Here is a 56612-nt window from a genome sequence, read left to right as displayed (position 1 = left end):
TACGCGAAGCCGTCGGACACGCTGCGGTTCATGGTCTGGGTGAGCGCGGTTGCCGTCGTACCGTTGCTCGTCCTGTCGTTGATCACCGAAGGACCGCGCGCCGATATGGACGCGTTGCGCGGGATCGACCTGAGCGGCATCGGCGCGATCGCGTTCCTGGCCTTCGCGGCAACGCTCTTCGGCTTCGGGATCTGGGGCTATCTGCTGCGCCAGTACGACGCCAGCACCGTCGCGCCGTTCTCATTGCTTGTACCGGTCGTGGGGATGTCGGCGGCCTGGGTACTGCGCGGTGAGGCGGTCGGTCCGCAGCAGGCGATCGCGTCCGTGCTGGTGATCGGCGGGATGGCCTGCACGGTGATCCGGCGGCGAGCGGTTATTCGTACGGATTCACGGGTGCGGCAACCGGCGTGACGGTCTCCACGGTGAGCGCGGCGACGTCACCGTCGGCGCGCTTGCTCGGCTCGGCCCATTGGCCGGTGACTGTCACCCATTGGTTCTTCGGCGGCGCGGACCGGCCGCGGGCCTCGACCATGAACGCCGTACCGTCCGCGACGCAACAGGTCAGGCCGATGCGCGTCACGTACCAGACACCGTCCTTCGCCGGCGTGACGAAGCCGGTGAGCTGGAACGAACGGCCTTGCATGCTGTCCTTCTCCCACACTGCCCAGACCGCGTAGTCGCGGACGGTCAGCGGAGTCGGGGCGTACGAAGCCTCGCCCAGCCAGGAGGAATTGGGCTTTGGCTCAACTGGTTTCGCCGCGACGGGGGATTGCCGTTGGGCCGCGTCGGCGCCGAGAGCCGGCGGGTCGACGACGAGGAGTGCGAAGACCGGGATCAGCAGTAACCAGGCGGCGCGGGGGAGGCCGTGATGATGACCGGGTTCCTGTTTGCGCGTCTCCGAGAGCACATCGATCACCGCGAGCGTGATCAGCACGATCCCGGCCGCGAGCAGCATCCAGCGCATGCCGGGTTTCACGTACCGCAAGTACGTCCCCGAGATCGCGAGCTGCAGCAGCGCGGCCCCGACGAACACGATCACCAGACCGGCGACATTCCGCTTCACAGCAACCACCATCCGACCAGGAGACTCGCCAGCAGCGCGATGACAAAGGTGGCCGGCGCGAACCGTACCGCGAACTTCGGCCCGAACGTCCCGGTCTGCAACGCGATCAGCTTCACGTCCACGATCGGCCCGACCACCATGAACGCGAGCCGCGCGGTCAGCGAGAACTGGGTCAGGCTCGCCGCCACGAACGCATCCGCCTCGGAGCAGATCGCGAGCAGTACGGCGAGCAGTCCGAGGATCACCACGGACAACAACAGACTTCCGGCGACGTGATCGAGCCAGGTCCGCGGGACGACCACGTTCAGGGTGGCGGCGGCTGCGGCGCCGACGACCAGGAAGCCGCCGGCGTGCAGGAAGTCGTGGAGCATCGCGGACCGGAACGTCTCCAGCCGGCTCGCGTCGTGTTCGTGCCGGTTCTTCGGCAGCTTCAGCCACGAACTGCCCTTGCCGGTCAGCAACCACAGCCAGCCCAGCACCATCGAGACCGCGAGCGAAGTCACCGCCCTCGCAACGACGACCTTCGGCTGGCCGGGGAAGGCGACCGCAGTCGAGGCCAGCACGACCGGGTTGATCGCGGGCGCGGAGAGCAGGAAGGCGATCGCCGCGGCGGGGGTCACGCCGCGGTTCATCAAGGCGGCCGAGACCGGTACGGACGCGCATTCGCAGCCGGGGAGGACGACGCCGGACGCGCTCGCCACCGGTACCGCGAGAGCCGGGTGCTTCGGGAGCGCCTTGGCGAAGAAGGAGGCTGGTACGAACGCGGTCAGCGCGGCCGAGAGCAGTACGCCGAGCACGAGGAAGGGCATCGCCTGGACGGTCACGCCGACGAACATGGTCGCCCAGGTACGTACGCCGTCCGCGCTGAACCAGCCGGTGAAGAGCCGCCGCCCGAACAAGGCCAGGCCGACCAGCAGCACCAGGGTCGTGGTGAACGCGATCGAAGACCCGGACGAGGTCTCCTGCTTCGCCGTCGTCATGCCCGGAATGCTGGCAGAAAGTCGGTGGAAATGAAAATCAGCGTCATTGGGGGCGGGCGTGGCAGGCTGGAGGCATGGACGCCGACGTGGTGCGCGCAGTCAACGGTTTGACCTCCCGCTGGGTTCGGAGCCTGCCCGCCGGCAGCAGCGTGGTGTCGGGGCTCGGGCTCTGGCCGTTACTCGCCCTGCTGGCGACCGGCGCGGACGAACCGGGCCGCTCGGAGCTCGCCACGGCAGCCGGCGTCGACCCGACCACCGCCGCGACGGATGCGGTCCGGCTGATCGAGTCGATCGAGGCGTCCGCCGATCTGCAGGCGGCGCTCGGCGTCTGGGTGAACGAAAACCTCAAGCTGGCCGAGACGTTCGACAGCGTGATGCCCGCGCCGCTGGTCGGCCTGCTCACCGGCAACCCGACCGTGGACAAGCCGAAGCTGGACGCCTGGGCCGCCGAGCACACCGATGATCTGATCCGGGAAATGCCGCTGGAGCTCGACCAGGACATCCAGCTAGTACTGGCGTCAGCGCTCCTGCTGCGTACGACCTGGGTGCACGAGTTCACCGAGCAGATCCGCCGCGTACCCGATGGTGCATGGAAAGGCTCATGGCACTGGCTGGAACGGACCACATCGGACCTCGCGAGCATCGAACACGCGTCCGCCAATCTCACCGTCGCCACGGTCACGGGCGACGCCGATGTCGACGTACTGCTCGGAATTGGACGACCGGAGACCGCTCGGGCCGACGTACTCACCGGGCTGCTCGACGCTTTGGCCCGGCCGGGCGACGGTGTGTCCGGTGCGGCGTTGATCGAGCAAGGTGACGTAGGTGCGGAGGTCGCGCCGGGTGTGCGGATCGGGCAGACGACCAGCTCGCGACCGGAGGTGAAGTTGTCGCTGCCGTCGTTCAGTGTCGAGGTCGAGCACGATCTGCTCGAGTCGCGCGAGCTGTTCGGGCTGAACGCAGTGACGTCGAACCCGGGCGAGCGCGGGCACTTCAGCGCGCTCAGCCCGACGCCGCTGCGGCTCGGGCAGGCGAAGCAGAAGGTGCTCGCCCGGTTCTTCGCGACCGGGTTCGAGGCCGCGGCGGTGACGGCGATGGCGATGACCCGCGCCGCGATGGTGACGCGGAAGGAGCGCCGGCTCGAGGTGACGCTCGATCGGCCGTTCGCCTTCGCCGCCGTACTGCGCGAGTCGCGGTTGCCGATCGTGGCCGGCTGGATCGAGCGGCCTACCGAGGCGGGAGCGTGAACAGTCGCGTGAGCAGCGCGGACGCCTCGTCGACACCCGCCTGATCCCCGGTCAGCAGCAGGTCGAAGAGCAGTCCGCGCGACGCGGCGAGACCCAGGCGCGCGTACGCGGGCGCGGCGTCGGCCGGGATGCCGGCGCGGATGCACAAGTCGATCAACGGCGGCAGCCAGACGTTGATCAGATCGGCCTTGAGCGGCTCCGTGTACGGGAGGTCCTGCATCGCGTGGGCGCTCAACTCGAAGAACAACGGCCCGTACACGAGGGTGGATTCGCTCACCCGGCGCCAGAATCGTTCGCTCTGTTCGGCGATCGGAAGATCGGTCGCGAGTACGTCGGCGAGCAGGTCGCGTTGCTGCTGCTCGACCGTGCGGACCACTTCGGCGAGCAGGCCCTCGCGGGAGCCGAAGTGGTAGATCAGCATCCGGTGACTGGTACCGATCGACGCCGCGATACTCCGCAGACTCGCGTCCCCGATCCCGTTGCTCGCGAAGTGCTCGACCGCCTCAGCCAGCAGACTGTCCCGACTCACTTGCCTCCTTGAGCTTTTGGGTCTCGGTGGTGATGTAGCTCATCGTGAGTTTGGCGTACAACCGGCCGACCAGCCAGCTGAGTGGTCCCTCCTGGATCAGGGTGGCGGTCGCGACGGTGCCTTCCGGCGTACTGATGACTCGGTGACCGCCCGTTGTAGTCACGCCAGGAGCTTTGGAGACCCACTCGAAGTACTGCCCGTCTTCGAACTTGGTCACCTCCCAGACCGCGACCGGGAGCTTGGGCTGCCGGAGCCGGGTCTTGGCGCCGAGGTGCAGCCGGCCCGCGTCCAGCCGCTCGACGGACTCGACCGTCGGGGTCCAGTCGGGCCATCGCTCGACGTTGCTGAAGATCTCCCAGACCCGCTCGGGCGAGGCCTGGATCGTGGTGGAGTGATCGAAGCGCATGTACCAAATGGTACATCAGTGGTTCGCAAGGCTTCGGGTGGCGGGTCGGCCCGGTCGTACCCCCGGCAGGTAGGGTCTTGGGCCATGGCTGACCAGAACAACGTCGAGAACGAACAGGACCCGGGCGCGAACACCCAGATGTTCCGCGCCTTCGTCAACGAGGCCCAGACCGAGGCCAAATCCGAACCCAAACTCAACGGCCGGGTCCTCGCCGTCATCGGCGCCGCCGTCATCCTGATCGCCGTCATCGCCGCGATCGCCGTCCTCTGACCCACCGGCCCCACCCCCGGCGGCACACTTGGCCCGCCGGCGCAATAGCCACACCCGAACTCTGTCACTTGCTGCAATCCTCTTGCCCCGCTGAGTCGCCATCGGCCATCCTCAGCGTGCCCTCAGCTTCCTGAGCGGCGCACCTCGGGGGTGCTGGCAGTTCGGCTGTTGTCACTTCAGGGGTGGGGTATATGGCGTCCAATGGCTGGTCCCTGCGCGCTTTCTCGCGGCAGGTAGGTCTCATCTCGATCCTGGCGGTCCTGACCGCCGGCCTGGTCCCGCTGCCCCCAAGCCATGCGGCCAAGCCACCCAGCCCACCGAAGTCTGCGAAGACCGTCGCCGAGGCGACCCGGCTCGCGGCGCAGTACCAGACTCCGGTCGAGATCGAAGCGAAGACCACGGCGTACACGCGCACTGTCGCGACGCCGAACGGAACGCTCAGCGCCGAGGTCTCGAACCAGCCGGTCCGGGTGAAGAAGGACACCGGCTGGGTATCGATCGACACCACGCTGGCCACCCGGCCGGACGGAATGATCGCCCCGAAGGCATCGCCGAGCGATATCGCATTCTCGGGCGGTGGCGACGGGGTGCTGGCGCGGTACACGCAGGACGGCGGCGTCTTCGAACTGCAGTCGCCCTGGCCGCTCGCGGCTCCGGTGATCACGGGCAGTACGGCCACGTACGCCGCTGTGCTTCCCGGCGTCGACCTCGTGCTGGCGGCCACCAAGGACGGATTCAGCTACAACCTGGTCGTCAAGACCCGTGAAGCGGCCGCGAACCCGGCCCTACGCAGCGTGAACTTCCCGGTCACCACTCGGAATCTCGAGCTGCGCACCACACAACCCGGTCGGCCGGCGTACGTCGACCGATCCGGGCGCCAGGTTCTGACCGTGGGCGAGGCCCTGATGTGGGACTCGGCCGGGGCCAGCAGCAAGGCCAAAGCGAACGTCGCGGCCGCAGTCGGTGAAGGTCCCTCGGGGAAGGCGAAGCGGTCGCTGATGCAGTTCGGCGGAAACCGGACCGGGCTGACGGTCACGCCGGACCAGCGGATGCTGACGGACCCGGCCACCGTCTTCCCGGTGGTGCTCGACCCGACGATGACCGGAAGCGCCGCCAAGACCGGCTGGACCGCGGCCTGGGAGCTGTACCCGACCACGTCGTTCTGGAAGACCACGCACAGCCTCGGGGTCGGGTACGAGGGCTTCGAGCAGAACAAGATCGTCCGGTCCTTCTTCATGTTCGACACCAGGGCGTTCACGAACAAGAAGATCATCGGCGCCTCGCTGCGTACGTACGAGATCCACTCCGCGAGTTGCTCGGCCCGCCAGGTGACGTTGTCCCGGACCAGCCCGATCTCGTCCGCGACCACCTGGGCGAAGCAGCCGGCGGTACAGGCCGACGTCGCGACCTATCTCGGCGCGAACGGCTACAACTCGACCTGCCCGGCGAAGAACGTCGAGTTCAACGTCACGAGCTCGATGCAGTACACGTCGACCGCGAACGGCAGTTCGACCACGTTCCGGCTGCGGGCCACCAACGAGGCGGACGAGATCGCCTGGAAGCAGTTCGACAGCACGGGCATCCTGACGATCGAGTACGTCGCGTACCCGCTGCCGGCGTACGAGCTGGGCGCCGCGACCGCGACCGATCTGCCCAGCGCGTGCGCACCGTCCAGCAGCCCAACCATCGTGGCGTCGCTCCGTCCGCAGGTCTCGGCCAAGGGCAAGGTCGGCGCCGGCGACACCAGCGCGCGGATCGTTGTGCAGTTCCAGATCATCAGCCAGTCCCAGCAGGTGTACGAGTTCCAGGGCGCAACCGTGTCGCCAGGGGTACTGGTCAAGCTCGCTGCGCCGTCGAATCTTCTCGACGGCTTGCTCTACACCTATCGAGCCCGGACGCTCTATGCCATCCCGGGTGGGACGTTGGCTTCCGCGTGGTCGGGGACCTGTTACTTCAAAGTGGACACGACACGTCCACCGCCACCGACCATCACCGCGAGCTACAACGGCAAAGCGCTGTCTGATTGCCTGACCAGCAACACACCCGATGTCTGCCCGGAGTCGGTGCCGTTCGGTGCGAAGGTGACATACACGATCTCGTCGGCGGCTTCCGATGTCGTTGCCCTCAGCTACGGTTTCAACGGCAAGATGACCAAGGTCAACGGCCGTACGATCACCGTCTCGCTGCTGACCCCAGGGCAGACATTGATGACGCTCGGAGCGGTCGCTCACGACGGCGCGGCGCATGCCAGTACGACGGCGTACTTCCGGATCAACGTCGGGCCAGGGCTGCCACCCGTGGCGGCGTGGAACCTCGACGAGGGCAGCGGGACGACGGCTGCCGACTCGTCCGGGAAGAACCATCCGCTGACGGTGACCGGAGCAACCTTCGATGACGCCGGCCGGGTTGCCGGCTCGCTCACCTTCAACGGTGACAACGCGGGCGACAACCGGGCCACCGTCGCCGGCGCCGCGAGCGTCGTCGACACTTCGCAGAACTTCTCGATCTCGGCCTGGGTCCGCCCGACCGCGGTCAAGGATGCCGGCGTGGTGGCCATCACCGGCACGCAGGCGAACGGTGGTGTGCTCCGGTACGCCGCCTCGACCAACACCTGGACGTTCATCCAGAACGTCAGCGACTCGACCACCGCGGCCCAGGCCCGGGTGGATTCGCTGGCGCCGCCGGTGCTCAACGTCTGGACGCATCTGCTCGGTGTCTTCAACGCCACGGACAAGACGATCGCGCTGTACGTCAACGGCCGGCTGCAGACGAAAGCGAGCTTCACCTACACGCCGTGGAAGGCGACCGGCACGGTCGAGGTCGGTTCGTACCGGGTCGGGACCGGCGCCGGCGTACTGGCCGGGGCTGTCGACGACGTGAAGATCTACCCACGAGTGCTGGAAGCCGTCGAGGCGAATCGGGTGGCCGACCCGCGCACCGGACCGGCCGGAAACGACGAGGCGGTCGCGTCACTCGCCGCGAACTTCGCGTTCGACAGCGCCTTCCCGCGGCCCAACGGGGTTTGGGTGACCGACGATTCGGTGTACGGCCAGGCGCTTGCCGTCACCGGTTTCGCCGGGGCGCCGGACCAGTCGTCGGCGATCGTCGAAGACCCGGAGCGGGGCAACGTCCTGGCAGCGACCGGCACGGCTTCGGAGTACATCGCCGTCAACCGCCCGCTGGTCGACGCGACCGCGTCCTTCTCCGTGACCCTGTGGGTGAAGGTGCAGGATCCGACCAAGCCACAGGTGTTCGTCCGGCAGCTCGGGGCGAAGAAGGACTCCTGGCGGATCGAGTATCGGCCGACGACGGACGACAACGCGCTGTGGGTCTTCAGCAGAGCCCCCAGCGACACGGACTCCGCCACCTATGTCGAGGTCACCCAGCCGACTAACCAGACCACGGCGGGCGAGTGGACGGCGTTGGCCGCCGAGTACAGCGCCGCGACCGACGAGATCATGCTGTTCGTCACCGACCGGTCCGGCGACGGAGGCATCGCGTCGTTGACGACACCGATCCAAGGCAGCGCGGTGGTCGTCGCGCGGCCGGGTGTGGCTGATACGGCGTACGCACCCTTCAACGGCTACCTGGATGACCTGAGGGTCTACACGGGGGCCGTACCGCAACGCCAGCTGTGCATCGAATTCCGCGGCGACCCGACGGAGTGCTCCTGATGAACCTGCATCGAACTTTGCGCACCCGAGTACTGCCAGTTCTCGTCGCGCTGTCGCTGACCGCGACGGTGGCGATCGGTGGACCGGTCGATTCCGCCGAGGCCAAGGGCCCGGACCGGCCGAAGCCGGTCAAGACCAAGAGCACCAAGGTCAAGGATGTGCCGCCGATCGCGCCGCCCGCCGAGTCCGCGGACCTGAAGAAGGCGGTCGCCGAAACCGCTGAATTCGCAAGCCGCCCGGTGAACTGGCCGACCCCGGGCCGCCGGAGCGTCGCTGTCGACACAGCTGTCGAGCCTTACGGGTTGATGCCGCCGGGCAGCGCGGTCGGGTCCGGCGGACTGATGCCGCCGCGCAGTGCGGCTGTTGGGTCCGGCGGGGTGGTGCCGCTGGGTGCCGCGACTGTTGGGCCCGGTGGGGTTGCCGCTCGGTCGGTGCGGCCGGGTGGGGTGGCGGCGGTTGATCTTGAGTTCTTGGATCAGGCGGCGAGTGCTCGGGCCGGCGTCAGTGGTGTGCTGGTCAAGGCGAAGGCTCCGGCGCGATCCGATGTGCGGCTGACGTTCGACTATTCCGGCTACGCGAATGCGTTCGGCGGCGAGTGGGGTTCGCGGCTTGAGATCGTTGCCCTGCCGGCGTGCATCCTCACCACGCCCAAGGTCCCGGCGTGCTCCACCAGTACACCATTGCCGACGGACAACGACTCGGCGAACGACACGGTCACCGCGACCACTCCGGTCGGCGCCCAGCCGTCGGTCTTCGCGATCACGGCCGGCTCGGAATCGAGCACCGGCGACTACGCGGCCACCTCCTTGTCGGCGGCGTCGAGCTGGTCCGGTGGAGGATCAAGTGGTGACTTCACCTGGTCTTACCCGCTCCGGATGCCGCCCGCGGCCGCCGGTCCGACGCCGACCTTGGCGTTCCAGTACTCCGCGCAGTCGGTCGACGGCCGTACCTCGGCGACAAACAACCAGGTTTCCTGGGTCGGAGAAGGGTTCGACCTGACGGAGTCGTTCGTCGAGCGCAAGTACACGAGTTGCGACGAGGACGGCAACGTCGGCAAGTACGACCAGTGCTGGAAGTACGACAACGCCACGCTGACGCTGAACGGCAAGTCCAACGAGCTGATCCGGGCGTCCGGTGACGTGGCCGGCGCGAGCACCTGGAAACTCAAGAACGACGACGGTTCGCGGGTCGAAAAGCTGATCGGCACCGACGACAACGGTGACGCGCGCAAGGAGTACTGGCGGGTCACGACCACCGACGGGACGCAGTACTACTTCGGCAAGCACAAGCTGAAGCCCGGCCTGACCGCCGTGACGAACTCGGTCTTCACGGCGCCGGTGTTCGGTGACGATGCGGGCGAGCCGTGCCACCAGTCGACGTTCGCCGCGTCCGGCTGCAACCTGGCATGGCGCTGGAACCTCGACTACGTGGTTGATCTGCACGGCAACGCGATGTCGTACTGGTACACCAAGGAGACCAACTACTACGCGAAGAACGGCGTCGCATCGCCCGGCACCGCGTACGTACGCTCCGGGTATCTGAACCGGATCGACTACGGGCTGCGCGACGGCGCGCTCACCGACACAACGAAGGCCCCGCAGCAGGTCGTCTTCACCACGGCCGAGCGTTGCCTGGCGAACTGTTCGGTAATGAACGCAACGACCAAGGGCAACTGGCCCGACGTCCCGTTCGACCAGGTCTGCGAAGCAGGGGCCGCGTGTACGAACAAGGTGACGCCGACCTTCTTTACCCGCAAGCGCCTGTACCAGATCCAGACACAGGTGCTTACCGGTACGACGTACCAGGCAGTCGACTTCTGGCAGACCAACCTGACCTTCCCGTCGACCGGTGACGGCAGCGACGGCAAGCCGATGTGGCTCAACAGCATCTCGCACAGCGGCAAGGTCGGTACGGCGCTCAGCGTTCCCAACGTCACCTTCAAGCCGGTCGGCCTGGCGAACCGCGTCGACTCCGGCTCCGACGGCCTGAACGGACTGATCCGCTTCCGGATCGGTGAGATCAACACCGAGACCGGCGCCAAGGTCATGGTCAACTACGCCGGCAAGGAGTGCATGTCCGGCGAGCGGCCGGCCAAGGACAGCAACACCAAGCGCTGTTATCCGGTGAAGTGGAAGCCACCGCGTGATCCCGAGCGCGAGGACTGGTTCCACAAGTACGTGCTGGACAACGTGGTGACGTCGGATCAGACCGGAAACGGCGCTCTGATGGTCACGCAGTACGCGTACTCCGGCGGTGCGGCCTGGCACTACCAGGAGTCGCCGATGCTGAAGGACGACGACAAGACCTGGTCCGAATGGCGCGGGTACGGCGTGGTGACGACGTACTCCGGTGACCCGAACGACACCGCCTCGCCGCGGAGCAGGTCGGTCACGAAGTACTTCCGCGGAATGGACGGCGACAAGCTCGAGGGCACGACCGCGCTGAAGAACGTCGATGTCACCGACACAGCGGGCGGCGTACGCGCCGATGCGAATCCGCTGTCGGGCAATCCGCGCGAACAGATCACCTACCAGAATGCCACCTCGAACAACGAAGTTTCTGGCGTGATCACCGACTACATCATCACTCAGAAGGCTGCGTACGCGGTCCCTGGTGGCACGTTGAAGTCGACCTTCGTCGGTGCATCCGCCACGCAGAGCCGCGTTGCCCGTGATGGCGGTCGTCCGGACTTGGTCAGTTCGAGCAGCACCCAGTACGACCCGGACAACACGCTGCCGACCAGGGTCAGCGACGACGGTGACGTCACCAAGACCGACGAGACTTGCACCGTCACGAGCTACCTCAAGAACACCACGACTTGGCTGATCGCGTTGCCGATCCGCAACGTCACTTCGACCGGTGCGTGCGATGCCGAGTCCGCCGCTCCGCCGGAGAACCGGGTCCTCACTGACGTACGCACGTTCTACGACGGTCAGGCGTACGGTGTCGCGACCCTGGGCGATGCGACGACTGTCCAGCGCCTGCACCACTACACCGCTGGGCTGCCCGTCTACCAGAACACCGGCACCAAGGGGTACGACGCGCTCGGCCGAGTCACCAGCTCCGGTGATGCACTCGGGCGGATCACCACCAGCACGTACACCCCTGCGACCATTGGGCCGCTGACGCAGCTGGTGGTCAAGCAGCCGACCGTCAACAACTTCAGCGGTACGGCGGTCAACTTCACCACCACGACGACGTACAAGCCCGAGTGGGGTGTCCCGGCGACGACGACCGACCCGAACGGTAAGGTCACGGAGCTCGCGTACGACGCGCTCGGCCGGTTGACGAGCGTGTGGCTGCCCAGTCAGGCGCCGGCGTCGACAAAGCTCGCCAACACCAAGTACACGTACACGATCTCGAACACGGCGCCGTCGACGATCCGTACGGATCAGCTGAACATCGAGGCCGACGGGTACCTCACCTCGTACCAGCTGTTCGACTCGTTGCTGCGGGACCGCCAGAGCCAGTCCCTGGGGGCCGACGGCGGCCGGGTGATCAGCGAGACGCGCTACGACTCACGAGGTCTGGCGATCTACTCGAACAGCGGCATCTGGAACTCGTCGGCTCCCGCGGCCACTCTCGTCGCGATCCCGAACGCGTCGGTTCCGACCCAGACTTTCAACGAGTACGACGGCGCGGGCCGGGTCGTGAAGTCGACGTTCCAGACCATGCTGCAGCCGATGTGGTCGACCACGACCAGCTACGGCGGCGACATCACTACGGTGCAGCCGCCGGCCGGAAGCCCCGCGACCGCAACGGTGACCGATGCCAAGGGGCAGGTCGTCGAGCGGCGCGAGTTCAAGGGCAATACTCCGACCGGTACGCCGGATGTCACCACGTACGCGTACGACCTGGCCGGCCGGATGACCAGGATGGATGGTGCGGGCGGGGCGTGGACGTACAAGTACGACCTGCGCGGGCGGAAGATCGAAAGCACGGATCCCGACTCGGGCAAGACCGTTTCGGCGTACGACGAGGGTGATCGGCTGGTCTCGACCACCGACTCGGCGAACAGCACGCTCGTCACGACGTACGACGCGCTGGACCGCAAGACCGGGCTCTACAAGACGAGTGTCGCGCCGGAGAACCTGCTGGCTGACTGGAGGTACGACAAGACCAGTCTGCTCGGGCAGGTGGCCGAGTCCGCGAGTTACACCGCGGGCAAGACCGGGCCGGCGTACCGGACGATGATCAACTCGCGGAACGTGCTCTATAAGCCGACCCAGGTGACGCGGGTGATCCCGACCGTCGAGGGCATCGAGATCGACGGCAGCTACTGGACCAACTACGGGTACAAACCCGACGGCAAGACGCTGGCGCTGACCTCGCTGTCGGGTGGCGGTGGACTCGGCGCGGAGGACATCCGGTACGAGTACAACGCGATCGGTCTGCCGCTGAAGATGAACAGCGACCGGACGTACGTGAACGGCACCGAGTACAACCCCTTCGGCGATGTCACGAAGCTGGGGCTCGGCTCGGCGTTCGACATGGAGATCAACAACATCTACGAGGACGGCACCCGCCGCCTGGCCCGGACCACCGCGGGCAAGGCGAAGGTGTTCGCCGACCACCTCTACACGTACGACCCGACCGGCAACGTGACGAAGGACTACAACAAGGTCCCCGACGCGTCCGGCGGTGACGCGCAGTGCTTCAAGTACGACGGTCAGCGCCGTCTTACCGAGGCGTGGACGCCCGCGAGCACCGACTGCGATCAGGCGCCTAGTGCTTTGAGTCTCGGCGGCGTCGCGCCGTACTGGCAGTCCTGGACGTACACCCCGATCGGCCTGCGAAAGACGCAAGTCGACCACTCGTCGACCGGTGACGTCACCAGTACCTTCAACTACAACACCGACCAGCCGCACACCCTGGCCAGCGTCACGCAGACCGGTTTGCCGACCAAGAACTACGAGTACGACGCTCGTGGCAACACGACGGTGCGGCCCGGTCAGACGCTGGACTGGAACCCGCAAGGCAGGCTCTCGAAGCTCTCCGGGGCCGCGGGCGACACGAGCTATGTGTACGACGCCGAGGGTGCTCTGTTGGTCCGCCGTGGTCCGACGCAGACCACATTGTTCCTGGGCGAGCTCGAGCTGACCCTGGACAAGGCCACGCGCAAGGTTCTGGGGAAGCGGCAGTACGACTTCGCCGGCCAGACCATCGGCGTACGCTCAGCGAACGGCACCGCGACCTCGGACATGTCCTGGCTGGTGCCCGACTACCACGGCACCTCCATGGTCGCCGTGGACGCTGCCACCCAGGTCGCCACCACGCGGTACGCCAAGCCCTTCGGTGATCCACGCGGTGCCACACCGACCGCCTGGCCCGACAACCACGGCTTCCTGGGCAAACCCGAGGACAAGGACACCGGCCTCACCACACTGGGCGCCCGCGAGTACGACCCGACGATCGGCCGTTTCCTCAGCGTCGACCCGATGCTGGACGCGAGCGATCCGCAGCAAATGCTCGGCTACACGTACGCCAACGACAACCCCGTCTCCGGCTCCGACCCGACCGGCCTGATCAACCGCGACGACGGCGCCGGAGGCGGCGGCTACACCGACGACGACGTCGACATCCTGTACCCCGTCGCCGGCGCCGTCAACGACAACCCCAACCCCCACCGCAGCGACGACAGCGGCGGCACCAACCACGACAACGGCAGCGGCCACAAGGAAAAGAAGAAGGGCGGCGTAGGCGGCTGGTTCAAAAAGCGCGTCAACGACGTCAAGGACAAGGTCGACGAGGCCCACGACTGGGCCAAAGACCACGCCTCCGAAATCGGCCAGGCCGTCGCCATCACAGTCGCCGTAGTCGGCGTAGCCGCCTTCTGCGGCGCCACCGCCGGCATCGGCTGCCTGATAGCCGCCGGCGCCGTAATGGGCGCCGCCGGCGCCAGCCTCGGCTACGGCGCTCGAATAGCCCTCGACGACCAAGAATCCTTCGACACCACAACCTTCGCCAAAGAAGTCCTCGGCGGCGCCGCCGAGGGCGCCGCGGGCAGCGCGATGGGCATCACCGCGGCGGCCGGCGCAAGAGCTGGAGCCGCCGGCATCGGCAAGGTCCTGACCGGAAAATCCGCCGGCGAGACCGCCGCCAAAACCCGAACTCTCTGGCGCGGAGACACCCGCCATCCCGGACAGATCTTCAAGTCCGGCTTCCAGGCAAAGGGGGGCAACACCAGCTACGGGGACTACTTGCGAGGCAAGGGCGACGGAATCTGGATTTCGACCTCGCGGTCCGCGGAGAGCGCTCGTCAGATGGTCCTCCGGGTGAACAAGCGTAGGCAACAGGGCTGGGTCTACGAGCTTGCCGACCCAGGCGGCGGCATTGACGCACGAACTGAACTTTTGCGGTCGGAGGTCACACTGCGATCGGAGAAGGAGATCAGCTTCGTGGGAGAGATCGCGCCCGAGTTCATCAAGTCCGCTAGATTCACTGGTAAGTGGGGATGGAAAGGCCCAGTGATCGAGAATCCGGGGTACAAGGGACGATGAACAGCCCAATTGATTACCACGAGGTGGAGCCGCTGACGGTTTGGCTCGATGGGAAGGAGCAACGGTGTTCTCTTGACGAGACTGCCACTACTGATGAGTACTGGACATTGGTTCTGACTGTTCCTGACGGGAGGAGTTGGAGCGGAGCCGGGCAGGGGTTGTGGACAGCGTTCGTTGAGCTGCGCCGCCAAATCGAACCTCTTGGTTATCGACTCTGCTGCGCCGGCGCCCGTACCGACGCTTTCATGCGCCAGGGAAAGTCCGTTGGCGGATATGTCGTCGATCTGTGGACGCGTCGTACTATGTTCGGGATCCGGCATGAGGCGGAGTTGTTCGACTATGCCCCTGTTGACAAGGTCACCACTGTCGACGAGCAACTGGCCCGCTATGACCGCTGGATAGACACCCCGTGGTGGCGGGCGCTCCTGCCGGGCGATCCGGTCCGTCGAGCGTGAGAAGAGAGCCTGCCGACGAATAAGTATCGCGAGGCGGAGCCGGTGATGGCTTGATCGGCGGGGAGGAGCAGCTACACCCTCGGCAGTCGGATGACTAGCGGAGGTGCTCGTCGGCGAGCCTGCGGAGGTCGCACTCGCCGGTGCGTCCAGCGTCCGATCGGGGCCGCCAAAGAGGCCCAGGATCGATTCTGCATACCGTGTGCGTGGCCCGCGGGAGGTAGTCATCCGAGATCTTGTCTCATCGGCGACGTGTGGCGTGCCGGGAGGTGCTTGGGATGAGTGAAGTCGGGTCAGGAGCCGTCGGTATTGCTGAGCGGCGGATTGGGGCGACTGATTGGGGCCGATACGAGCGGTTGTCGGGGTCGGCCGCCGGGCTCGGGGAAGTTCTCCTGTCGCTTTTGGACGCGGATCGCGAAGGGGCGGGGGCTGCCAGGGATCACCTCGAGAACGAGGTGGTGCCTCAAGCCAACCTGTACGGCGCGGCGGAACCTGTGATTACCGTCTCGGCGGCCTCGTTGGCCGATCCGCGGCCTCAGTGGGTTCGGATCGTGGTGCTCGACTTGATGTTTGTGATCTTGTCGGGTGCGCCCACCCTGGAAGAGGTTGAGCGTGGCAACGGCGCATTGCTGGAGCATTGCGTCGCTCGCGTCCGGGAGTCGGCGTGGCTTATCGCGCGCGAGGCGCTGACAGATGTGGCCTGCTATGACGCGGCACTTGACGTTCTCGACATCGCCGATGCTGACAAGAAGGTCTCTGAGTTCATTCGGTTGGCCGGTCAGGGGAAACCTTGATTGAGCTGAGTACGTATGACATTGCTGAGCCGGTGACCGGTGATGACTATGGCGAGCTTTTGCGGGTGCTGGCACCGGTTGCGACCAGGTTTGGGTTGATTGTTCAGATGCCATTCGCGGTTTTGCATGAGCCGGCTAGGGAAGTGCTTGAACGGCTTGGTGGGCATCTGGTTGATGCCATGGACACGCAGGCCTGGCCGGGGTCTCAGATTGTCGGCCGGATGACCGTCGAGAGGTTCTTGTTCCGGCTCGATGCCGAGTCGCTCGAGGTGTTGGTGTCCTCGGCATCGAGCCTGTACGACTGGGTGAACCCAATGCTGCCTGAAGATCTGCATTTCTTGCGGTCGGACGGGTCGGTGGTGCTTGGGACGGTAGCCCAGGAGGACGACGCGTGGCTGCAGTTGACTCCGGCGGAGTACGAGGGGATCGCGGCCCGGATACCTCGGGGAGTTGTACTGCGGCGGGCCTAGCCACTCCACGTCGGGCACTTCAAGAATGCTGCATGTCAAGGTGTTGTCGGGGAACACGGCCAGCTGGGAGATCGCGGAGCAGATGATGATCGACGACTGGACGGGGTCGACAACTTGCGGAATGGGGTCAACTCCATCGGGACGAAGAGGTTGCACTTGATGCCGAATCAGCCGTCTTCGCGATGACAAGGCAGACGTTTGTGGTCGGGCAGCGACTCAACGGGACGATCGAGATGGTGATCACCGGGTCGTGGTCCGACGAGGCCGGCGCGGCGTTCATTGACGAAGGCGCGGACACCCTTGTGCTGAACTACGCACTTGGATTCGACATGGCTGACCTGGGATTTCTCGACGGCTTGCCGGTGCGGAACCTGGTAGTCATCGACCGGCGCCTGCAGTCGCTCGATCCGATCTACAGCCTTGCATCGACGTTGAGAAGCCTGAGCCTCACCGTGGATCCAGCGTTGACTGTCGATCTCGAACGGCTGGCCGAGTTGACCGAGATCGGGGTGGATTGGGGCCAGATCAGGCAGACGTTCCGCTCTGCGGTTCACCTCGTGCGACTGTTCGCGAGGCGATACACGGAGGACGATCTGTCGGTCGTGGCGTCTGCCAGTGAGCTCGAGACACTGGTGCTGAAGGATCGGCCGCGCTTGAAGTCGCTTGGCGGGCTGGACGCGCTCCCGGGACTTCAGCATCTCGGCGTCCATCTCGCCGCGCGTCTCTCCGACGCCGGAGCGGTCCGTGGGTCGATGCTGCGCGAACTGCACCTTGAAGCCTGCAAGAAGGTGACCACGCTCGACGACATTGCAACGTGTGGTGATCTCGAAGTCCTCAACCTGAGCGACGGCGCAACCTTCCCGACTGCTGAACCACTGCGAGCGCTGACGAAACTGCAGGATCTCCTGATGTCTGGCTCCACGAAGATCCAGGATGGTGACCTGCGCCCGATCGCCGATCTTCCGCACCTCCGGGAGCTGCGCATGCGGAGCCGGCGGCACTATCGCCCGAGCGTCGAAGAGATCCAGAACCTCATCTCCGAGCGACAGCAGCTATGACTGACCTGCCGGTGTACGCGCTCGGCTGGTTTGAGAAGTCTCGCTGGCTGGGCGTGGAGTTGCGCCTGGTGTTCGTCGTTCGGCCGATGATCGCGACAATCCGTCGGTGTGGATCGACTTGGACGGGAGCGATCGCATGGTTCGGTTGACGATCTGGAGCAGTGGCGAGGCCGTACTGGCGGTCGCGGAGGTGAGCAGCACCGGCTCGATCTTGCTGGAGGAACAACTGAGGCTCGGGGACGTCGCTGCGTTGGATAGGACGCTCAGCCGGGCGGTACTGGTTGCCCTAGGCGATGGAGCGAGCTGAGTACGCCGTCGTAGCGCAGGATTGGCTGAGCTGATCGAATGGCTGTCGGGGGAGACATGCCGAGAACGGTGGGTTGATGAACGTCCAGGAGCTTTCCGCGCTGCTGCAGTCGAAGGGGGTGCCCCCTGGTGCGTACAGCATCGGCTCGGACAGCAGCGAGTCGTACTGCCTGCTGCCGGAGCAGGGCAGCTGGCGCGTGTACTACAGCGAACGAGGCAACCGCAACGACGAACGGGTCTACGCGAACGAAGCAGACGCGTGCCAGGCTTTGCTCGACCTCCTGCTGCGCGACCGATCAGTGCAGTCGTACCTGCGACAGAACTGATCCACTCCCGTGTCTGCCGCCGGACCGGGGAGGTTCTTCTGATGAATGGTTGTCCGGATGCACCACGAGTTGCTTTCTATTTCGGGCGTGCTCAGTCTCAGCCTGGTGCTGGGCGGAGGTTCGTGTTGTATCCGGCATGCTGACTATGCGTACGAGTACCAGGATGGTCCTTTGTTGCGGCTGGGCCGGAGGTTGGGGTTCCGGATATGGGGGCGGCGGTGGCGTGTGCGGTTGAGTGTCGTTGGGAGGGCCTGTTCGTGGCGACGGTGGGTCGGCTTGCCGAGCGTCTGCGGCGGCCGTTGTGGGTGCTCGACAACCGGGATGTCGTCTGGAATGCGAGCGCGGTCGATCCGGCTCGAGTCGCGTTGTAGTTGAGAGGAGACCAGAGATCTCAGTCCCGGTGTGGGGTGAGTTGCGGCCGTTGGGGTCGTTGGCGCCCTCACCTGGAGGGGGTGCGTGGTCGGCGGTGGGGCTCGACAGGTCGGGTGTTATGGCGGCGGAGGTGCGGTAGCTGGTGGCGGGCTATCTGGCTGGGTGTCCGTTGTTCTTGGCCTGGATGGAGTACACGACGGATCTGATTGGTGGCCGGTTTGGGGTAAGTGGTGGGTCGGCGATTGCTTCCGATGGGGTGTACTACTGGCGATTGGATGCGGCCGAGTACGTTCGCGAGTACGGGATTGTCGTACCTGACGCCCTCTTCGGCACTTTGAGGCAGTGAATTGGAAACCGCCGGTGTTTTCCAGCGGCCAGTACGCAGTGATATACCAGCAGCTTGACGCCATGCTCGGTGGCGGGGAGGTCGGATGAAGGGCGCGATCTTGATTTCGGTTGGTGAGGCTTTCTTTGAAGATGTCGTGGAGAGTCTTGTCGCTGAGGGTGCGGATTACACTCCGGGATTTGGCGGGCAGGTCCAGTTGCGGGACGGTGCGGGGCGGATGTTCATGTTGTATCCGTGGGGTTCTGATGATGTGTATGGGTACCAGGAGGGTCCTTTCTTCCCGGCTGGTCCGGAGGTTGAGGTTCCGGATATGCGGGCGGTGGTGGCGTGTGTGGTGGCGTGTGTGGTGGAGTGTCGTTGGGAAGATTTGTTCGTGAGTACGGTGGGTCGGCTCGCGGGGAATCTGCGGCGGCCGATGTGGGTGCTTGATGATCGGAGTGTTGTGTGGGATGCGAGTGCGGTCGATCCGGCTCGAGTCGCGTTGTAGGAATGGGCTGTTCATGGTGCGCGAAGGTGCGCAATGATGGGCCGACATGCCTAGTGCGGCCGGGGTGAGGGGGTGGGCTGATGTGGGGCTGGGTGCAGCGGGGTGTAAACAGGGTTGGGGCGCCCTTTGGAGTCGTGGTGGAGCGTTGCCGCCGGACAAGGTCAAGCAGTTGCCGCTGGCGGTGCTCGTCGAATTGATGGATCGTCGCGTTGGTGACGGGCTTGGGACGGAGGGCCGTCCGGGGTGGGTTTCGGAGAACCTGGCGGAGATCGAATATGTGCTTCTTTTGCCGTACACCTGGAACAGGGGGATAATGCTGCGGTGTAATGCCGTGGCTTTTTTGAGGTCTGCGGCACCGGGGGCTGCGGCGGTCGGGAGGTTTCCGATCGACTTGACGCAGCCGGAATACCACGCTTTGGTGACCGTTTCCGGTCGGGCCGCGGGTAAGCGGTCGTGGGATGTTCTGCTGTACTTCCCGATGTTGCCGTTGGATGAACCTACGACCCAGGATTTCGCAGAGTGAGTGAGGAGTTCGACTATCACGCTGTCGAGCCGGTCAAGGTGTTGATCGATGGCGTTGAGCGGGAGTGTTTGCTGGATATGCGGTCGACTCCGGATTCGTACTGGGTGCTGGTTCTGGCGACGCCTGAGGGTGCGAGCTGGACAGGAGACGGTCACGGGCTGTGGACCGCGTTTCTTGAGTTGCGGCGGCGGCTCGATGCGGTTGGTTACAAGTTGTGTTGTGTGGGGGCGAGGCGTGATGCCAACATGCGCGGGGGCAAATGGGGCGACGGTGACATCGTGGATGTTCTGAGTCGGCGGACGTTGCTTGGGTTTCAACGCAAGGCTTACATGTTCGATTACGCCCCGCCGGGGAAGGTCACCACGGTTGATGAGCAGGCGGCGCGGTACGACCGATGGTGGGACACGCCCTGGTGGCGAGCGTTGTTGCCTGGTGATCCGGTGCGTTGAGCGTCGAGAGCTCGGAGTTGGGGTGGGCTGGTGAGGGACGAGGTCGATTACCACGAGGTCGAACCGGTGGTGGTTTGGCTTGATGGTGAGGAGCAGAGGTGCTCTCTTGACGAGACGGCCACCACAGGCTCGTACTGGACGTTGGTTCTGACGGTTCCTGATGGGAGGGTCTGGACTGGGGCCGGGCAGGGGTTGTGGACGGCGTTTGTGGACGTGCGGCGGCAGATCGAGGCGCTTGGTTACCGGATGTGTTGCGCAGGCGCTCGTGCCGATGCGTTCATGCGGCAGGGGAAGTCGTTCGATGGATACGTCGTTGATCTGTGGACCCGGCGGAGCTTCTTCGGGATTCGTCATCAGGCTGAGTTGTTCGACTATGCGCCGGCGAGCAAGGTCACCACTGTTGATGAGCAGCTGGCCCGGTATGGCCGGTGGATTGAGACGCCGTGGTGGCGGGCGTTCGTACCGGGTGATCCGGTTCGTCGTGGTTGAGGAGGGGATCGGGGCTGGTGGTGGTCTTCGGCGGACTTCTCAGGTGACGGCGTGGACCTGACCGTGCTGTCGGACGCCGATCTCAGCGCGTTCATCAAAACCATTCATGAGGCGCGGTTTCCGGCGCTGGAGAATGATCCGGCGATCTGGGCCGCTCCGTTCGTGGTGCGGTTGCATGTCGAGCTGATTGCCGAACATGAGCGGAGGCTGGCCGGTCAGGGAGCCGGGGAGGTGGCTCGGCTTCACTCATGGCTGGTGTGGCGCGGGCGGGAAGAGCATGAGTCGGTGTTGCGGCGGATTCGAGGGAATCCTGCATTGCGTGGACTCGTGCGTGACAACCCGGCGGTGATGCGCGATCTGCTGCGGCCCTTTGTCGTCGACGACGACCTGCTCGTCGAGTTCGCGGACGCTGCTGAATCCGCGGGGGACGGTGGGAACAGGCGATGATCGACTACCACGTGGTGCATCCGGTTACCTGTTTGATCGGTGGGGCCGAAGAGGTGGGTTCGTTGGAGCGGAGCGCAACCGATGAGTCGTACTGGACGCTGGTCCTGACTGTCCCTGGTGGGAGGAGTTGGACTGCGGCGGGGCAAGGGTTGTGGATGACGTTTCTCGCGTTGCGGCGGGAGATTGAGCCGCTCGGGTACCGGCTGTGCTGTGCGGGCGCGCGGATGGACGCGATCATGCGGAAGGCTCGTGACGGGAACAACGACGAGGTGTACCTGCTGACGCGGCGAACGCTCCTGGGCGTCCAGCACCGGGCGTGGATGTTCGATTACGCCCGGCCGAGCACGATCGGCACCGTCGAACAGCAAAAGGCCCGCTTTGACAAATACCTAGTCACCCCTTGGTGGCGGGCGCTGTTGCCGGGGCGGGCGGTTCGGTGAGCAACGGAGTTCATTACCGCGTGGTGGAGTCGGTTACCTGTTTGATCGATGGGGTTGAGCAGGTGTGCTCCCTGGAGCAGGCGTCCACCGCGAAGGCGTACTGGACACTGGTGCTGACGGTTCCTGACGGAAGGGTCTGGACTGGGGCGGGGCAGAGGTTGTGGAGGGCGTTTGGCGGGTCACCACGGTCGAGGAGCAGTTGGCTCGTTACGCGCGCTGGCTGGAGACGCCCTGGTGGCGGGCGTTGGTGCCTGGGGATCCTGTCCGTTGACTCTTTCCGGGGTGGGGATGGAGGATGAGTGCTCGGCTACTTGGGGAGGTTCTGGTGGCGGAGGTTGTGCGGGCTGCGCTTGTTCAGACGTCTTGGACCGGTGACAAGGAGTCCATGGTCAAGGCGCATGAGGAGTACGCGCGGCAGGCGGCTGCTCAGGGTGCGCGGGTGATCTGTTTTCAGGAGCTGTTCTACGGGCCGTACTTCTGTCAGCAGCAGGACGCGGAATATTACGAGTACGCCGAGTCCGTACCGGGGCCGACGACCGAGCGGTTCGCGGCGCTGGCGAAGGAGCTCGGGATGGTGATGGTCCTGCCAGTGTACGAGCAGGAGCAGCCGGGCGTGCTGTACAACACGGCCGCCGTGATCGATGCCGATGGCACCTATCTGGGGAAGTACCGGAAGCACCACATCCCGCAGGTGAAGGGGTTCTGGGAGAAGTTCTACTTCCGGCCGGGCAACCTCGGGTACCCGGTGTTCGACACAGCGGTCGGCCGGATCGGCGTGTACATCTGCTACGACCGGCACTTCCCGGAGGGCTGGCGGGCGCTTGGGCTGGCCGGCGCGAAGATCGTGTTCAACCCGTCCGCGACCAGTCGCGGCTTGTCGGCGTACCTGTGGAAGCTGGAGCAGCCCGCGAGCGCGGTCGCGAACGAGTACTTCATCGGCGCGATCAACCGGGTCGGGATCGAGTCCGAGTTCGGCGACAACGACTTTTACGGTACGTCGTACTTCGTCGACCCGGAGGGCAAGTTCGTCGGCGAGGTCGGTCATGACCACGATCCGGAACTGATTGTCCGCGACCTGGACCTCAGCCTGCTGGACACGGTCCGCGACCGCTGGCAGTTCTACCGCGACCGCCGCCCGGACGCGTACGGAGACCTCACCAAGCCCTGAACGTCAACACGCGGACCGAGCCGTCAAAGGGGACAGCATGTCGTTGCTGGTCAAAGGTGGAACCGTCGTCGGACCGACCGGTACCCGGGTCGCGGACGTCCTGGTCGAGGGCGAGAAGATCGTCGCCGTACTGGACCCGTCGTACACCCCGCAGATCACCGCCAACGAGGTGATCGATGCCTCAGGCAAGTACGTGATCCCCGGCGGGATCGACGCGCACACGCACATGGAGATGCCCTTCGGCGGTACGTCGGCCAGCGACACGTTCGACACCGGCACCCGAGCCGCGGCGTACGGAGGCACCACCACGATCATCGACTTCGCGATCCAGCGCACCGGTGAAGTGGTGCAGGACGGCCTGGCGGCGTGGCACGCGAAGACCGACGGCGAATGCCACATCGACTACGCGTTCCACATGATCCTCGGCGGCGTCGACGCCGATGCGCTGAAGGCGATGGACCGACTCGTTGCCGACGAGGGCATCACCAGCTTCAAGTTGTTCATGGCGTACCCGGGGGTGTTCTACTCCGACGACGGCCAGATCTTGCGCGCGATGCAGACCGCCCGCGAGAACGGCGCGCTGATCATGATGCACGCCGAGAACGGGATCGCCATCGACGTACTCGTCCAACAGGCGCTCGAACGCGGCGAGACCGACCCGATCTACCATGGCATCACCCGCCCGGCCGCGCTCGAAGCGGAGGCGACGAACCGCGCGATCGCGCTCGCCGAGGTGGCCCAGGACTGCCCGCTGTACATCGTGCATCTGTCCGCGAGCCAGGCGCTGGCGAAGGTCGCCGAGGCCCGCGACCAGGGCCGGAACGTGTTCGCCGAGACCTGCCCGCAGTACCTGTACCTGACGCTCGAGGACCAGCTCGGCGCGCCCGGGTTCGAGGGCGCGAAGTGGGTTTGCTCGACGCCGCTGCGTAGCAAACACGAGTCGCACCAGCGCGACCTGTGGAAGGGCCTGCGGAACAACGACCTCGCGATCGTGTCCACCGACCACTGCCCGTTCTGTATGAAGGACCAGAAGGAGCTCGGCCTCGGCGACTTCTCGAAGATCCCGAACGGGATCGGTGGCGTCGAACACCGGGTAGACCTGGTTTTCCAGGGCGTCGTGGACGGTCAACTGTCGCTGGAGCGCTGGGTCGAGACGATCGCGACCACGCCGGCGCGGATGTTCGGTTTGTACCCGCAGAAGGGGATCGTGCAACCGGGTTCGGACGCGGACCTGGTGATCTACGACCCGAACGGCACAACCCGGATCGGTGCCGCGACGCATCACATGAACATGGACTACTCCGCGTACGAAGGGATCGAGATCAAGGGCCGGGTCGGTACGGTGATCTCCCGCGGCGAGGTGATCGTGGCCGACGGCAACTACCACGGCCGGAAGGGACGCGGTAAGTTCCTCAAGCGCGGCCTGTCGTCGTATCTCATGTAGGGGGAAGCCATGGACTTCGGTGTGGTGTTCCAGTGCGATCCGCCGGCGTCCGCGGTGGTGGAGCTGGCGCGGAAGGCGGAGGACGCCGGCTTCGGGTACGTGTGGACGTTCGACTCGCACCTGCTCTGGCAGGAGCCGTTCGTGATCTACACCCAGATCCTGGCCAGTACGCAGCGGGTGATCGTCGGGCCGATGGTGACCAACCCGGGGACGCGGGACTGGACCGTGATCGCGTCCCAGTTCGCGACGCTGAACGAGATGTTCGGCCCGCGGACGATCTGCGGCATCGGCCGCGGCGACTCGGCGTTGCGTACGCTCGGCGCGCAACCGGGCACGGTCGACGAGTTGAAGCAATGCGTCGAAGTGGTGCGTGGGCTCGCGCGCGGCGAGACCGTGGAGTACCGCGGGCAGCAGCTCAAGTTCCCGTGGATCGAGAACGGTGCGCTGGAGGTCTGGGTCGCCGCGTACGGGCCACGTGCTTTGAAGGCGACCGGTGAAGTCGGCGACGGGTACATCCTGCAACTGGCCGACCCGGATATCGCCGCCTGGATGATCGCGGCGGTACGGAGGTCCGCGGAGCAGGCCGGGCGGGATCCGATGGCGATCAAGTTCTGCGTGGCGGCGCCCGCGTATGTGGGTGCTGACGTCGCGCATCAGCGTGAGCAAACGCGCTGGTTCGGCGGGATGGTCGGGAACCATGTCGCGGACATCGTCGCGCGGTACGGGACGTCGGGGGCGGTGCCGCGGGCGCTGACCGAGTACATCGAGGGGCGGAAGGGGTACGACTACGCCGAGCACGGGCGGGCGGGGAATACGCATACCGACTTCGTGCCGGACGAGGTCGTGGATCGGTTCTGCATTCTCGGGCCGGTGGAGAACCACTTGGCGCGGCTGGCCGAGTTGAAGGAGCTCGGGGTGGATCAGTTCGCGCTGTACCTCCAGCACGATGCCAAGGAGGAGACTCTGGCCGCGTACGGGAAGGATGTGCTTCCGGCGATGCAGTGACCGCCGGAGACGCAGCCGACTACGCCGCCGATTGTGCGGCCGGTTACGGGGTCCAGCGGTAGGCGCCCGGGAGTAGATCGGTGGCCAGGACTGAGCGCGGGCCGTCTGGGGTCGGGAGGATGACGCGGATGGTCGGGTGGTAGTCGACCAGGACCTGGCGGTCGCGGCCGCAGGGGCCGACCACGCCGCGGCCTTCGTTGCCCACGGCCACGATGGTGGTCAGTTCGCGGGCACCTTCGGCGCGGGCGCGACCGAGGGCCACCAACTCGGCGCAGGGTCCGCCGGTGAAGTGGTACAGGTTGATGCCGACGTACATCCGGCCGTCGATCCCGCGCACCGCCGCGCCCATCGTGTACACGCCGTCCGGGCCGTCGGTGTTCGCGTCGACGGTCTGGCGGGCAAGCTCGATCAGCTCCCGGTCGTCGTCAGTCAGCGGGTCCATGCTCAACATGCCGCCAACTGTCGCACACCACCACTCCGCCCAGACCGGGCCTATCCCACCGCCCCACCAACCCTGCGCCCCGCCGAGCCTGAGCCCCGTCAATCCCGCTTTGTCGGCAGGTCGACTGGAGGTGTTCGGTGCGGCGGCGCGGTGTGCGGCTGATCCACGCCTGCCGCCCGCCGCGCCGGGCAGACACCTCCTGTCGAGCTGCCGATCTGTCGAGCTGTCAGGTCCTGTCAGCTGCTGGTGATCCGCTTGAGTTCGGCGTCCGCGACCGACTTGACGGTCTTGATCTCGGTGGCCGGGTCGGCGCCGGTGCGGATGATCTTGCTCAGTGCGTCGGTGTACGCGGTGCCGGCCTTCGGTGACCAGAGCAGCGGGTTCTGCGGGTGACCGTGGTCGTTGAGCAGCTTGACCGCGTCCGCCGCCGGGCCGGACTTCAGCTTCTCCGCCTTCTCCGACAAACTCTTCCGCGCCGGGATGTGGAACCCGTACGACTGGGCGAAGTCGAGCTGGTCGTCGGTCTGGTCGACCCACAGCCACTTCACGAACTTCTTCGCCGCCTCCACGTTCTTCGACTTCGCGTTCACCGCCGCCCCGTACGCGCCGACCGGGACACTCGGCTCGCCGGAAGTGGCGTTCAGCTTGGGCCAGGGGAGCACGCCGTAGTCGCCCGGCAGCGCCTTCTCGATCACCGGGAGCGTCCACAACCCGGTGAACTGCATGGCGGTCAGGCCCTGTGTGAACGCAGACGGGTCGGACCAGTCGGTCGGTGCCCCGAGCAACAGCACCTTCGAGGTCCACAGTTCGCGCAGCTTGCTCAGCGACTCGTACGCGGCCGGGTCGTCGAAGCCGAACTGGTGGTCGACGGTCAGGTAGTCCACGCCGGCCGACCAGAGCGCCGGCCCGCCGAGTACGCCGACGCCGCCGTCGTTGCCGACGAACAGGCCCTTGACCTTGTCCGTGGTCAGCTTCTTCGCGGCATCCAGCAACTCGTCGACGGTCTGCGGTGGTTGCAGGCCGGCCGCGCTGAGCAGGCTCTTGCGGTACACGAGCAGCTGCATGTCGATCACCTGCGGGATGCCGTACAGCTTGCCCTGGTACGACATCCGCTCGATCAGCGCCGAGTTGAAGTCACTGCGCGCGTCGCCGAGCAGATCGATCAGGTCGACCACCTGCTTGCCCTTGATCATGTCGATCGTCGGGCCGTTCCCGTACTCGAAGACGTCCGGCCCCTGATCGGTCAGCAGCGACGTCGACACCTTCTTGTCGTAGTCACCCGGGGACCACTGCACCGTCACGGTCGCGTCCGGGTACGCCTTCGCGTACCGCTCGACGGCCTGCTGCGTACCCGCCTCGCCGTACTGGTGGTACCACTGCTGAAGCGCCGCCTTGTCGCCGGACCCACCAGATCCGCCCGACGACGGCCGCCCCGAATTGGACCCGCATCCAGCCACCGCCATCGCCGCCAGCCCGGCACCCAGCCCGAGCACCCCCCGCCGGCTGATCCCAGCACCCGCCATCTCGCGTTCCTCCGTCCCGGCACGGTCCCACAGCCCGCGCATCCACCTGAGCCTAGAACCACCCAGGCGCAGTCCGGCCGCAATTCCGCTCCGCGAACGCCGCCTGAGCCGTCCGGTGCACACAACGATTTGATCAACTTGTATATACAGCAGTATCCAGCTATATATATGGACCCTAAGGTCGATGTCATGAAGACGCTGATCGACCTGGACGACGAGGTGCTCGCGCTGGCAGCAAAGGAGCTGGGGACAGTGACGAAGAAGGACACGGTGAATGCGGCGCTGGCCTTCGTGGCCAGGCGCCGGGAGCGGATCGAGGCGCTGCTCGACCAGCCGTTCGCGCTCGGCGTCGGCCCCGACATCGAGGATGCGGAGATCATGCGCGGGGCGCGTCGTTGAGCACGGTCGCCGCCGTCGGCAAGCTCTACCTCGTCGACACCTCGGCCCAGGCCCGGGTCAAGGACCCGTCGGTCCGCGCGATCATCGCGGGGCTGGTGATGGACCGGGCGGCGGCGACCTGCATCACGGTCGACCTGGAAGCCGGGTACTCAGGACGCAACCACGCTGACGTGAAGTCGATCGCCGATCGGCGGCGCGGGTTGTACGTCACGCTGCCGATCACCGAGGCCGTGGCCGAGCGCGCCCGTGAGGTGCAGGTGCGGATGGCGGCGCGGGGCAAGCATCGCGCGGCCGGGATCGTGGATGTGCTCACCGCGGCGGTTGCCGAAACCCACGGCGCCGTCGTGCTGCACTACGACGCCGACTTCGAGCACATCGCCGCCGTCACCGGCCAGCCTCACCTCTGGGTGGCGCCGCGCGGCTCACTGAACTGACCGTCCTAGGGTCGCGGCGGTCCGTGGGGCGGTGCTCAGGCCGGAGCGGGGGCTGGGGTGCCGTTGCCGGGGGCGGGGCGGGCGCCGGCTATCCGGGCTACGCCTTCGTCGGGTTTGCGGCCGGCGCGGCGGGCGGCTTCGACGTGTAAGCGGGCCAGCTCTACGGCCTGGCGGGAGACCTTGACGGTCTTCTTTTCAGCCATGGTCACTGTCTCCCTCGACGACCTCGATATCCGCGTCCGCGATATCAGCGTACGCGGCCGGACCGACCCGGTCGATCGCTACGGCAGCGGTCAGCGCGGCGACCAGGTCGTAGTCTTCCGGCTGTAACAGTTCGGATCTCATCAGTGAACGCAGCGTCACCACACCGGCGTCGGTCCCGGCGTCTTCACCCTCGAGGATCTGCTCGACCGCCCACCGGACCATCCGCATCGTCTCCTCGCGATGCCGCCAGGTGTCGAGCTCCCGGTCGGACTTCCGGGTCAGGTACGCCCCGAGCATCACGCCACCCAGAGCGAGCAGCGGGCTCAGTACTGTCATCACCACGCCGACGACCGAGATCCAGGTCGGAATCACAGGCACGTCCAGGTACGCATACGACTCCTCGAACTGTCTGACAATGACCGGCAACGTGATGGCCTTGAGCCGCCGAAGATGCTACGAAGAAGCATTCCACTCGCCACCGACAGGCCGGCGCGGCAGGCGACCAGGATGACAAGGAGCAGGCTCACCGTGACCGACGTTCCGGATCGCTACGACGTGTTCGTGCAGGGGACCGTGTTCCTCGACATCGTGATGACCGGTCTGGAGACCGCCCCGACCACCGGTACCGAGATCTTCGCCGAAGGGATGGGGTCCTGCCCCGGCGGCGTCGCGAACTTCGCGATCGCGGCCGCCCGGCTCGGCCTGCGCACCGGCCTGGCAGCGGTTTTCGGCGACGACGCGTACGCGGACTTCTGCTGGCGGACGCTCGCGGATCAGGAAGGTGTCGATCTTTCGCATTCGCGCCGGATCGGGCACTGGCATTCGCCGGTCACGGTGTCGATGTCGATCGACCGGGACCGGGCGATGGTCACACATGCCCACGAGGCGCCGGGCGACCCGAGCAAACTGGTCGGTCCCGGGCTGAACACCACGTCCGCGATCGTCCCGGTCGCCGACGAGCTGCCGGGCTGGACCGTCGAGGCGCGCGAGTCCGGCGCGCTGTTGTTCGGAGATGTCGGTTGGGACCCGACGGACGAGTGGTCGCCGGCGGTGCTGGACGTCCTGGACGGTTTCCACGCGTTCACGCCGAACGCGAGCGAGGCGATGGCGTACACCCGGACCGACACGCCCAAGGCCGCGCTGCACAAACTGGCCGAACGGGTGCCGCTCGCCGTCGTCACCAACGGCGCCGACGGCGTGCTCGCGATCGACTCGGCGACCGGTGAAGAGGAGCAGGTGCCGGCCTTGCCGGTCAGGTCCTACGACCCGACCGGCGCCGGCGACGTCTTCCTCGCCTCACTCGTCCTCGGCACGCTGCGCGGCTGGCCGCTCGCCCATCGCCTTGCCTTCGGCAACCTTTGCGCCGGGCTGTCCGTGCAGCACTTCGGCGGCTCGCTCGCCGCGCCCGGCTGGGGCGACATCATCGACTGGGTCCGCGACCACAGCCGGCACCGGCCGGGCGGCGTCGACCCCGACATCCTGCGGCACTACGCCTTCATCGGCGACGTGCTCCCGGCCGGCCCGGTCCCGATCGTCCGCCGCGCCTCCGCCACAATCGCCCGCCTCTCCGACGCCTGACGCGCCCTCGCCGACGCCTGACCAACCCTCGCCGACCCTCGACCGACGCTGCCCCGCGCCTGACCAGCACACCACCGCGACGAGGACGAGCAGGATGCCGCCGCCGAGGAAACCCCAGGACGGCGCGGCCCGGTCGAGCACCAACCCGGTAAGCGCTGCGCCGGCGGCCGAGCCAAGGTTGTTCGCGGTGTTGATCCACGTACTCGCCTCGGTGCGCTGGTGTGTCGGCGTGACGTCATCGGCAGCCAAGTACGACACGACGAAACACGGAGCAACCGCGACACCGGCGATCCCGAGTACGACCCCAAGCACAACCAGGTTCGTCACGAATGACGCCGCGATCAGCCCAGCAGCCAGTACGGCAATCAATCCACCGAGGTGAGTGGACCAAGAACGCGTGTGCTTCCGGCGCGCCCAAAGCACACCGCCGATCACACTGCCGCCAGCGATCGCGGCCTCGACGTACCCGGCCGCTCCGGGGCGTCCGGCATGCTGCGCGACACCGGCCACACACAAGTACGCCGCACTGACGCCCGACGCGGTGACCATGATGACGAGCAAAATCCGCCGCAGTCCGGGAAGTACCAGTGGGCCCAGCGGATGCCGGCTCGGCGCCGGGGCCGCGGTCTGCGTCGTCACCGGACTCGTCACCATCGCGACCGTTCCGACGAACAGCAGCGCGGCCGAGCAGTTCAAAGCGGCCGCTGCGGACACCCAGCTGATCAGGGTGCCGGCGATCAGCGGTCCACCAAGGAAAAGGCATTCCTCGGCAACCGCATCAAGCGCGTACGCGCGTTCTTTCAGTACTGAATGCTCAGTGAGCCGGCGCCAGTTCGCCCGCATCGACGGTCCCAAAGGAGGAGCGAGCAATCCGGTTACACCGACAAGGAGCAGTACGGACGTACGCGTCGTGCCGATCGTGGTGACGCCGACGAGACCCGCGGATGCGCCCGCGGCGAGGAAGGGGAGTACGCGACGCTGGCTGTACCGGTCGACGAGCCGCGCCTTGTACGGCATCGACAACGACATCAGACCGAACACGGCGACCGCCGCACCGGCCGTGGCGAACGAGCCGGTCGAATGACGGACAGTGATGAGCAAGGACAACGGGAGCAGGCCGTACGCCAGCCGGCCGAACAACGCGGGCACGAAGGTGCGCAGCGCCGACGGCAGCAGCAGGACGTCGCGGTAGCTCCCGGCACGAGTGGTGCCGGACACGAGAACGCTCCTGGAGATTCGTGACGGAAGGGGCTCGACCGCGCGGATGATCCGCGGACGGGAGCCACCGTTAGTCACGAAGGAAAGACATGCCGGAAAGCGTACGCGACCCGCGCCCCGGCTGCACCTTCGCCGCACTGCCCGGCCGGCGTCATCGCCGCCCGGACTGCATGCTTCGCCGGGTATCGGACGTGGCCGTACGGACCGGCACGCCTGGTCGGCGGCACGCCCGGGACCGCCTAGACTGATCGCCGGCCGCTCCGGTGGCGTACGGTGCCCTTCGTGGTTACCGTCGCGCTACTCCCTGTTCCCGACCACGGCCGGATGAATCCGTGATCCGCTTCGAGAATGTCTCCAAGACGTACGAGGGCCAGACCAGGGCCGCTCTGCTGAACGTCAACGTCGAGATCGAAAAAGGCGAGTTCGTCTTCCTGGTCGGTACCTCCGGGTCCGGCAAGTCGACGTTCCTGCGCCTGGTGCTGCGTGAGCATCGCACCTCCAAGGGCCACATCATGGTGGCCGGCAAGGACCTGAACCGGCTGGCCAGCTGGCGGATCCCGCAGATGCGCCGGCAGATCGGAACCGTGTTCCAGGACTTCCGGCTGCTGCCGAACAAGACCGTCGCGGAGAACGTCGCGTTCGCGCTGCAGGTGATCGGCAAGCCGCGCTCGCACATCCGCAAGACCGTGCCCGAGGTGCTCGAGCTGGTCGGTCTGGACGGCAAGGAGGACCGGCTCCCGGACGAGCTGTCCGGTGGTGAGCAGCAGCGGGTCGCGATCGCGCGTGCGTTCGTGAACCGGCCGATGATCCTGATCGCCGACGAGCCGACCGGAAACCTGGACCCGGGTACGTCGGTGGGCATCATGAAGTTGCTGGACCGGATCAACCGGACCGGCACCACCGTCGTGATGGCCACCCACGACGTGTCCATCGTCGACCAGATGCGCAAGCGCGTGATCGAGCTGGAGAACGGTCATGTCGTCCGCGACGAGTCGCGCGGCGTCTACGGCTACCAGCACTGACCAGGGGACTGACTAACAGATGCGCTTGAACTACATCCTCTCCGACCTCGGGATCGGCCTGAAGCGGAACCTGTCGATGACGATCGCGGTCGTCGTCACCATCTGGGTCTCGCTGTCGCTGTTCGGCAGCGCGCTGCTCGCCCGCGAGCAGGTCGACCTGATGAAGGGGAACTGGTACGACAAGATCCAGATCTCGGTCTTCCTCTGCACCAAGGACTCCGGCGGCCGCGGCTGCTCCGGCACCGAGGTGACCCAGGAGCAGAAGAACCGGATCCAGCAGGTGATCGAGACGAACCCGGACACCGCTCCGGACGGCGTCTTCACCGAGTCGAAGGCGCAGGCGTTCGAGTCGTTCAAGAAGCTGTACAAGGACTCGCCGATCGTCAGCACGGTCACCCAGGACCAGATGCAGGAGTCCTTCCGGGTCAAGCTGAAAGATCCTCAGAAGTACCAGAACCTGGTCAGTGCGGTCGCCGGACTGCCCGGGGTGGATACCGTCCAGGATCTGCGGCAGTACCTGGATCCGTTGTTCAAGGCCCTCAACGGCTTGCAAGTCGGTGCGCTGATCGCGGCCGGCCTGTTGCTGGTCGCCGCGCTGATGCAGATCTCGAACACGATCCGGCTGGCCGCGTACGCCCGCAGACGTGAGATAGGCATCATGCGCCTGGTGGGCGCGTCGAACTTCTATATCCAGTTGCCGTTCCTCCTGGAGGCGGTGCTGGCCGCCTTGGTGGGCGCGGTCTTTGCCTGCGCGACCCTCTGGGTCGGCGTGTACTTCGTGGTCATGCAGCGGGCCCAGGAGACGTTCCGGGTCTGGCAGTGGGTCGGAGCGACCGAAACCTTCCGCGCCACCCTGATCATGGTCGTGGCCGGCCTGATCCTGGCCGTGATCCCGACATTCCTGACAACGCGGAAATACCTCAAAGTCTGACCCGGGTGACCTATCGTGCAGTATCAGGAGTCACAGCAGCACCAGCCGTGACTCCTGCACCGCACAATTTCATCCACAGCAAGGGGTCGACCTGTGGTCCCGCACTTCCCCGGTGCGAACCCGCCTGAGCGGGCGCGCATCAAGCGAGACGACAGCACCGGTACCCCCGCCGCGCCGTACCAGCGATCACGTTTGCGACCGCAGGGCCGGCCAACGGTGGTCGCCGCATGCTGCCTTGTCCTGTCCCTGTCCGCCGGAGTTCTGGCGGCGGTTCCGTCCGCGCCGTTCGCGGCCGCGAAACCGCCGGATCCAGCCGCCAAGAAGAAGCAACTCGACTCGAAGATCAACCAGCAGAAGGCTGATCTCGACGACGCGTCCGACCAGCTCGGCAAATCCGTTGCCGCGTACAACCAGGCCGAGACGAAGTACCAGGCCGTCCAGGCCCGGTATGCCGCCGCCCAGGGTCAGCTGGCCGCCGCGAAGGCCGCCGATGCCGTTGCCGCAGGCAAGCTCGCGGCCGCCGAGGCGGCACTGAAGAGCGCGGTCGCCGACGTCGAGGCCGGCGAGAAGCTGATCGCCGAGAAGCGGGCGGTCGCCGGTCGGGCGGTCCGCTCGGCGTACCAGCAGCAGAACACGCTGGTCGGGCTGTCGATCGCGCTCCGCGGCGCGGCGCCGGCCGACATCGCCACCGGGATGCAGGTCCAGCGGAACGTGTTCGGCATTCAGGGCAATGCGATCACCAACCTGAACAACGCGCAGGCGCAGCTCGCCAGCAAGCGGGTCAAGGTCGCCGCCGCGGAGAAGGACGCCGCGGCCGCCCGGGTGGCTTCGGCGGCGACGGTACGCAAAGTCACCGAGCTGACCAAGCAGGTCGCGGCCGACAAGGCCGAGGCCGCGACGGTGGCGAAGGTGAAGCTGGTCGCGTACAAGGCGGCCGAGAAGGAGAAGAACAGCGAGCTCGCGCAGTACAACTCGCTGCTCCGGGAGCGCGGCCGGGTCGAGGCGTTGCTGGCCGCTCGCGCGAAGGCGGAGAAGGCGGCCGCGGCGCGGCGGAAGGCGGCTGCCGAGAAGGCCGAGCGGGAGAAGGCGCGCAAGGAGCACCGGCCGCCGCGGAACATCCCGGACCCGGTGTCCAACGGTGGCGGGCGGCTCGGGTATCCGGTCAGCAGTTACATCACGTCACCGTACGGGATGCGCTTTCACCCCGTACTGCACTACTGGAAGCTGCACGACGGCACCGACTTCCGCGCACCGTGCGGTACGCCGGTCCGCGCGGCCGCGGATGGTGTGGTGACCGACAAGTACTTCAACGGTGGTTACGGAAATCGGCTGTTCATTTCACACGGTGTGATGGACGGGTCTTCGATCACGACCGTGTACAACCACCTGTCGAAGTACAAGGCGCATGTCGGCGAGCGCGTACGCAAGGGCGAGATCATCGCGTGGTCCGGCACCACCGGGTACTCGACCGGGTGCCATCTGCACTTCATGGTGTACAAGGACGGCAACGTCGTTAATCCGATGGGGTGGCTCTGAGCTACCTGCGATACTGGTCGGATGGTGAAACAGACCGGCCGGGACAAGCCGATCGCGCAGAACCGTAAGGCGCGACACGACTACCACATCGAGGACGTGGTGGAGGCCGGGCTGGTGCTGACCGGGACCGAGGTCAAGTCCCTGCGCCAAGGCCGGGCCTCCCTCGTCGACGCGTTCGCCGCGGTGCGTGGGAACGAGCTCTGGCTGCAGGGCATGCACATTCCTGAGTACAAGCACGGCACGTGGACCAACCACGAGCCGCGACGCACCCGGAAGCTGCTGCTGCACAAGGACGAGGTCCAGAAACTCATCCGCGAGGTCGAGCAGCAGGGCGTCTCGCTGATCCCGCTCTCCCTGTACTTCAAGGACGGCTACGCCAAGGTCGAGCTGGCCACCGGCCGAGGCAAGAAGGACTACGACAAACGCCACGCCCTGGCCGAACGCCAAGCCAACCGAGAAGCCCAAAGAGCCCTCTCCGACCGAAACCGCCACTGACCCCTGTGGATATCCGGCTCTTCTGACTGATGTGTGGGTCAGGTCGAGCGGGATGTTCCGGAGGGTTGTCGGGTGCGGGTCGCCCGGCGGTTCAGTACCCAGCTGCCAAGTGCGGTCCGGCACGCTGGTACACGATCGGTTACTTGGGAAGGAACCATCTCGCCGGGGTTGTTGTGGAGCCTTTTCCTGCAATAGCGCCAGAAAAGCTCCTGCCCGTCGCGGAAAAGGCTCCCACGACGGTGCAGTACCGCGTTGTGGGCACGGTGTGGTGCGGGTGGCTGGAGTTGCGGGGTGAGGTGCGCCGTTGGACAGGAGGTATGCGTTGAGTGGGTAGTGCACTTGAGCGTGAAGGGGCCAAGGTGTACGGCGTCTCAGGGGCGCACTACCTGTCGAGCCGCCGATTGCGCGCTGCGAGCACGGCCGAGCACAGCCGCCCTGTGCGGTCCCGGCCCTCAAACCTGCCGGCCCGCGGGCAACTGCTGGACCGTGAACACTTGGCGGGGGCCGTGAGAGCAGGTGTCCGAACCCTCCACGGAACGTTCACGCTCCACCGGAAGACTCGACCACGGCTTGAAACGGTTGTCCGGATATCGACTCTTGCGGCGGGTTCTCCACCGGTACACCTATGGAGCACCCACCGCGGTTGTGGATAACCACGTCGACGGGTTGGTGGAACTGGATACGCTCAAGCAGGAAGAACAGGGGCGTGGCGGCGCCGCCCGAGGTGGGGGTGGGGTTGGGTCAGGGGTTGGTCCGGGCTGAACCGGATGGGGTGGGCGGGCTGGGGCGCGCACAGTGGAGGTATGTCCACTTCAGAGTTGCTGGTGACCTCGGCGCAGCGGGATCGGGCCGTCGAGATCCTCAAAGAGATGTACGCCGACGGCCGCCTCGACCACACGGAGTTCGACCTCCGGCTGGACAAGGCGCTGAACTCCCGCACCCGCGCCGAGCTGAACAGCACGTTCGACGGACTGGTCGCGCGCCCGGTACCGACCTTCGCTCCGGCCGCGTTCACCCGGCCCGCGCCGCTGAAGCAGTACCAGGGTGACGGTCGCGGCATGGGCACGATCGCGCACTGGCTCGGGTACCCGACGTTCTTCGTCGGCCCGGCCCTCGTCGTCGCCACCGCCGGCCAGAAGAACCCGGCCGTACGCAAACACGCGGTCGAGGCGCTGAACTTCCAGCTCACCGCGACCGGCGCGTTCGCCCTGCTCGGCGTCATCTCCGGCTTCACCCACGGGTTCACCGGGTTCCTGTTCCCGATCCTCGGCATCCTCTGGTTCATGCTCACCGGCATCGGCGGCCTGGCCACCGCGGCCAGCGGCAAGTTCCGGTACCCGTTCACGCTGCGCCTGATCAAGTAGCCCAGCGCCCCGCGCGGGAATGTGGGATGCGGTTCGGCGGTTGGACTTGGTAGTGTGGACCTTCCACCAACCCTCCGGGGCGGGTGGGAGTTTGAAAACTCAACAGGGGGTGAACGGTTTCGACTTTGGACGTATGTTCCAAGGGAAGCGGGCCGAGGATCCAGGGTTATCTCGTTAACGATCTCTGGAAACCAATAAGTGCCAATACAAAGCGCACTGACCTCGCTCTCGCCGCCTGACGGCCTGAGCACTTAAAGAGGTGGTCAGCCCGGGGATGCTCTCGCCCCGGTTCCTGGCCTCATTTAGAGAGCTTGCTGTGCTAGCCCGGTCACGGGGTTAGTACGGGACATTTACAGTGACTGAGCCTGTCAGCGAGATGTCTGTCCAAACGCTGGGGCTGAGAAAAGCGCCATTCAGACTGCGCCCGGAGAAGCCTTGAAGCAACGCCGAAGGACGCGGGTTCGATTCCCGCCACCTCCACCCCTTGAGAACGCGCAGGCCAGCCCCCGCTGCCCTGCGCGTTCTGCTGTCTACAACCTCTTCGTTCGCCGTTGCTCAAGTGGAAGGCGGCGCGTGCACGGACGCAGGAATCAACGTGCACGCGCCGCCGCTCAGGGTGCGGGCCGGCGCTCGAACCAGAGGCCTGCACCACGCCTGCGCGTTGCTCTTCGACCTCCGATAGGTCTCGCCCTTAGCAATGGTCCACCCGCACCCGCGCTCGCATTGCCGGTCAGCGTGGCTGCAGTACTCGACGAACCCCTGGCTGAATGCTCGCGGCGGGGTGCCTGCTACCGATCCGCGGAACGAGGCCCGAGCTGGGCAGGGCCTAGCTGTCGAGCCACTGGGCGCCGTCCGTGTCGCGGTGGTAGCCGTGGTGATGGCCTAGTACGCACGGTTTCCCCGTGGTGGGATGGACGCCATCGCAGTCGAGATCTTGGGCGGCCTTCAGGACCGGCCACTCCCGTGTACGCAGTTCGGTGTGGTTCATCGCGTTCCGCTCCCCGGTGAAGACGTGCCAGTAGAACGGTCAAGGCGACGGGGCAGGGAATCGACGCAACCGTCCCGCACAAGGCTTCGAGGTCAACCCGTCAGCCTGACCAGAGCAAAACCGTAGAACCGGATGCAGCGATCGCACCACAAGCTTGCACGAACTTGCAGGGATCATTCCAGGGTGTCGATTGCTGCGGCAATGAGTCGCCGTGCCGGGGCGCCGACCACTGCGATGTCAGCGAGTCGGCTGAACGCGTCGGCGTACATCGCCACCTCTCCGGGCTGTGTGATCGTGAGGCATCCGGAGATCAGTTCGACGTTGACCTGGGCGTCATCGAAGATCCAGAAATCCTCGACCGGTGGCATGGCGGTGCGCTCAGCCCCCATCGGCAGGATCCCGAGCGAGACTGATGGCAGCTCGCTCACGGTGAGCAGGTGACCCAACTGGCCGGCCATGACGTCGGAGCCACCGATCACGTTGCGCAAAACTGCTTCCTCGATGAGCACCGCGAAGGTCCGATTGCCCTCGTGCAGCAACCTCAGACGGTCTTTGCGGACGGCAACCGCATCCTCCACGTCGTCCGGAAGCCCGCGGCGCGCAGATGTCCCGCGGAGCACGGCCCTGGTATAGCTCTCTGTCTGCACGGCGCCGGGGATCAGCCAGGGCGAGTAAGTGCGGAAGCGCCTCGTGCGTTCCCAAAGTGGCAGAACTGCCTGTTGGGCGCGACGCAGCCCGGTCTTCTCCATGCGTCGCCACTCGACAAACATGCCCTCGATCGCTTCCAAGGATGCGATGAGGTCGGGAATCTGGCTTTCCGACCCGCACCAAGTCGCCCAGGCACGGACGTCCTCGGTGGATGGGGAGGTCTTGCCGTTCTCGATGCGCGACACCTTCGACTCGTGCCACCCGCACGACGCGGCAAGTGCCCGCCCGGTGAGTCCGGATGCTTTCCGGAGGTCACCGAGGCGGGCACCGAAGTCGTTCTTGGCCTTCTGTGCGTTGGAGAAGGCGGGTGGGGTCGGCAACGGAGGTCGCTCTCAGGTCGGCTGGTACTCCTTGTGTGGGATCGCTCGACCCCACACAGCGTCGAATGATGCTACGCAAGCCTTGGCGAGTTCCGGTTCGTCGACCCGCTCCTCACCGACCCAGGCACCGTCGCCATCGAAGAAGTTCCAGAGCACGGTCTGCTCGTCGAACACCCAGAAGTCGTTCGCTGGGATCAGGAGCCCGGTTGCCTGCTGTCTGGGCAACCACCGGACCTGCTCGCCGGCCGCGACGTTGTGCGGGTCAGTCACGTCGTACTCGAATCGGACATACTCATTGATCGGCTCTGAGACGATCCGGGCGCGTCGGACCGCTACTCCGCGCCCGGTCGTCTCCCGAACCAGGTTGTGGAAGGCCGCCCATCGCTCGGCAGGGTCGAAGCGGTGTCCGGACCTCCACTCGTTCCAGTCAGGGTCGGCAGGCTCGTACAGGTCGCGTGTTTCGAGGTGCAGCGCACTTCGTACGGCGCCCCGGAACAACTGGAAGGCGACTGGCTCAGCCGTCACCCATCGCCTCCTTCAGGTATGGGGCCATCCGTGCCGGGATGCGCAGCACCGTCTCGTGGTCCGGGACCGGCGCTGTCGCGTTGACCTCTGCCGTCGTTGTTTCGTCCAGTTTCCAGCCCTGAATCACGAGGCTGCCGTCGGTCTCGTCCAGCCACACGGTGGGCGAGTTGGTGTTCGGCGAATTTGGGTCCTTACCGATGAACTTCAGTGCCACGATCTGCTCCCCTCGGAGATCGAGTTGCATGGACTTGCAGCGTAGGCTCGTCGGCGGCCGGGGACGAGTTGTCGCGTGTCGTGGGCCAGAACAGCCCCGCGAGGGGTGTGCACCGCAGCAGCGATCACATACGCAAGGGCCAAGCCGATCAAGCCGCCGAGCAGCAGATAGCGCCATAGGCGATGTACGGGAGCGCCTTGCCCAGGAACCACAGAACGACAAGCCCGACGAGGACCCACCCTCCACCTCCACCCCTTGACAACGCGCAGGCCAGCCCCTGCTGACCTGCGCGTTCTGTTGTCCGCTTCAGGCGGTCGGTTGACGGCCCGGTCGGGAGGTCGCGCTACCAGGCGACGTCGTCCAAGGCTGGCCACGGTGGGCCGGTCTGGAGGGCGGTCAGGAACGCCACTCCTGATGCTCGGCCGCTGGGGTGGCGGTCGTTGTGGGTCCAGCGGTGGGTGGTGACGATGGCGAGGACGATGCCCCGGCAGGCGTCGAGTAGGTCGTGGTCGGTGTTGGGATAGTGCCGGCTGACCTCGTTGGGTGCCCAGGCCAGGTCGTACTCGACGGGGCCGCGGGCGGTGTTTTCGAAGTCGATGAAGAGTGGGCCGTGCTTTGTGTTCAGGAGGTTGAGCGGTGTGGCTCGCCGTGTAGGAGTTGGTCGGAGTCGCGTCGGGCGCCGATTGATCGGCCTAGGTCGTGCAGGGTATCGGCGAGCAGCACCCGGTCCGTATCCGTGAGATCGGGAGTGACCTCACGGTTGGCAGCGTCTCGTTGGGTAGCAGCCACTCGGTCCATGACGTGTGGCGTCGGGACCTCGATCCGTCGTAGGCCGGCGTGGAGAAGTGCGAGCGCCTGCGCGTACGCGGCCGGTGTAAGCACCCGAGAGTGCACAGGTTCGAAGTGCGTCCACAGGGCGATCTTGAAGCCGTCGCGTACGAAGACACGTGGTTCGACCCGAGGCTCAAGCGGGGCGACCGGGCTGTCGGTACGCGCCAGCCGGCGTACGAGTTCGACTTCCTGCTCGGCGCTGGCGAAGTGGTTCGTGGGCGTGACTCGGGCGACGGTGTCGCAGGGCAATAGGTGGATGACGAGTCGGTTGGAGTCGCTGAGGACGGTCGCGTCGTCAACCGCCAAGCCGAGTTCTGCGGCCGTCTGCATCGCCGCAGTCACTGCACGCCGTACCTCAGTTGCTTCCATGGCTGTGCTCCTCTCCGGCAACATCGGCACATCCGTCGAGGAATTCCCGGATCGCCCGCTTGGACTTGAGTACGTACTGCGTCGTGTGCTGCCCGTGCCTGGCAATGATCGTTTGCTCGCGTTCGAGCTCCGTGCGCCGGTTCCGCCAGATGATCGGAACGAGGCGCCACTCGGCGCGCAACCGTTGCCAGCGCGAGTACTCGGAGCCTTCAGGCAGCGTGTCGGGCATGCGGAAGCCGCGCAGCATCGCGCGTCCCGCGCACCGCCACCACGGTGTGGCCAGGAGCACCACGGTGTCGGCTCGTTCGAGCCGGAGATCGAGCGTCTCGGCGTAGTTGCCGTCGACGATCCACGCGTCGCCGGCCAGGAGACCACGTTGTTTCTCGCGCCACTCGGCCTCGGACGGTTCAGTCCAACCCGGCTTCCAGAACTGGAGGTCCAGATGGATGAGCGGCAGGCCGGACTTGGCCGCAAGGGCCCGGGAGAACGTGGACTTCCCGGCTCCAGCCATCCCGGTGACGACGATACGGCGTTGTGTTTCGTGGGAGTACATGACACCTCGCAGGGTCGCAGCGGTGCCAGGTTCGACTACCTGCAGGCTGTCTGCAGGGTGGTGTCGAAGCCGGCAAATGGCCTTCTGCGACACGGCAGGATCAAAGCTGGCTCAGCATCGCATTGCTGCCTAACCGCACAGCACGCGACAACAAGTCGGTACCTACCGTGTCAGCGCGTGCCCGGCCGGCCGGGCAGGTCGCGATGCACCCGACCCCAGACGCCTTCCGCCATGAGTGACCACTCCAACGAAATCCAGGAACGGTCCGGCCAGCGCCGTCCGTCCATTCAGCACGATCCTAACCGGTCGCCCGGCAGCTGCCACTCGCATTAGCCGCCGGGGCGGGCGGGTCAGGTTGGCCGGGTCAGGGTTTGGACCAGGTCGGTGACGAAGTTCTCCGTGGTGGCGACCAGGTCGATGGAGGTTGGGTCGAGGAGCCACTGGGTGTTGAGGCCCTCGATGAAAGCGAGGATTTCGGTGGCCTTCAGCCGGGGGTTGACGGCTGCGGAGAAGTCGCCGGTTTCCTGGCCGGTGGTGATCATTTGCTCGATCAGCGCCCGGAGGTTGCGGTAGCGGGTGACGAAATGGTCGTGGGCCACGTCGCCGGGCTGCAGGTTTTCGGTGACCAGGACGGTGAAGAGGCGGGCCAGGTCCGGGTCGGCGAGGTTGCGATGCGCGTACCGGGGCAGCTGTTCGATCGCCGCCACCCCGCCGATCTCAGCCAGCTCACGGGCGAACTCGAGGCTCATCCCGTCGCGCTGATCGATCACCGCGTGCAGCAGGCCGACCTTGTTGCCGAAGTAGTACAGCAGCGCCTGCTGGGTGACGCCGACCGCGGACGCGACGTCGCTGATGCTGGTGCTCGCGTACCCGCGCTCGGCGAACAGTGTGGCGGCCGCCTTCAGCAGTTCCTCGCGCCGGGACTCGCCCCGCGGTTGTACTTTGCGGCCGGCGCGCTTGGTTCCCATGGAGCTTTCCTATCGCATCCTCTTGAATTCTACCTAGTGGTAAGTAGAATTCCGATCCATCGAGCCAGGAGGATGTGAGGCGGATGGGGTCGACGGAGCGGGCCGGGGCCGAACGGACCGAGGGTGCCAAGGGGGCCAGGGGTGCCGGTGGTACCGAGCGCGCCGAGGGCGCCGAGGGCGCCGAGCGGACCGGGCGGGACAGGCAGCGGGTGGGGCAGTGGGCGGGGCGGTGGGTTGGGCAGTGGGTTTGGGCGGGGGAGTCGGCGCTCGGTGGGCCGACGGCGGCGCAGCCGTACGGGGCGCTGGATCGGTCGCGGTTCGATCGGCGGGTGCTGTTTCGTAAGACGTTCGACGTGGCGCGCCTGCCGGGTGCGGCTGCTTTGCGGATCAGTGCGGATGCGCGCTACCTCCTGTACGTCAACGGGCACGAAGTCGGTGCCGGCCCGGTACGGCATGGGCCTCGGCAGTTGTCGTACGACGAGTACGACGTACTGCCCTTGCTCGGCGAAGGCCGCAACGTGATCGCCGTACTGGCGCGCTTCTACGGGCATCCGGTGCCGTGGTGGGAGCCATCGCCGCCGAGTTTCACGATGGGTGGGGGCGGGCTGGTCGCCGAGCTCGCGTTGGATGAAGAGGTCATCGGGTCCGACGAGAGCTGGCGTTGTCAGCCGGGGGACGCGTGGCAGCCGGGTGAGCCGATGGGGGTTTTGGTTACTCAGCTCCCTGAGGTCTTCGACGCGCGGTTGCTCGATCCGGGGTGGATCGAGGCTGGGTTCGATGACAGTCAGTGGCCGCAGGCAACTGTTTTGGCCGAGCTTTCTATTGTCGGTCCGCGCGGAGCGACTCGCCCGCCGACCGAGCCGTGGGGCGTACTGACCGCTCGGCCGATCCCGCACTTAGGGGGAGAGGTCCGCACTGCGACGATCACCTCGACTCACCCGTGCACCCAGTCAGTTGAGGATGACCCGCGTACGAACCTGCGCAGGGCGCTGGATGTTCCGCACACAGAGCGATGCCCCGGGCGCGGCGAGGGGCGGGAGGTCCAGCACAGCGACGGGCCGGAGGTCCCGCCTGGTGGTGGGCGGGACGGGCAGCGTGGTGGTGGGCTGGGCGATCACCTTGGTGACGGCGCGGGTGGATGTGTGCTGGTGGCTGATTTTGGGGTAGTGGTTTTTGGGCGGGTTGAGGTGGAGGTGGTGGGGGCGCAGGGGGCTGTGGTTGATGGCGCTTTGTTGGAGGTACCAACTGTTGCGGCGTTGGACAGTAGTCCGGTGTTCAGGTATACCGCTCGCGGATCGGGCGATTGCTACAAATCATCCGATCCGGTCGGCGGCCGGTACCTCGTGTTAGTGGTTGCTGAAGGCACCGAAATCACCTCGGTTCGGCTGCATGAACAGTTGCGGCCGCGGGTACCCGTAGCACCGTTCAGCTCCAGCGACGAGCGGCTCGATGAGATTTATCGCGTCGGTCTTCGGACGGTGGATCTCACCGCGCATGACGCGTACGTCGACTGCCCGACGCGTGAACAGCGCGCCTGGACGGGCGATGCCGTCGTACACCAGTCGGTCGACCTGATCGCCAACCAGGACTGGAGTTTGGCGCGCTGGAACCCGCGCCTGCTCGCGCAACCTCGGGTGGACGGCCTGTTGCCGATGGTCGCGGCCGGCGATTTCGCGACTCCGAACATCCCTACCATCCCGGATTGGTCGCTGCACTGGATCCGTTCGGTGCACAACCTCTACACGTACACGGGCGACCGCGCGCTCGTCGCGAGCCTCCTCGGGACGGCGGAAGGCATTCTGCGGTGGTTCGAGCCGTACGTCGACGACCGCGACGTGATCAGCGACGTGCCGGGTTGGGTGCTGATCGACTGGTCGCCGGTTCAGGTACGAGGCGCAAGCGCCGCCCTGAACGCACTGGTGGCGCGCGGCCTACTGGACTTCGCGGAAATGTCGCACTGGCTCGGAGACACCAACCGCGCAGAGTGGGCGCGCACTTTCCACCACCGCCTACGAACCGGCTTCGAAGCCTTCTGGGACCCCGACCGCCACGCCTACCGCGACAACCTCATCGCCGGAGGGATCGGGTCGTCGGTGAGTGAGCATGTTGCGGCTGCGGGGGTCTGTGGCGGGCTGGTGCCGGCGGAACGCAAAGACGAGGTCCGTCGCCTGCTGCTTGACCGCGACGCCATGTTCACCACCAGCCCGCTCGCCGACCACGGTGGTGACGCGCGCGGTCCGGTCGACGGCCAGCCGGTGTCCGCGCGCCCCGACCCGGACTGGGACACCGAACGCCTGGTCGTCGGCGCCCAGCCGTTCTTCCGGTACGTCGTCCACGACGCACTTGCCCTCCTCGACGCCGCGGACGAGATCGCGCCCCTCTGCCTGGACTGGATCGAGCTGCTCAAGGACGCTCCGACGGCCTTTCGCGAGTGCTGGGAAGGCGGTTCGTACGCTCACGGCTGGTCGGCGACCCCCACCCGCGACCTGATCCGCTACACCCTCGGCATCACCCCCGCCGAACCCGGCTTCACCACAGCCCGCATCGCGCCGCGCCTCGCCCACCTGACCCACGCGAAGGGCGCCGCCCCAACCCCACACGGCATCATCTCGGTCGCCATCACCACCCAGCAGCCCGAGGTGAACTCGCCGGTCCCGGTCACCGGTGCGCCGGGCGAGGTGCTGTCGCCGGACGCCAGCACGAGCCAGTGGGTTGAGGTGGATTCGCCGGTGCCCGTGGAGGTTGTGAGTCGGTCGGGGCGCGTTACCCGTCATCCGGCCGGGCGCTTCGAGGCCGAGATCTGATTCCATCCGCGTTCGCACCGAGCTGACAGTCTACCGGCAAACGCCGCCCGAGAACCCGCACCCATCGCAACGCCCAAGTGCTTCGACAGGAGATGTGCCATGAGGTCGCTCCGGAGAAGGTTGATCGCCTGCGCAGCCATCCTTGCGCTCATCCCAGCACAAGCCGTCACCAGCGCGATCACGGCGACAGCCGACCCACTAGTCACGCCAGTGTGGTTGTGCCGCCCGGGAATGCCCGCCAACCCCTGCAATCAGGACGCGAGCGGCAACCCGGTCGAGTCCGCCGGGACCGCCCGCTACCCGGACGGAAGTCTCGTCACGCTGGACGCGACGAACATGGTCGGCGGTGCACCGGCCGGTGTAGAAAAGTTCACCGCCCAGTCCAATCCGTCAGTCGACTGCTTCTACGTGTACCCAACCGTCGACCTGCTCGCGAATCCCTTGCTGAACCTCGGTTCGAACCCACCGGCCGCCCGTCCCGAAGGGGCCGCGGTCATGCTCACCCAGGCCGCTCGCTTCACCGGTGGTTGCCGGCTGTTCGCGCCGCTGTACCGGCAGGCGACCCTCCCAGATCTCGCGGTCGGCGTGCTGACCGGCGCCGACCCGTACCTGGGCGAAGGTTTCGCCGACGTCCAACAGGCCTGGAACTACTACTGGAATCACGACAACCTCGACCCGGCGACAGGTAAGCGCCGTGGCGTGATCCTGCTCGGTCATTCGCAGGGCAGTGTCGCGCTGGAGCGGATGATCCAGGCGTCGATCGACGGCAAACCCGAGGTGACCCGGCAACTGGTGAGTGCCGTGCTGCTGGGCGGCGCGGTGACGGTACCGACGGGAGGCGTCGCCGGTGGCGGAGCCGACCCGGGCTCGACCTTCCAGCATCTCCCGCTCTGCCAACGTGGTACGTCGGTGCCGGTGGGGTGCGTGGTCGCGTACTCGTCGTACCAGCAGGCGGAAGGCACTTCACCTGGAACTGGAAGCCTTGCCTGGAGCAATGATCCGGCGCATCAGATCGCCTGCGTAAACCCGGCGGCGCTCGTAGCTGGCACCGATCCTGCCGCGGCGACCGCACTGGACGCCTATATGCCGACCAGAACACTTGTCCAAGGCAACATCTTGAACCCGAACGGCCATCTGTGGCTGGAGTTGCTCGGCTACGACTTGACCAGTTTCACCACCGGATTCGCGCACTACCAGTCGACCCTCACCGGGCAGTGCCGTCGTACCGCAAATGCCAGTTGGCTGCAGATCGATGGTGGCGCCAACATCCTGCCCGCCAGTGCGTCGACCTCGGCGCTCGGACTCCATGTTGCCGACTACAACCTTGCCCTAGGCAACCTGGCCGAGTTGCTGGCTGCTCAGACCGCCGTATGGAAGGCAAACCAGTGACCGCGATCAAATCCGAGGTCGCCTCCGTCAGCCCATGGCGGTTGGCGGCGCTCGCGGGGATGGCGTCGTACCTCGACGCCGGAACGATCGTCGGCGTCTCCGCGAGCCTCAGTCGCTGGGAGTCGCAGTTCGGTTTGACGTCCTGGCAGCTTGGCTTCCTGTCCGCCGCGCTGACCGTATGCATCGGTATCGGCGCGATCGCAGGCGGCCGGATCGGCGACCGCTACGGACGGAAGAAGGTGTACGCGGCCGATCTGCTGCTCTACGCGTTCGGCCTGCTGTGGCTGGTGTTCGCCTCGGGTACGCCGATGCTGTTCGTCGGCGTGATCGTGGTCGGGTTGGCGATCGGCGCGGACGTACCCACCGCACTCGCACTGGTCGGTGAGAGCTCGCCCGCGGCGCAGCGGGGAAAGTTCGTGACGTTCACCGGGTTCTTGTGGGGGCTCGGGCCGTTGGTGGTGATTGTGCTGGTGCTGTTCACCAATAAGTACGGTGAGTTGATGCCGAGGTTGATCTTCGGGCATTTCCTGCTGCTGGCAATTGTCACGTGGGCGCTGCGCCGGCGAATGCGCGAATCGGTCAGCTGGCAACAGTCCAGTGGCCGGAGAACTCGCGTACAGGACTTGTTCAACCCGGCATTGGTGCGTACGACCGTGGCCATGATCGCGTTTTATGGCCTGCTCACCATCGGTACGAACTTCTATGGATCATTCGGGTTGTACGCGCTGGAAACCGTGGGCGGACTCAGTCCGGATCGCGCTTTGCTCGCGTCGCTGATCGCGGTGCCGATCATCGTGGTCACGGTCGCGATGATGATGTTCGTGATGGATACGCAGGCGCGGCGGCCGATCTTCTCGGTGGGCGCCGTGTTGCAGGTCGTTGCGTGGCTGAGTTTGCTGGTGCTGCCGATCACGGCCGGCACGCTGGTCGGGGTCTTTGTGCTGTACGGGTTTGCGAATGTGCTTGCGGGCGAAGCGCATTACAAGCTGTGGACGCAGGAGAACTTTCCGACCACGCTCCGCGGTACGGCGACCGGGCTGAGCTTTGGGGTTGCCCGGATTGTCTCCGCGATTGTTCTGGTTTTTGTTCCGACCCTGTTGCACAGCGGGTTCAGCACGCTCGTTGTGCTGATGGTCATTGTCACCGCGGCGTCCGGGCTGATCGGCGCCACGTTCCGCGCCCGCGGCCAAGGCGAACCGATCACCACCATCGACACGCGCCTGGACGGCGGCAGGTAGGCGATGCGTGGTTCTACGCCAGGACGTGTAGCGCGTCGGCGACCTGCTGTCCGGTGGGCAGGGACTCCGGGTCGAGCAGGGCCTGCATCGAGAGGCCGACGATGATCGAGTGGACGACGGCGCCCAGCCCCTGCGCGGTGGCGTCGTCGATCTCCTCGGCCGGTCGCCCGAGCGCCATCGCGGCCAGATCCCGCCGAGCACCCGCGGTCGCATCCGCGATCATCGACCGGATCTCCTCCGCGAACGCGGCCTGCGCGTACGCCTGCACGCTCGCGATCAGCACCTCCCGCTGACCGTCCATCGCCTTGATCAGCTCGTCGACACAAACCTGCAGCCGCCGCGAAGGACTCACCTTCCCGGCCGCGAGCACCGCCGCGTCGACCGCGTCGCCCCACTCGCCCTGCGCTTCCAGCACGGCCGCGCTCATCAGGCCGTCCTTCGATCCGTAGTGGTACCCGATCGACGCCAGGTGCGCACCGGACGCGGTCGCGATGTCCCGCGCCGTGGTCCGGTGGTACCCCTTCTCGACCAGGCACGTCCGCGCCCCGGCCAGCAGGTCTTCCCGTTGTCCCATACCCAGCACAATACCAATTTGGACGTACGTACATATTGCCACCGAATCTGTACGTACGTACGATCACGACCATGCGCACTGATCAGACCCCCGTCGGCGTACGCACCTGGTGTGGTTTGCTCGTGCTGCTCTGCCCGGCGCTACTGACCTCGATGGACGCCTCGCTGCTCTTCGTCGCCGGCCCCGCGATCTCGGCCGCGCTCCGTCCGACCGCGGGGCAGTGGTTGTGGGCAATGGACATCTACCACTTCGTGATGGCCGGTCTGCTGATGGCCATGGGCAGCCTCGGCGACCGGATCGGCCGCAAACGGCTGTTGCTGATCGGCGCGGCAGTGTTTGGCGGTGTCTCGGTTCTGGTCGCGTACGCACCCAGCCCGGAGGTGCTGATCCTTGCCCGGGCGCTGATGGCGATTGGCGGTGCCACGCTCGCTCCGTCGACGTTGTCGCTGATCCGCGGCATGTTCGACGGGGAGCGTCAGCGCCGGATGGCCGTCGGCGCCTGGACCATCGCCTTCACCGGCGGCGCGGTCGCGGGCCCGATCGTCGGCGGCGTACTGCTGAACCATTTCTGGTGGGGAGCGGTGTTCCTGATCAATGTGCCGGTCATGCTCGTGCTGCTGATCGTGGCGCCGTTCCTGATCGACGAGCGAAGGAGCGCGGAACCAGTTCGCTTCGATCTGGGCGTACTCAGTCTGTTTCGCAGCTCGGGCTTTTCGGTGGCGGTCGTGACGAATGCGGTCGTCGCGTTCGTGACGGCCGGGCTTGGCGTACTGGCGTTTCCCTTTATGCAGAACGTCCATGGGCTCACCCCGCTCGATTCCGCGTTGTGGGCCTTGCCAACGTTGGTGGGCTCGTTCGTTGGTACGGCCACCGCTGCCGTACTAGGTGACCGGTTCTCGTCGATCGCACTGCTGAGCACCGGCCTGCTCGCCGCCACGGGCAGTTTCGCGGTGATCGTCACGCTCGACTCGCGGACCGGGCTCTGGGTGTTCCTGGCCGGGTACGTCCTCCTCACGTACGGCGTCGGACTCACCGCTACGATCGCCAACTCACTCGTACTCACCAGCGCTCCACCCGACCGCGCGGGCGCCGCATCCGGAATCTCCGAAACCGCGACCATGCTCGGCGCGGCCGTCGGCATCGTCACGCTCGGTACCATCGCCAGTACCGTCTATCGGACCACGATGGGCGACGGCGTACCTCCCGCTGCCCTGGAGTCGGTCACCGGTGCAGTCGCCGCCGCGGGCGGTGCGACCGGCCTTCTCGACGCGGCCTTCGCCGCGTACACCCGTGGTCTTGTCGTGGCCGCCCTCGTGGCCGCGGCGGTTACGCTGATACTGGGGATCGCTTTGATCGCGGTTCGTGTCAGCGGGAAGGCAGCGGCATGTCAGCGGCGTTGGGGAGAGTAGGGCTGACGAGGGAGGTGCCGGGATGGCGCGTGTGGGTGGGGTCGCGGTCGAGACGGTCGGGTCCGGACCGGGAGTGGTCGTGGTGCCGGGGAACAACCGGCGAGCGCATCACTACGGACGGTTGGCACGGGCGCTGGCGGGAGCGCACGAAGTTCATGTGATCGAGCGGCGCGGGCGCGGGGAAAGCGCGGGCCGCGACCCGTCGTACAGCGTGGAGAGCGACGCTGACGATGTGCTCGCGGTGCTGGAACACACCGGGTCCCGGGTGCTGTTCGGGCACAGTTACGGCGGGTTGGTCGCGCTGCACGCCGGGTTGCGGCAGCCGGTGGACGGGCTGATCGTGTACGAGCCGGGCGTGAGCCTGGGCGGATCGTTCGGCGCGAGCTGGCTGCCCGAGTTCAACCGGCAGGTCGACGCCGGGCGGCAGGTCGCGGCGATGTCCATGTTCCTGCGCGAGACCGGGCTGTTGCCGTTCCGGGCCAAGCCGTTGCTGTGGGCAATCTCCTGGCTGATGATGCGCGGGCCGGGCAGCCGGGAGGCGCGGGAGATGATGCCGCTCACGCCGGCCGAGCTGGGCGAGATCGTGCGGCTGGATTCGGACGGCAGCCGGTACGCCGGGATCGCGTCGCGGACGCTGCTCCTCGGCGGGGCGAAGTCGCCCACGTACCTGACCGGCGTACTCCCGAAGCTGGCCGGGATCCTGCCGGACGCGGACTACACGATCCTGCCCGGGCTCGACCACAACGCCCCGGACGAGAACGCGCCGGACGCGATCGCGGAGCAGATCCGGCGCTACCTGGTCCGCGGCGAACGGCACCCGCGATACTCGAGCAGTGAGTGATGACAGACCGGTCGGTGAACTGCTCCGGGAGTGGCGCCGGCGGCGGAAGCTGAGTCAGCTCGAGCTCGCGATCCAGGCTGACGTGTCGTCGCGGCACGTCAGCTTCGTCGAGACCGGGCGTACGACGCCGAGCTCCGCGATGGTGCTGCACCTCGCGGAGCATCTCGCCGTACCCCTCCGGGAACGCAATCGGCTGCTCGTCGCCGCCGGGCACGCACCGGTCTTCCGGCAGACCTCCTTGGACGCACCGGACATGTCGCGAGTACGGGTCGCGTTGGAGCAGGTCGTCCAGGCGCACTCGCCGTACCCGGCGGTGGCGGTCGACCGGCGCTGGAATCTCCTGCTGGCCAACGATCCGTTCAATCTGTTCCTGGACAGTGTGGACCGGAAGTTGCGCACGGCCCCTATCAACCTGATGCGTCTTGCCTTGCACCCGGATGGGGGACTGGAGATCTGCAACCTCGCGCAGGTGCGCGGTTATCTGCTGCCTCGGCTGGCTCATCAGGCCGCTGTCACCGGCGATCCCGAGCTGCATCTGCTCCATGACGAGTTGGTTGCCTATGGCCCTATTGGCTTCCCGGCACCGGATCCCAGCGAGATCGCGTTGCCGATCCGGCTCCGGCATCGCGGCGCCGAGCTGGCGTTCCTGACCACTGTCACCACCTTCGGCGCCGCGTTCGACATCACGCTCGACGAGATCGCGATCGAAACATACCTTCCGGCCGATCCGCGAACCGCCGAGTACTTCAGGACGGGCGGCGGCCGCGGAACGTACGCCGCAGGTCGTCGGTCCACTCGTCCGGGACCTCCCACGGGATGAAATGGCCGCCGCGCGGGTGCGCGGTGACATTGACGTGGTTGTACCACTCGGCGCGATCGCTGCCGAGGAAGTTCTGGACGCGTTCCTCGGGTGTGCTGACGCCCGGTGGGTTCTCGTAGCCAACAAACGTGATGCCGGTCGGGGCTTCGATCACCGGTTGGCGGTCGTGGGACGGCGTCCACGGGTAGCGATTGTTGTTCGCGTACGTACGGATCGAGGTGTCGATGCCGTTGCCGGCCCAGTAGATCGTCGCGTGCGTGAGCAGATCGTCGTCGCTGAACGGCTCACCCTCCGACCAGCTCAGCCAGCGCTCCATGATCCATGCGAGCATGCCGACCGGGGAGTCGGCCAGGCCGTAGCCGAGCGTGCCCGGGTGCAGCACGTGCGCGGCAAGGTGGGCGGCGAAGCGGCGCTCGAACGCGACCAGACCTTCGCGCAGCTCCTTCGGCAGCTCCGGCGGGATCGGCCGGCCGCCGCTCAGATCCCAGCCGCGGTCGCCGTTGAAGAACGACAGCTTCAGCGCCGATCCGATGTGGATTCCGTACAGCTCGCCGGCGTACTTGTGGGCCAGCTGCCCCGTCACCAGCGCGCCGACATCACACCCCGCGGCCGCGTACTTTTGGTGGCCGAGGACGTCGGTCATCAGCTCGTGCCAGACGTCGGCCATCTTCCAGAAGTTCATGTCCGGCCGGGTCGGCGTCGAGAATCCGAACCCGGGCAGCGACGGGACGATCACGTCGAACGCGTCGGCCGGATCACCGCCGTACGCCGCCGGATCCGCGAGCCGGTCGATCACCTTCGACCAGTGCCAGAACGTCCACGGCCAGCCGTGACTCAGGATCAGCGGAATCGGGCGCGGGCCGACGCCGGGGCGACGCAGGAAGTGCACTGGTACACCGCTGACGTCGACGCGATAGTGGTCGTACACATTCATCGCCCGCTCGGCGGCGCGCCAGTCGTACCCGTCGGCCCAGTACTCGACCAGGGGCTGCAGGCGCGATCGCGGTACGCCGTAGAAGCCGTCCTCGTTGCCGGCGTCGCGCGGCCATTTGGTGGCGCGCAGGCGGCGGCGGAGGTCGTCGAGGACCTCGTCGGGGACCTGGATCGGGGTCGGGGTCGGGATCACGGTGTTTCCTCTCGGGAAATCTGCGTCAGCCGGTGGAGTACGTCGACGGAGTTGGCGAGTACGGCGCGCTCGTCCGGGGTGAGCTGGTCGACGAGGTGCGCGAGTTTGCCGACTCGGTGGGCGTGGCGGGAGCTGACGATCTCCGCACCCGCGGCCGTCAGCGAAATCAGGCTGGCGCGCCCGTCGGTCGGGTCCGCCCGGCGCTCGAGCAACCCGTCCTGCTCGAGTTTCGCGACCAGGCTGGTGAGGGCCGGCTGCTTGAGCTGCTCGGTCGCCAGCAGATCGGTCAACCTGAGCGGGCCGCCGCGGTCGAGTGTGTGCAGCACTGACAACGCGGAAAAGTTGAGCCGCCGCACACCGGGCAACCGGATGAAGATCGTGTTGAAGTCCTCGATCACAGTCGTCAGCCGATCGACATCCAACTCGGTCATCGCGCTCCGTCCCGTACTGCCGCCGTGGTTCAGGGAACTATATCAAATTTCGATGTATATGATTCGGCACTAGCATCACGGGATGCCTTTGCTCGTGGAACCGGCCCTCCCGCCGGGAACGCTGCGCGACGCCGCCCAACCGCGACTGACCGCCGACGGCCTCGTCCTCCGGTCCTGGCGCCGCGGTGACGCCGCCGCGGTACGGACCGCGTTCACCTGCCCGGACATCCAGCGCTGGCACGTACGCCGCCTGGACACCCTCGACGAAGCCGCCGAATGGGTAGGCCAATGGACCGACGGCTGGGACGCCGAAACCGCGGCCAGCTGGGCAGTCGCCGACGCCGACGACCAGCCCCTCGGTCAGGTCGGCCTGCGCGGCATCTCACTCGCGGAAGGCTCGGCCTCGGTCTCGTACTGGGTCGCGCCGGCAGCTCGCGGCCGCTCAGTCGCCGTACGCTCCGTGAACGCCTTGTCCGACTGGGCTTTCCGCACCATCGGCTTCAACCGCCTGAACGTCTCCCACTCCACCGCGAACACCGCATCCTGCCGCGTCGCCGAACGATCCGGCTACCGCCTGGAGGGCACGCTCCGCCAAGCCATCAAACACGCCGACGGCTGGCACAACTGGCACATCCACGGCCGCCTCCACACCGACCCCTGACCCGCTTCTGCTTCTGCTTCTGCTACTGGGGCCGGGCCTGGGCTGCTTCTGGGGGCTGGAGCTTGGCTGAGCTTGGCTTTGCTGGGCTTGGTGTGGTGTGGCTTGTCAGTTGGTGACGGCGATGCCCGGTACGGAGAAGGTGGTGTTTCCGGACTTGAACGTGAGTACGGCCGACGTCGCGCTGCCGGGCAGTTTGCCCTTGAACGTGATCGTGCCGTGCGCCGTACCACCCACCGCGATCTTCCCCGGCCAACTGCTCCGCCCGGCATCGGCGCGCAGCGTCGTACCACCCGCACCGCCCGCACCGCCGGTACCACCCGTACCGCCCGCAGCACCGCCCGCGGCCGCCAGCGCCGCACCGTCGACCGGAACCGTCACCGCCTGCTTGCCCGAGTTCTTCAGCCGCACCTCGACCCGGGTGAAATGACTCGTGTACGTGACGTTCTCGACCGTCACCGTGATCCCCGACGAGGTCCGCGACACCGGCTTGACCAGCCGATCCTCACCGGACTCATTGCCACTCAAGTACCCAGCGACGTACTCGACCCCCGCACTCAACGCGAACCCACCAACCCCAACCCCCGCCACCACCACCCCCACCGCCACCAAAACCGAAACATCAAACCGCCCCACCCCACGCCCACCCGCACCACGACCACCAACCCCACGGCCACCCGCCCCGCGACCGTCCATCCCGCGAACGTCCGCCTCACGGTCACCCGCCCCGCGACCGCCAATCCCGGGCCCGCCCGCCTCACGACCGTCCAGTTCACGGACACCCGCCCCGCGACCGCCTGCGCCATGATCGCCGTCCGCACCGGTTGCCACTCCCGCAACCCCGCGCTCGGGCGCGACCGGCGCCGCCGCGTCAAGCAGCGCGAGCACCATCCCCACCACCAACGCAACCCCCGGCGGAATCAACCACCGCAACACCCCACCAGGCCCACCCGACCCAAACGTGACGATCAGGTTCACAATCAACCCAACCCCGACGATCGCCCCAGCCACCGCCAGCACCCGAACCAACCGCACAGCCCCCACCACATCATCCCCGCGAGCCCCCACACCCCCGCGAGCCCTCTCGGCCCCGAGCGCCCCCGCATCCCCGCGAACCCCAACACCTACGCGAGTACCCACATCCGCACCCGCATCCCAGCGTGCACCCGCACCCGCGTCCGCGCCGGCATCCCAGCGTGCGCCTGTGCCCGCGCCCGCGTCCGCTCCGCCATCCCAGCCCGCGCCCGCGTCTGCGCCCGCGTCGCCATCCCAGCCTGCGCCTGCGCCTGCGCCCGCGTCGCCATCCCAGCGTGCGCCTGCGTCCGCGCGAGCAGTTGCATCTCCGCGAACCTCAGCACCCGCGCGACGGTCAGCGTTCGCGGGGCCACCTGCATCTCCGCGGTTCGTGTAAGCACCCGCCGGACCGCCACCGCCGTACCCACCGTCATCCCCGACAGGACCGTCAAACCCAGGAACCACCCCCGCAGCCCCGCCACGCCCGTCACCTCCGGCGCCTCTTGCCGAACGACGATCAGCCGCGCCGTCCCCGCTCGCATCGGCCCACTCCGCCGACTCGTTCCAGCTCGGCTCCGAGTGCTCAACAGGCGACGACATCCCCCAAGGCGACCGATCCGCCTCCGATCGATCCGCAGACGGATACGCCTCCGCCGGCGACCGCTCACCCACCGCCGGCCCAGCCTCATCCGCAGAACCGCCGTACCCGGACGCCCCATCCTCCGCGACGGAAGACCCGTAGCCAGAAGGCCCTTCGCCTGCGACAACTGGTCCGTACCCGGAGGAGCCTTCGTGCGCGGGTGATTCGTACCCGGAAGAACTCTCCTGCGCGGCGGTTGGTTCGTAGCCGGAGGAGCCCTGGTACGCGGCGGGCGACTCGTACGCGTCGGCTGACTCGTGAGGCGATGAAGGCTCGTACGACGCAGCAGGCACCGCCCGCTCACCGAACGCTTCAGCAGCCGGAGCCCTGGACGCAGAAGAGCTCTCAGAACTGTCAGTACTGGTTGCAAGCTCAGGAGGCGTACCACCCGCACCGAGCGAACCCCCGCCCGCCCCACCCGAGTCACCGGGCGTACCGGCCGCACCAGCTGCATTCACCGCACCAAGTGCGTCCCCGCCGGCCCCACGCGAACCACCTGCTGCACTGGCCGGACCGGCTGCACTGGCCGGACCGGACGTGCCGGCCGCACCAGATGCACTCACCGCACCAAGTGCGTCCCCGACTGCCCCACGCGAGCCACCGGCCGTACCGGATGCACTGGTCGTGCCAGGCGTGCCGGCTGCACCGGCCGGACCGGATGCACTGGTCGTTTCGCGTGTGCCGGCCGCACCGGATGCATTCACCGGACCAAGTGCGTCCCCGACTGCTCCACGCGAGCCACCGGCTGCACCGGATGCACTGGTCGTGCCAGGCGTGCTGGCTGCATCGGATGCACCGGGCGGAGCGGGTGTGCCGGGTGTGCCGAAGGGGGAGTCGTCGGGCGGGGCGGGTGTGCTGAGTGAGTCGGGAACCTCGTGGGGCGGGTTCGTCGCGCTGTGGGCGTCGCCGGAAGCGCGCGACGTACCCGCCGCACCGGATGGGCCGGGTGAGTCGGTGGATGGGGCGGGAGTGGGGGCGGGCGACTTGGGGGAGAGGGCGGGGCCAGAGGTGGCTGGTGAGGCGGTGGAGGTGGTGTGGGTGAAGGTGAGGACGCTGCGTCCGATGTGGATTCGGTCGCCGGTGGTCAGGCGGGTGGGGGTGGTGAGGCGGCGGCCGTTGAGGCCGGTGCCGTTGCGGGACTCGTCGTGGAGGGTCCAGGTGGAGCCGTCGCGGGTGAGGCGGGCGTGGATGCGGGAGATCTGGTCGTCGGCCTGGAGGCGTACGTCGGCGTTCGAGGCGCGGCCGATGGTGAACGTGTCCGCCTCGGTCGGCAACTGCCAGCGCTGCTCACCGAGCGACAGCACGAATTCGGTTTCCACTCACACCCCAGCCGGCGTCGTCCTGATCGCGTTCCGTCCCGCCGTCGCCGAGGCGTCGCACCCCCCGCCGGCGTCCAACCCGTCTGCGCGATTCTGCCATCCACACCCGGACCAGACCACCAGCAGATCCCCACCCACCGCAACCCAAACCCCACCCGAAACCCTCCGCAACCCCTCGCTCACTCGCCTCACCCCACTAGTTGCGTCCAGCAGAGTGGTGTGCGGGTGGACAGGACGTGTGGGTTGGGTGCGTAGTGCACTTGAGCGTGAACGGGTCGGGGTGTACGGCGTCTCGGAGGTGTACTACCTGTCGAGCTGCCCTTTGTCCGCTGCGAGCGCGGTACCCGTTCACCTCCCGCGACCACCGTCCACCCCTCCCGATCGCAGCTGACCCACACATCAATTCATAAAGCGGGATATCCACTCCTGTTGTGGGGCGGAGTCCATCGGTCTAAGCAACGCCTGATGGAGGGTGTTGTGTA

The 56612-nt window shown here is 66.6% G+C and carries 56 protein-coding genes, 1 other RNA gene and 2 pseudogenes (1 of these 59 running past the window's edge); 37 read left to right on the top strand and 22 right to left on the bottom strand.

Translation table 11 applies throughout. The features are described 5' to 3' along the window. A protein-coding gene (locus ABD260_RS18280) for an EamA family transporter (protein WP_344234790.1) crosses the window boundary here: on the top strand, positions 1-411 show its end. The gene continues 483 nt to the left of window position 1, outside the view; only the last 411 of its 894 coding nucleotides appear in the window; its start codon lies beyond the left edge, outside the window; it ends in the stop codon at positions 409-411. Here ABD260_RS18280 and ABD260_RS18275 read toward each other — a convergent pair. Together ABD260_RS18275 and ABD260_RS18270 are read right to left on the bottom strand one after the other, a co-directional pair. Beyond that, positions 374-1063: a TIGR03943 family putative permease subunit gene (locus ABD260_RS18275; protein ID WP_344234789.1), complete on the bottom strand. Its 690-nt coding sequence runs from the start codon at positions 1061-1063 to the stop codon at positions 374-376. The genes ABD260_RS18280 and ABD260_RS18275 overlap by 38 nt on opposite strands. Further along, entirely contained in the window at positions 1060-2043 is a 984-nt protein-coding gene (locus tag ABD260_RS18270) for a permease (RefSeq protein WP_344234788.1), read from the bottom strand. Before ABD260_RS18270 ends, ABD260_RS18275 begins: the two co-directional genes overlap by 4 nt. Positions 2044-2117: 74 nt before the next feature. On the opposite strand from ABD260_RS18270, the gene ABD260_RS18265 reads away from it, so the two are divergent. Further along, positions 2118-3290, top strand: coding sequence for a serpin family protein (locus tag ABD260_RS18265; protein WP_344234787.1), 1173 nt, complete (start codon positions 2118-2120; stop codon positions 3288-3290). Here ABD260_RS18265 and ABD260_RS18260 read toward each other — a convergent pair. Both ABD260_RS18260 and ABD260_RS18255 read right to left on the bottom strand, forming a co-directional pair. Further along, positions 3271-3819 (bottom strand): TetR/AcrR family transcriptional regulator, encoded by a 549-nt coding sequence (locus tag ABD260_RS18260; protein ID WP_344234786.1) that lies wholly within the window; start codon positions 3817-3819, stop codon positions 3271-3273. The genes ABD260_RS18265 and ABD260_RS18260 overlap by 20 nt on opposite strands. Next, positions 3794-4225 carry an SRPBCC family protein gene (locus ABD260_RS18255; RefSeq protein WP_344234785.1) on the bottom strand — a complete coding sequence of 144 codons (432 nt, stop codon included), beginning with the start codon at positions 4223-4225 and terminating at the stop codon, positions 3794-3796. Before ABD260_RS18255 ends, ABD260_RS18260 begins: the two co-directional genes overlap by 26 nt. Positions 4226-4309: 84 nt before the next feature. On the opposite strand from ABD260_RS18255, the gene ABD260_RS18250 reads away from it, so the two are divergent. The 19 genes from ABD260_RS18250 to ABD260_RS18160 all read left to right on the top strand — a co-directional run bounded on the left by ABD260_RS18250 (position 4310) and on the right by ABD260_RS18160 (position 25245). Beyond that, complete coding sequence (locus ABD260_RS18250; RefSeq protein WP_344234784.1) at positions 4310-4495, top strand: hypothetical protein; 186 nt, start codon at positions 4310-4312, stop codon at positions 4493-4495. A gap of 191 nt (positions 4496-4686) precedes the next feature. Further along, positions 4687-8169 carry a LamG-like jellyroll fold domain-containing protein gene (locus ABD260_RS18245; protein ID WP_344234783.1) on the top strand — a complete coding sequence of 1161 codons (3483 nt, stop codon included), beginning with the start codon at positions 4687-4689 and terminating at the stop codon, positions 8167-8169. Beyond that, positions 8169-14669 (top strand): RHS repeat domain-containing protein, encoded by a 6501-nt coding sequence (locus ABD260_RS18240; RefSeq protein ID WP_344234782.1) that lies wholly within the window; start codon positions 8169-8171, stop codon positions 14667-14669. The genes ABD260_RS18245 and ABD260_RS18240 overlap by 1 nt, the downstream gene beginning before the upstream one ends. Then, on the top strand, positions 14666-15124 hold the full coding sequence (locus tag ABD260_RS18235) for a hypothetical protein (RefSeq protein WP_344234781.1): 459 nt from the start codon (positions 14666-14668) through the stop codon (positions 15122-15124). The genes ABD260_RS18240 and ABD260_RS18235 overlap by 4 nt, the downstream gene beginning before the upstream one ends. Positions 15125-15399: 275 nt before the next feature. Next, positions 15400-15915 carry a hypothetical protein gene (locus ABD260_RS18230; RefSeq protein WP_344234780.1) on the top strand — a complete coding sequence of 172 codons (516 nt, stop codon included), beginning with the start codon at positions 15400-15402 and terminating at the stop codon, positions 15913-15915. Positions 15916-16136: 221 nt separating this feature from the next. Then, entirely contained in the window at positions 16137-16385 is a 249-nt protein-coding gene (locus ABD260_RS18225; RefSeq protein WP_344234779.1) for a hypothetical protein, read from the top strand. A gap of 233 nt (positions 16386-16618) precedes the next feature. Beyond that, complete coding sequence (locus ABD260_RS18220) at positions 16619-17443, top strand: leucine-rich repeat domain-containing protein (RefSeq protein WP_344234778.1); 825 nt, start codon at positions 16619-16621, stop codon at positions 17441-17443. Positions 17444-17486: 43 nt separating this feature from the next. After that, positions 17487-17750: an immunity protein TriTu family protein gene (locus tag ABD260_RS18215; protein WP_425553354.1), complete on the top strand. Its 264-nt coding sequence runs from the start codon at positions 17487-17489 to the stop codon at positions 17748-17750. Between the two features lie 76 nt (positions 17751-17826). Next, the gene (locus tag ABD260_RS18210; protein WP_344234776.1) at positions 17827-18075 is read left to right on the top strand and encodes a hypothetical protein; all 249 of its coding nucleotides are present in this window, start codon (positions 17827-17829) and stop codon (positions 18073-18075) included. Positions 18076-18589: 514 nt separating this feature from the next. After that, entirely contained in the window at positions 18590-18793 is a 204-nt protein-coding gene (locus tag ABD260_RS18205; RefSeq protein ID WP_344234775.1) for a hypothetical protein, read from the top strand. A gap of 85 nt (positions 18794-18878) precedes the next feature. Further along, complete coding sequence (locus ABD260_RS18200) at positions 18879-19280, top strand: hypothetical protein (protein ID WP_344234774.1); 402 nt, start codon at positions 18879-18881, stop codon at positions 19278-19280. 145 nt (positions 19281-19425) lie between these two features. Next, the gene (locus tag ABD260_RS18195; protein ID WP_344234773.1) at positions 19426-19803 is read left to right on the top strand and encodes a hypothetical protein; all 378 of its coding nucleotides are present in this window, start codon (positions 19426-19428) and stop codon (positions 19801-19803) included. After that, a complete protein-coding gene (locus tag ABD260_RS18190) occupies positions 19800-20252 on the top strand; it encodes a hypothetical protein (protein WP_344234772.1) in 453 nt (150 codons plus the stop codon). Before ABD260_RS18195 ends, ABD260_RS18190 begins: the two co-directional genes overlap by 4 nt. A 30-nt stretch (positions 20253-20282) precedes the next feature. Further along, entirely contained in the window at positions 20283-20741 is a 459-nt protein-coding gene (locus tag ABD260_RS18185) for a hypothetical protein (RefSeq protein WP_344234771.1), read from the top strand. Between the two features lie 51 nt (positions 20742-20792). Continuing rightward, on the top strand, positions 20793-21188 hold the full coding sequence (locus tag ABD260_RS18180) for a hypothetical protein (RefSeq protein WP_344234770.1): 396 nt from the start codon (positions 20793-20795) through the stop codon (positions 21186-21188). After that, positions 21185-21628 (top strand): hypothetical protein, encoded by a 444-nt coding sequence (locus ABD260_RS18175; RefSeq protein ID WP_344234769.1) that lies wholly within the window; start codon positions 21185-21187, stop codon positions 21626-21628. The genes ABD260_RS18180 and ABD260_RS18175 overlap by 4 nt, the downstream gene beginning before the upstream one ends. Positions 21629-21953: 325 nt before the next feature. Beyond that, positions 21954-22796, top strand: coding sequence for a nitrilase-related carbon-nitrogen hydrolase (locus ABD260_RS18170; RefSeq protein WP_344234768.1), 843 nt, complete (start codon positions 21954-21956; stop codon positions 22794-22796). Positions 22797-22833: 37 nt separating this feature from the next. Beyond that, positions 22834-24240, top strand: a complete 1407-nt coding sequence (hydA, locus tag ABD260_RS18165) for a dihydropyrimidinase (RefSeq protein WP_344234767.1) — start codon at positions 22834-22836, stop codon at positions 24238-24240. 9 nt (positions 24241-24249) lie between these two features. Continuing rightward, positions 24250-25245 (top strand): TIGR03842 family LLM class F420-dependent oxidoreductase, encoded by a 996-nt coding sequence (locus ABD260_RS18160; RefSeq protein WP_344234766.1) that lies wholly within the window; start codon positions 24250-24252, stop codon positions 25243-25245. Positions 25246-25288: 43 nt separating this feature from the next. Here the strand turns inward: ABD260_RS18160 and ABD260_RS18155 are convergent, their stop codons facing one another. Together ABD260_RS18155 and ABD260_RS18150 are read right to left on the bottom strand one after the other, a co-directional pair. Further along, complete coding sequence (locus ABD260_RS18155; protein ID WP_344234765.1) at positions 25289-25696, bottom strand: cytidine deaminase family protein; 408 nt, start codon at positions 25694-25696, stop codon at positions 25289-25291. A 227-nt stretch (positions 25697-25923) separates the two neighbouring features. Beyond that, a complete protein-coding gene (locus ABD260_RS18150) occupies positions 25924-27252 on the bottom strand; it encodes an ABC transporter substrate-binding protein (protein WP_344234764.1) in 1329 nt (442 codons plus the stop codon). Positions 27253-27399: 147 nt separating this feature from the next. Here ABD260_RS18150 and ABD260_RS18145 point away from each other — a divergent pair, with 147 nt between their 5' ends. Beyond that, entirely contained in the window at positions 27400-27609 is a 210-nt protein-coding gene (locus tag ABD260_RS18145) for a type II toxin-antitoxin system VapB family antitoxin (protein WP_344234763.1), read from the top strand. Then, on the top strand, positions 27606-28043 hold the full coding sequence (locus tag ABD260_RS18140) for a PIN domain-containing protein (protein ID WP_344234762.1): 438 nt from the start codon (positions 27606-27608) through the stop codon (positions 28041-28043). The genes ABD260_RS18145 and ABD260_RS18140 overlap by 4 nt, the downstream gene beginning before the upstream one ends. 35 nt (positions 28044-28078) lie before the next feature. On the opposite strand, the gene ABD260_RS18135 is transcribed toward ABD260_RS18140, so the two are convergent. Together ABD260_RS18135 and ABD260_RS18130 are read right to left on the bottom strand one after the other, a co-directional pair. Next, the gene (locus ABD260_RS18135; protein ID WP_344234761.1) at positions 28079-28246 is read right to left on the bottom strand and encodes a hypothetical protein; all 168 of its coding nucleotides are present in this window, start codon (positions 28244-28246) and stop codon (positions 28079-28081) included. Beyond that, on the bottom strand, positions 28239-28673 hold the full coding sequence (locus ABD260_RS18130) for a hypothetical protein (protein ID WP_344234760.1): 435 nt from the start codon (positions 28671-28673) through the stop codon (positions 28239-28241). Before ABD260_RS18130 ends, ABD260_RS18135 begins: the two co-directional genes overlap by 8 nt. Before the next feature lie 102 nt (positions 28674-28775). Here ABD260_RS18130 and ABD260_RS18125 point away from each other — a divergent pair, with 102 nt between their 5' ends. After that, positions 28776-29825, top strand: coding sequence for a carbohydrate kinase family protein (locus ABD260_RS18125; RefSeq protein ID WP_344234759.1), 1050 nt, complete (start codon positions 28776-28778; stop codon positions 29823-29825). A gap of 72 nt (positions 29826-29897) precedes the next feature. Here ABD260_RS18125 and ABD260_RS18120 read toward each other — a convergent pair. Then, positions 29898-30974: pseudogene (locus tag ABD260_RS18120) on the bottom strand (MFS transporter); the annotation flags it as partial. Positions 30975-31375: 401 nt separating this feature from the next. Here ABD260_RS18120 and ftsE point away from each other — a divergent pair. The 6 genes from ftsE to ssrA all read left to right on the top strand — a co-directional run bounded on the left by ftsE (position 31376) and on the right by ssrA (position 36874). After that, positions 31376-32065, top strand: coding sequence for a cell division ATP-binding protein FtsE (ftsE, locus tag ABD260_RS18115; protein WP_184836010.1), 690 nt, complete (start codon positions 31376-31378; stop codon positions 32063-32065). A gap of 19 nt (positions 32066-32084) precedes the next feature. Next, a complete protein-coding gene (gene ftsX / locus ABD260_RS18110) occupies positions 32085-32996 on the top strand; it encodes a permease-like cell division protein FtsX (protein ID WP_344234758.1) in 912 nt (303 codons plus the stop codon). A gap of 192 nt (positions 32997-33188) precedes the next feature. Further along, positions 33189-34532 carry a peptidoglycan DD-metalloendopeptidase family protein gene (locus ABD260_RS18105; RefSeq protein WP_344234757.1) on the top strand — a complete coding sequence of 448 codons (1344 nt, stop codon included), beginning with the start codon at positions 33189-33191 and terminating at the stop codon, positions 34530-34532. Positions 34533-34553: 21 nt separating this feature from the next. Then, positions 34554-35027 (top strand): SsrA-binding protein SmpB, encoded by a 474-nt coding sequence (gene smpB / locus ABD260_RS18100; protein ID WP_344234756.1) that lies wholly within the window; start codon positions 34554-34556, stop codon positions 35025-35027. A gap of 803 nt (positions 35028-35830) precedes the next feature. Then, the gene (locus ABD260_RS18095) at positions 35831-36391 is read left to right on the top strand and encodes a DUF1707 and DUF4870 domain-containing protein (protein WP_344234755.1); all 561 of its coding nucleotides are present in this window, start codon (positions 35831-35833) and stop codon (positions 36389-36391) included. Between the two features lie 105 nt (positions 36392-36496). Beyond that, positions 36497-36874, top strand: a transfer-messenger RNA (tmRNA) gene (ssrA, locus tag ABD260_RS18090). A gap of 343 nt (positions 36875-37217) precedes the next feature. Here ssrA and ABD260_RS18085 read toward each other — a convergent pair. From ABD260_RS18085 to ABD260_RS18055, 7 genes are all read right to left on the bottom strand, one after another. Continuing rightward, positions 37218-37379, bottom strand: coding sequence for a hypothetical protein (locus tag ABD260_RS18085; RefSeq protein ID WP_344234754.1), 162 nt, complete (start codon positions 37377-37379; stop codon positions 37218-37220). 173 nt (positions 37380-37552) lie between these two features. Then, a complete protein-coding gene (locus tag ABD260_RS18080) occupies positions 37553-38407 on the bottom strand; it encodes a helix-turn-helix domain-containing protein (RefSeq protein WP_344234753.1) in 855 nt (284 codons plus the stop codon). 12 nt (positions 38408-38419) lie between these two features. After that, positions 38420-38932 carry a DUF6879 family protein gene (locus ABD260_RS18075; RefSeq protein WP_344234752.1) on the bottom strand — a complete coding sequence of 171 codons (513 nt, stop codon included), beginning with the start codon at positions 38930-38932 and terminating at the stop codon, positions 38420-38422. Further along, positions 38922-39176 (bottom strand): hypothetical protein, encoded by a 255-nt coding sequence (locus ABD260_RS18070; RefSeq protein ID WP_344234751.1) that lies wholly within the window; start codon positions 39174-39176, stop codon positions 38922-38924. The genes ABD260_RS18075 and ABD260_RS18070 overlap by 11 nt, the downstream gene beginning before the upstream one ends. Before the next feature lie 591 nt (positions 39177-39767). Beyond that, a complete protein-coding gene (locus ABD260_RS18065; RefSeq protein WP_344234750.1) occupies positions 39768-40346 on the bottom strand; it encodes a hypothetical protein in 579 nt (192 codons plus the stop codon). Then, positions 40333-40857, bottom strand: a complete 525-nt coding sequence (locus ABD260_RS18060) for a P-loop NTPase family protein (protein ID WP_344234749.1) — start codon at positions 40855-40857, stop codon at positions 40333-40335. Before ABD260_RS18060 ends, ABD260_RS18065 begins: the two co-directional genes overlap by 14 nt. A gap of 392 nt (positions 40858-41249) precedes the next feature. Next, positions 41250-41867 (bottom strand): TetR/AcrR family transcriptional regulator, encoded by a 618-nt coding sequence (locus ABD260_RS18055; protein WP_344234748.1) that lies wholly within the window; start codon positions 41865-41867, stop codon positions 41250-41252. A gap of 83 nt (positions 41868-41950) precedes the next feature. On the opposite strand from ABD260_RS18055, the gene ABD260_RS18050 reads away from it, so the two are divergent. From ABD260_RS18050 to ABD260_RS18040, 3 genes are all read left to right on the top strand, one after another. Next, complete coding sequence (locus ABD260_RS18050) at positions 41951-44671, top strand: alpha-L-rhamnosidase-related protein (RefSeq protein WP_344234747.1); 2721 nt, start codon at positions 41951-41953, stop codon at positions 44669-44671. A 99-nt stretch (positions 44672-44770) separates the two neighbouring features. After that, on the top strand, positions 44771-46060 hold the full coding sequence (locus tag ABD260_RS18045; protein ID WP_344234746.1) for a DUF3089 domain-containing protein: 1290 nt from the start codon (positions 44771-44773) through the stop codon (positions 46058-46060). Then, positions 46057-47298 carry an MFS transporter gene (locus ABD260_RS18040; protein WP_344234745.1) on the top strand — a complete coding sequence of 414 codons (1242 nt, stop codon included), beginning with the start codon at positions 46057-46059 and terminating at the stop codon, positions 47296-47298. The genes ABD260_RS18045 and ABD260_RS18040 overlap by 4 nt, the downstream gene beginning before the upstream one ends. 13 nt (positions 47299-47311) lie before the next feature. Here ABD260_RS18040 and ABD260_RS18035 read toward each other — a convergent pair whose 3' ends face one another. Further along, positions 47312-47872 (bottom strand): TetR/AcrR family transcriptional regulator, encoded by a 561-nt coding sequence (locus tag ABD260_RS18035; RefSeq protein ID WP_344234744.1) that lies wholly within the window; start codon positions 47870-47872, stop codon positions 47312-47314. 71 nt (positions 47873-47943) lie between these two features. Between ABD260_RS18035 and ABD260_RS18030 the strand changes: the two genes are divergently transcribed. The 3 genes from ABD260_RS18030 to ABD260_RS18020 are packed head-to-tail and all read left to right on the top strand — an operon-like array spanning position 47944 to position 50942. Then, positions 47944-49281: an MFS transporter gene (locus tag ABD260_RS18030; RefSeq protein ID WP_344234743.1), complete on the top strand. Its 1338-nt coding sequence runs from the start codon at positions 47944-47946 to the stop codon at positions 49279-49281. A gap of 22 nt (positions 49282-49303) precedes the next feature. Continuing rightward, a complete protein-coding gene (locus tag ABD260_RS18025; RefSeq protein ID WP_344234742.1) occupies positions 49304-50122 on the top strand; it encodes an alpha/beta fold hydrolase in 819 nt (272 codons plus the stop codon). Further along, positions 50115-50942: a helix-turn-helix domain-containing protein gene (locus tag ABD260_RS18020; protein WP_344234741.1), complete on the top strand. Its 828-nt coding sequence runs from the start codon at positions 50115-50117 to the stop codon at positions 50940-50942. The genes ABD260_RS18025 and ABD260_RS18020 overlap by 8 nt, the downstream gene beginning before the upstream one ends. On the opposite strand, the gene ABD260_RS18015 is transcribed toward ABD260_RS18020, so the two are convergent. Continuing rightward, the gene (locus ABD260_RS18015; RefSeq protein ID WP_344234740.1) at positions 50869-52068 is read right to left on the bottom strand and encodes an epoxide hydrolase family protein; all 1200 of its coding nucleotides are present in this window, start codon (positions 52066-52068) and stop codon (positions 50869-50871) included. The genes ABD260_RS18020 and ABD260_RS18015 overlap by 74 nt on opposite strands. Further along, a complete protein-coding gene (locus ABD260_RS18010; protein WP_344234739.1) occupies positions 52065-52499 on the bottom strand; it encodes a MarR family winged helix-turn-helix transcriptional regulator in 435 nt (144 codons plus the stop codon). The genes ABD260_RS18015 and ABD260_RS18010 overlap by 4 nt, the downstream gene beginning before the upstream one ends. A gap of 82 nt (positions 52500-52581) precedes the next feature. On the opposite strand from ABD260_RS18010, the gene ABD260_RS18005 reads away from it, so the two are divergent. Beyond that, entirely contained in the window at positions 52582-53160 is a 579-nt protein-coding gene (locus ABD260_RS18005) for a GNAT family N-acetyltransferase (RefSeq protein ID WP_344234738.1), read from the top strand. A 105-nt stretch (positions 53161-53265) separates the two neighbouring features. Here the strand turns inward: ABD260_RS18005 and ABD260_RS18000 are convergent, their stop codons facing one another. From ABD260_RS18000 to ABD260_RS37600, 3 genes and pseudogenes are all read right to left on the bottom strand, one after another. After that, positions 53266-54192, bottom strand: a complete 927-nt coding sequence (locus ABD260_RS18000; protein ID WP_344234737.1) for a hypothetical protein — start codon at positions 54190-54192, stop codon at positions 53266-53268. 89 nt (positions 54193-54281) lie between these two features. Further along, positions 54282-54713, bottom strand: a complete 432-nt coding sequence (locus tag ABD260_RS17995; RefSeq protein WP_344234736.1) for a hypothetical protein — start codon at positions 54711-54713, stop codon at positions 54282-54284. 1144 nt (positions 54714-55857) lie between these two features. Beyond that, positions 55858-56115: pseudogene (locus ABD260_RS37600) on the bottom strand (FHA domain-containing protein); the annotation flags it as partial. Positions 56116-56612 lie beyond the last annotated feature (497 nt).

Origin of the sequence: Kribbella hippodromi (assembly GCF_039531045.1) — a bacterium.
Taxonomy (GTDB): Bacteria; Actinomycetota; Actinomycetes; order Propionibacteriales; family Kribbellaceae; genus Kribbella; species Kribbella hippodromi.
This window is presented reverse-complemented; position numbering and strand designations above follow the sequence as displayed.

Excerpts from the sequence above, each read along its gene's own strand:
- ABD260_RS18270 (WP_344234788.1), bottom strand. The coding sequence starts at position 2,043 with ATGACGACGGCGAAGCAGGAGACCTCGTCCGGGTCTTCGATCGCGTTC.
- ABD260_RS18265 (WP_344234787.1), top strand. The coding sequence starts at position 2,118 with ATGGACGCCGACGTGGTGCGCGCAGTCAACGGTTTGACCTCCCGCTGG.
- ABD260_RS18255 (WP_344234785.1), bottom strand. The coding sequence starts at position 4,225 with ATGCGCTTCGATCACTCCACCACGATCCAGGCCTCGCCCGAGCGGGTC.
- ABD260_RS18250 (WP_344234784.1), top strand. The coding sequence starts at position 4,310 with ATGGCTGACCAGAACAACGTCGAGAACGAACAGGACCCGGGCGCGAAC.
- ABD260_RS18245 (WP_344234783.1), top strand. The coding sequence starts at position 4,687 with ATGGCGTCCAATGGCTGGTCCCTGCGCGCTTTCTCGCGGCAGGTAGGT.
- ABD260_RS18240 (WP_344234782.1), top strand. The coding sequence starts at position 8,169 with ATGAACCTGCATCGAACTTTGCGCACCCGAGTACTGCCAGTTCTCGTC.
- ABD260_RS18235 (WP_344234781.1), top strand. The coding sequence starts at position 14,666 with ATGAACAGCCCAATTGATTACCACGAGGTGGAGCCGCTGACGGTTTGG.
- ABD260_RS18230 (WP_344234780.1), top strand. The coding sequence starts at position 15,400 with ATGAGTGAAGTCGGGTCAGGAGCCGTCGGTATTGCTGAGCGGCGGATT.
- ABD260_RS18225 (WP_344234779.1), top strand. The coding sequence starts at position 16,137 with ATGACCGTCGAGAGGTTCTTGTTCCGGCTCGATGCCGAGTCGCTCGAG.
- ABD260_RS18220 (WP_344234778.1), top strand. The coding sequence starts at position 16,619 with ATGGTGATCACCGGGTCGTGGTCCGACGAGGCCGGCGCGGCGTTCATT.
- ABD260_RS18210 (WP_344234776.1), top strand. The coding sequence starts at position 17,827 with ATGAACGTCCAGGAGCTTTCCGCGCTGCTGCAGTCGAAGGGGGTGCCC.
- ABD260_RS18200 (WP_344234774.1), top strand. The coding sequence starts at position 18,879 with ATGAAGGGCGCGATCTTGATTTCGGTTGGTGAGGCTTTCTTTGAAGAT.
- ABD260_RS18175 (WP_344234769.1), top strand. The coding sequence starts at position 21,185 with ATGATCGACTACCACGTGGTGCATCCGGTTACCTGTTTGATCGGTGGG.
- hydA (WP_344234767.1), top strand. The coding sequence starts at position 22,834 with ATGTCGTTGCTGGTCAAAGGTGGAACCGTCGTCGGACCGACCGGTACC.
- ABD260_RS18160 (WP_344234766.1), top strand. The coding sequence starts at position 24,250 with ATGGACTTCGGTGTGGTGTTCCAGTGCGATCCGCCGGCGTCCGCGGTG.
- ABD260_RS18155 (WP_344234765.1), bottom strand. The coding sequence starts at position 25,696 with ATGTTGAGCATGGACCCGCTGACTGACGACGACCGGGAGCTGATCGAG.
- ABD260_RS18150 (WP_344234764.1), bottom strand. The coding sequence starts at position 27,252 with ATGCGCGGGCTGTGGGACCGTGCCGGGACGGAGGAACGCGAGATGGCG.
- ABD260_RS18145 (WP_344234763.1), top strand. The coding sequence starts at position 27,400 with ATGAAGACGCTGATCGACCTGGACGACGAGGTGCTCGCGCTGGCAGCA.
- ABD260_RS18135 (WP_344234761.1), bottom strand. The coding sequence starts at position 28,246 with ATGGCTGAAAAGAAGACCGTCAAGGTCTCCCGCCAGGCCGTAGAGCTG.
- ftsX (WP_344234758.1), top strand. The coding sequence starts at position 32,085 with ATGCGCTTGAACTACATCCTCTCCGACCTCGGGATCGGCCTGAAGCGG.
- smpB (WP_344234756.1), top strand. The coding sequence starts at position 34,554 with ATGGTGAAACAGACCGGCCGGGACAAGCCGATCGCGCAGAACCGTAAG.
- ABD260_RS18095 (WP_344234755.1), top strand. The coding sequence starts at position 35,831 with ATGTCCACTTCAGAGTTGCTGGTGACCTCGGCGCAGCGGGATCGGGCC.
- ABD260_RS18085 (WP_344234754.1), bottom strand. The coding sequence starts at position 37,379 with ATGAACCACACCGAACTGCGTACACGGGAGTGGCCGGTCCTGAAGGCC.
- ABD260_RS18070 (WP_344234751.1), bottom strand. The coding sequence starts at position 39,176 with ATGCAACTCGATCTCCGAGGGGAGCAGATCGTGGCACTGAAGTTCATC.
- ABD260_RS18065 (WP_344234750.1), bottom strand. The coding sequence starts at position 40,346 with ATGGAAGCAACTGAGGTACGGCGTGCAGTGACTGCGGCGATGCAGACG.
- ABD260_RS18060 (WP_344234749.1), bottom strand. The coding sequence starts at position 40,857 with ATGGCTGGAGCCGGGAAGTCCACGTTCTCCCGGGCCCTTGCGGCCAAG.
- ABD260_RS18055 (WP_344234748.1), bottom strand. The coding sequence starts at position 41,867 with ATGGGAACCAAGCGCGCCGGCCGCAAAGTACAACCGCGGGGCGAGTCC.
- ABD260_RS18050 (WP_344234747.1), top strand. The coding sequence starts at position 41,951 with ATGGGGTCGACGGAGCGGGCCGGGGCCGAACGGACCGAGGGTGCCAAG.
- ABD260_RS18045 (WP_344234746.1), top strand. The coding sequence starts at position 44,771 with ATGAGGTCGCTCCGGAGAAGGTTGATCGCCTGCGCAGCCATCCTTGCG.
- ABD260_RS18035 (WP_344234744.1), bottom strand. The coding sequence starts at position 47,872 with ATGGGACAACGGGAAGACCTGCTGGCCGGGGCGCGGACGTGCCTGGTC.
- ABD260_RS18030 (WP_344234743.1), top strand. The coding sequence starts at position 47,944 with ATGCGCACTGATCAGACCCCCGTCGGCGTACGCACCTGGTGTGGTTTG.
- ABD260_RS18025 (WP_344234742.1), top strand. The coding sequence starts at position 49,304 with ATGGCGCGTGTGGGTGGGGTCGCGGTCGAGACGGTCGGGTCCGGACCG.
- ABD260_RS18010 (WP_344234739.1), bottom strand. The coding sequence starts at position 52,499 with ATGACCGAGTTGGATGTCGATCGGCTGACGACTGTGATCGAGGACTTC.
- ABD260_RS18005 (WP_344234738.1), top strand. The coding sequence starts at position 52,582 with ATGCCTTTGCTCGTGGAACCGGCCCTCCCGCCGGGAACGCTGCGCGAC.
- ABD260_RS17995 (WP_344234736.1), bottom strand. The coding sequence starts at position 54,713 with ATGCGAGCGGGGACGGCGCGGCTGATCGTCGTTCGGCAAGAGGCGCCG.